The organism is Chryseobacterium balustinum, assembly GCF_900168205.1.
Lineage (GTDB): Bacteria > Bacteroidota > Bacteroidia > Flavobacteriales > Weeksellaceae > Chryseobacterium > Chryseobacterium balustinum.
Genome location: NZ_FUZE01000004.1, coordinates 57,672 through 115,342 on the forward strand (window position 1 = coordinate 57,672; position 57,671 = coordinate 115,342).

General features: G+C 32.4%; 47 protein-coding genes (2 of these 47 cut by a window edge). 16 read left to right on the plus strand and 31 right to left on the minus strand.

Annotated features, from left to right (window positions below):
* The 5 genes from B5X64_RS07405 to B5X64_RS07425 all read right to left on the minus strand — a co-directional run.
* Nucleotides 1–1,440 carry the 5' portion of an alpha/beta hydrolase family protein gene (locus B5X64_RS07405; RefSeq protein ID WP_079464622.1) on the minus strand. The gene continues 963 nt to the left of window position 1, outside the view, so 1,440 of the gene's 2,403 nt are visible here — the first part of the coding sequence; it begins with the start codon at nucleotides 1,438–1,440; its stop codon lies beyond the left edge, outside the window.
* A gap of 90 nt (nucleotides 1,441–1,530) precedes the next feature.
* Entirely contained in the window at nucleotides 1,531–2,709 is a 1,179-nt protein-coding gene (locus B5X64_RS07410) for an aminotransferase class V-fold PLP-dependent enzyme (RefSeq protein ID WP_079464623.1), read from the minus strand.
* A gap of 200 nt (nucleotides 2,710–2,909) precedes the next feature.
* Nucleotides 2,910–4,055, minus strand: coding sequence for a hypothetical protein (locus tag B5X64_RS07415; protein WP_079464624.1), 1,146 nt, complete (start codon nucleotides 4,053–4,055; stop codon nucleotides 2,910–2,912).
* Nucleotides 4,056–4,091: 36 nt separating this feature from the next.
* Nucleotides 4,092–4,985, minus strand: a complete 894-nt coding sequence (locus B5X64_RS07420) for a TssN family type VI secretion system protein (RefSeq protein WP_079464625.1) — start codon at nucleotides 4,983–4,985, stop codon at nucleotides 4,092–4,094.
* A gap of 55 nt (nucleotides 4,986–5,040) precedes the next feature.
* Nucleotides 5,041–5,982, minus strand: coding sequence for a type VI secretion system baseplate subunit TssG (locus B5X64_RS07425; protein WP_079464626.1), 942 nt, complete (start codon nucleotides 5,980–5,982; stop codon nucleotides 5,041–5,043).
* A 294-nt stretch (nucleotides 5,983–6,276) separates the two neighbouring features.
* On the opposite strand from B5X64_RS07425, the gene B5X64_RS07430 reads away from it, so the two are divergent.
* The 5 genes from B5X64_RS07430 to B5X64_RS07450 all read left to right on the plus strand — a co-directional run bounded on the left by B5X64_RS07430 (nucleotide 6,277) and on the right by B5X64_RS07450 (nucleotide 10,516).
* A complete protein-coding gene (locus B5X64_RS07430) occupies nucleotides 6,277–7,068 on the plus strand; it encodes a S1/P1 nuclease (RefSeq protein WP_079464627.1) in 792 nt (263 codons plus the stop codon).
* 202 nt (nucleotides 7,069–7,270) lie between these two features.
* Complete coding sequence (locus tag B5X64_RS23180; protein ID WP_262707280.1) at nucleotides 7,271–7,402, plus strand: hypothetical protein; 132 nt, start codon at nucleotides 7,271–7,273, stop codon at nucleotides 7,400–7,402.
* A 204-nt stretch (nucleotides 7,403–7,606) separates the two neighbouring features.
* A complete protein-coding gene (locus B5X64_RS07440; RefSeq protein ID WP_034757900.1) occupies nucleotides 7,607–8,473 on the plus strand; it encodes a sigma-70 family RNA polymerase sigma factor in 867 nt (288 codons plus the stop codon).
* A gap of 234 nt (nucleotides 8,474–8,707) precedes the next feature.
* Nucleotides 8,708–9,301: a hypothetical protein gene (locus tag B5X64_RS07445; RefSeq protein WP_079464629.1), complete on the plus strand. Its 594-nt coding sequence runs from the start codon at nucleotides 8,708–8,710 to the stop codon at nucleotides 9,299–9,301.
* Nucleotides 9,302–9,397: 96 nt separating this feature from the next.
* Nucleotides 9,398–10,516, plus strand: a complete 1,119-nt coding sequence (locus B5X64_RS07450) for an FAD-dependent monooxygenase (RefSeq protein WP_079464630.1) — start codon at nucleotides 9,398–9,400, stop codon at nucleotides 10,514–10,516.
* Between the two features lie 32 nt (nucleotides 10,517–10,548).
* Here the strand turns inward: B5X64_RS07450 and B5X64_RS07455 are convergent, their stop codons facing one another.
* From B5X64_RS07455 to B5X64_RS07480, 6 genes are all read right to left on the minus strand, one after another.
* Nucleotides 10,549–11,022 carry a DUF3347 domain-containing protein gene (locus B5X64_RS07455; RefSeq protein ID WP_079464631.1) on the minus strand — a complete coding sequence of 158 codons (474 nt, stop codon included), beginning with the start codon at nucleotides 11,020–11,022 and terminating at the stop codon, nucleotides 10,549–10,551.
* Between the two features lie 111 nt (nucleotides 11,023–11,133).
* Nucleotides 11,134–13,362: a TonB-dependent receptor plug domain-containing protein gene (locus tag B5X64_RS07460; protein ID WP_079464632.1), complete on the minus strand. Its 2,229-nt coding sequence runs from the start codon at nucleotides 13,360–13,362 to the stop codon at nucleotides 11,134–11,136.
* A gap of 43 nt (nucleotides 13,363–13,405) precedes the next feature.
* Nucleotides 13,406–14,215 (minus strand): 3-deoxy-8-phosphooctulonate synthase, encoded by an 810-nt coding sequence (gene kdsA / locus B5X64_RS07465; protein ID WP_079464633.1) that lies wholly within the window; start codon nucleotides 14,213–14,215, stop codon nucleotides 13,406–13,408.
* A 160-nt stretch (nucleotides 14,216–14,375) separates the two neighbouring features.
* Entirely contained in the window at nucleotides 14,376–14,900 is a 525-nt protein-coding gene (locus B5X64_RS07470) for a DUF1697 domain-containing protein (protein ID WP_079464634.1), read from the minus strand.
* A gap of 79 nt (nucleotides 14,901–14,979) precedes the next feature.
* Nucleotides 14,980–16,467: an LTA synthase family protein gene (locus B5X64_RS07475; RefSeq protein WP_079464635.1), complete on the minus strand. Its 1,488-nt coding sequence runs from the start codon at nucleotides 16,465–16,467 to the stop codon at nucleotides 14,980–14,982.
* A 91-nt stretch (nucleotides 16,468–16,558) separates the two neighbouring features.
* Nucleotides 16,559–20,044, minus strand: coding sequence for a glycosyltransferase family 117 protein (locus tag B5X64_RS07480; RefSeq protein WP_079464636.1), 3,486 nt, complete (start codon nucleotides 20,042–20,044; stop codon nucleotides 16,559–16,561).
* Nucleotides 20,045–20,267: 223 nt separating this feature from the next.
* Between B5X64_RS07480 and B5X64_RS07485 the strand changes: the two genes are divergently transcribed.
* The 3 genes from B5X64_RS07485 (at nucleotide 20,268) to B5X64_RS07495 (ending at nucleotide 24,953) form a co-directional block, all read left to right on the plus strand.
* On the plus strand, nucleotides 20,268–21,305 hold the full coding sequence (locus B5X64_RS07485) for a PLP-dependent cysteine synthase family protein (protein ID WP_066676628.1): 1,038 nt from the start codon (nucleotides 20,268–20,270) through the stop codon (nucleotides 21,303–21,305).
* A gap of 74 nt (nucleotides 21,306–21,379) precedes the next feature.
* Entirely contained in the window at nucleotides 21,380–22,642 is a 1,263-nt protein-coding gene (locus tag B5X64_RS07490) for an aminotransferase class I/II-fold pyridoxal phosphate-dependent enzyme (RefSeq protein WP_079464637.1), read from the plus strand.
* A gap of 115 nt (nucleotides 22,643–22,757) precedes the next feature.
* Nucleotides 22,758–24,953 (plus strand): B12-binding domain-containing radical SAM protein, encoded by a 2,196-nt coding sequence (locus tag B5X64_RS07495; RefSeq protein ID WP_079464638.1) that lies wholly within the window; start codon nucleotides 22,758–22,760, stop codon nucleotides 24,951–24,953.
* 334 nt (nucleotides 24,954–25,287) lie between these two features.
* On the opposite strand, the gene B5X64_RS07500 is transcribed toward B5X64_RS07495, so the two are convergent.
* The 3 genes from B5X64_RS07500 to atpD form a co-directional block, all read right to left on the minus strand.
* Nucleotides 25,288–26,118, minus strand: coding sequence for a hypothetical protein (locus B5X64_RS07500; protein ID WP_079464639.1), 831 nt, complete (start codon nucleotides 26,116–26,118; stop codon nucleotides 25,288–25,290).
* 79 nt (nucleotides 26,119–26,197) lie between these two features.
* Nucleotides 26,198–26,482 carry a FoF1 ATP synthase subunit delta/epsilon gene (locus tag B5X64_RS07505; protein WP_066676671.1) on the minus strand — a complete coding sequence of 95 codons (285 nt, stop codon included), beginning with the start codon at nucleotides 26,480–26,482 and terminating at the stop codon, nucleotides 26,198–26,200.
* 96 nt (nucleotides 26,483–26,578) lie between these two features.
* On the minus strand, nucleotides 26,579–28,087 hold the full coding sequence (atpD, locus tag B5X64_RS07510) for a F0F1 ATP synthase subunit beta (RefSeq protein WP_079464640.1): 1,509 nt from the start codon (nucleotides 28,085–28,087) through the stop codon (nucleotides 26,579–26,581).
* A 228-nt stretch (nucleotides 28,088–28,315) separates the two neighbouring features.
* Here atpD and B5X64_RS07515 point away from each other — a divergent pair, with 228 nt between their 5' ends.
* Entirely contained in the window at nucleotides 28,316–29,236 is a 921-nt protein-coding gene (locus B5X64_RS07515; protein ID WP_079464641.1) for a bifunctional riboflavin kinase/FAD synthetase, read from the plus strand.
* A gap of 176 nt (nucleotides 29,237–29,412) precedes the next feature.
* Here the strand turns inward: B5X64_RS07515 and B5X64_RS07520 are convergent, their stop codons facing one another.
* Nucleotides 29,413–29,766: an MmcQ/YjbR family DNA-binding protein gene (locus B5X64_RS07520; RefSeq protein ID WP_079464642.1), complete on the minus strand. Its 354-nt coding sequence runs from the start codon at nucleotides 29,764–29,766 to the stop codon at nucleotides 29,413–29,415.
* 192 nt (nucleotides 29,767–29,958) lie between these two features.
* Here B5X64_RS07520 and B5X64_RS07525 point away from each other — a divergent pair, with 192 nt between their 5' ends.
* A complete protein-coding gene (locus B5X64_RS07525) occupies nucleotides 29,959–30,615 on the plus strand; it encodes an NAD(P)H-binding protein (RefSeq protein WP_079464643.1) in 657 nt (218 codons plus the stop codon).
* A 228-nt stretch (nucleotides 30,616–30,843) separates the two neighbouring features.
* Here the strand turns inward: B5X64_RS07525 and B5X64_RS07530 are convergent, their stop codons facing one another.
* Together B5X64_RS07530 and gyrA are read right to left on the minus strand one after the other, a co-directional pair.
* The gene (locus B5X64_RS07530; protein ID WP_079464644.1) at nucleotides 30,844–31,896 is read right to left on the minus strand and encodes a tetratricopeptide repeat protein; all 1,053 of its coding nucleotides are present in this window, start codon (nucleotides 31,894–31,896) and stop codon (nucleotides 30,844–30,846) included.
* 29 nt (nucleotides 31,897–31,925) lie between these two features.
* Entirely contained in the window at nucleotides 31,926–34,517 is a 2,592-nt protein-coding gene (gyrA, locus tag B5X64_RS07535) for a DNA gyrase subunit A (RefSeq protein ID WP_079464645.1), read from the minus strand.
* Between the two features lie 148 nt (nucleotides 34,518–34,665).
* Between gyrA and B5X64_RS07540 the strand changes: the two genes are divergently transcribed.
* Nucleotides 34,666–34,980 carry a DUF4286 family protein gene (locus B5X64_RS07540; protein ID WP_079464646.1) on the plus strand — a complete coding sequence of 105 codons (315 nt, stop codon included), beginning with the start codon at nucleotides 34,666–34,668 and terminating at the stop codon, nucleotides 34,978–34,980.
* Nucleotides 34,981–35,040: 60 nt separating this feature from the next.
* Here B5X64_RS07540 and B5X64_RS07545 read toward each other — a convergent pair whose 3' ends face one another.
* The 6 genes from B5X64_RS07545 to uvrA form a co-directional block, all read right to left on the minus strand.
* Nucleotides 35,041–35,322, minus strand: coding sequence for a hypothetical protein (locus B5X64_RS07545; RefSeq protein WP_079464647.1), 282 nt, complete (start codon nucleotides 35,320–35,322; stop codon nucleotides 35,041–35,043).
* Nucleotides 35,323–35,448: 126 nt separating this feature from the next.
* Complete coding sequence (locus B5X64_RS22775) at nucleotides 35,449–35,601, minus strand: hypothetical protein (protein WP_159437584.1); 153 nt, start codon at nucleotides 35,599–35,601, stop codon at nucleotides 35,449–35,451.
* A gap of 67 nt (nucleotides 35,602–35,668) precedes the next feature.
* The gene (locus B5X64_RS07550; RefSeq protein WP_079464648.1) at nucleotides 35,669–36,163 is read right to left on the minus strand and encodes a GNAT family N-acetyltransferase; all 495 of its coding nucleotides are present in this window, start codon (nucleotides 36,161–36,163) and stop codon (nucleotides 35,669–35,671) included.
* A 3-nt stretch (nucleotides 36,164–36,166) separates the two neighbouring features.
* On the minus strand, nucleotides 36,167–36,679 hold the full coding sequence (locus B5X64_RS07555; protein WP_079464649.1) for a DUF421 domain-containing protein: 513 nt from the start codon (nucleotides 36,677–36,679) through the stop codon (nucleotides 36,167–36,169).
* Between the two features lie 101 nt (nucleotides 36,680–36,780).
* Nucleotides 36,781–37,185, minus strand: coding sequence for a hypothetical protein (locus tag B5X64_RS07560; RefSeq protein WP_079464650.1), 405 nt, complete (start codon nucleotides 37,183–37,185; stop codon nucleotides 36,781–36,783).
* Nucleotides 37,186–37,659: 474 nt separating this feature from the next.
* Nucleotides 37,660–40,488: an excinuclease ABC subunit UvrA gene (uvrA, locus tag B5X64_RS07565; protein WP_079464651.1), complete on the minus strand. Its 2,829-nt coding sequence runs from the start codon at nucleotides 40,486–40,488 to the stop codon at nucleotides 37,660–37,662.
* A 197-nt stretch (nucleotides 40,489–40,685) separates the two neighbouring features.
* Here uvrA and B5X64_RS07570 point away from each other — a divergent pair, with 197 nt between their 5' ends.
* The 3 genes from B5X64_RS07570 to B5X64_RS07580 all read left to right on the plus strand — a co-directional run bounded on the left by B5X64_RS07570 (nucleotide 40,686) and on the right by B5X64_RS07580 (nucleotide 42,396).
* On the plus strand, nucleotides 40,686–41,255 hold the full coding sequence (locus B5X64_RS07570; RefSeq protein WP_079464652.1) for a Crp/Fnr family transcriptional regulator: 570 nt from the start codon (nucleotides 40,686–40,688) through the stop codon (nucleotides 41,253–41,255).
* A gap of 145 nt (nucleotides 41,256–41,400) precedes the next feature.
* Nucleotides 41,401–42,081, plus strand: coding sequence for a type 1 glutamine amidotransferase domain-containing protein (locus tag B5X64_RS07575; RefSeq protein WP_079464653.1), 681 nt, complete (start codon nucleotides 41,401–41,403; stop codon nucleotides 42,079–42,081).
* Between the two features lie 15 nt (nucleotides 42,082–42,096).
* Entirely contained in the window at nucleotides 42,097–42,396 is a 300-nt protein-coding gene (locus B5X64_RS07580) for a putative quinol monooxygenase (protein ID WP_079464654.1), read from the plus strand.
* An 80-nt stretch (nucleotides 42,397–42,476) separates the two neighbouring features.
* On the opposite strand, the gene B5X64_RS07585 is transcribed toward B5X64_RS07580, so the two are convergent.
* From B5X64_RS07585 to B5X64_RS07600, 4 genes are all read right to left on the minus strand, one after another.
* Complete coding sequence (locus tag B5X64_RS07585) at nucleotides 42,477–43,403, minus strand: DUF3829 domain-containing protein (protein WP_079464655.1); 927 nt, start codon at nucleotides 43,401–43,403, stop codon at nucleotides 42,477–42,479.
* 23 nt (nucleotides 43,404–43,426) lie between these two features.
* Nucleotides 43,427–45,304: a type VI secretion system baseplate subunit TssF gene (locus B5X64_RS07590; RefSeq protein WP_079464656.1), complete on the minus strand. Its 1,878-nt coding sequence runs from the start codon at nucleotides 45,302–45,304 to the stop codon at nucleotides 43,427–43,429.
* Nucleotides 45,305–45,327: 23 nt separating this feature from the next.
* Entirely contained in the window at nucleotides 45,328–45,768 is a 441-nt protein-coding gene (locus tag B5X64_RS07595) for a GPW/gp25 family protein (protein WP_079464657.1), read from the minus strand.
* Between the two features lie 639 nt (nucleotides 45,769–46,407).
* A complete protein-coding gene (locus B5X64_RS07600; protein WP_079464658.1) occupies nucleotides 46,408–47,823 on the minus strand; it encodes an APC family permease in 1,416 nt (471 codons plus the stop codon).
* A gap of 142 nt (nucleotides 47,824–47,965) precedes the next feature.
* Here B5X64_RS07600 and B5X64_RS07605 point away from each other — a divergent pair, with 142 nt between their 5' ends.
* Nucleotides 47,966–48,475, plus strand: coding sequence for a DUF4920 domain-containing protein (locus B5X64_RS07605; protein ID WP_066676601.1), 510 nt, complete (start codon nucleotides 47,966–47,968; stop codon nucleotides 48,473–48,475).
* 92 nt (nucleotides 48,476–48,567) lie between these two features.
* Here B5X64_RS07605 and B5X64_RS07610 read toward each other — a convergent pair whose 3' ends face one another.
* Nucleotides 48,568–49,677 carry a M14 family zinc carboxypeptidase gene (locus tag B5X64_RS07610; RefSeq protein WP_079464659.1) on the minus strand — a complete coding sequence of 370 codons (1,110 nt, stop codon included), beginning with the start codon at nucleotides 49,675–49,677 and terminating at the stop codon, nucleotides 48,568–48,570.
* Between the two features lie 841 nt (nucleotides 49,678–50,518).
* On the opposite strand from B5X64_RS07610, the gene B5X64_RS07615 reads away from it, so the two are divergent.
* Complete coding sequence (locus B5X64_RS07615) at nucleotides 50,519–51,046, plus strand: helix-turn-helix domain-containing protein (protein ID WP_079464660.1); 528 nt, start codon at nucleotides 50,519–50,521, stop codon at nucleotides 51,044–51,046.
* Between the two features lie 3,646 nt (nucleotides 51,047–54,692).
* Here the strand turns inward: B5X64_RS07615 and B5X64_RS07625 are convergent.
* The 3 genes from B5X64_RS07625 to B5X64_RS07635 all read right to left on the minus strand — a co-directional run.
* Nucleotides 54,693–55,859 (minus strand): proline dehydrogenase family protein, encoded by a 1,167-nt coding sequence (locus tag B5X64_RS07625; protein WP_079464662.1) that lies wholly within the window; start codon nucleotides 55,857–55,859, stop codon nucleotides 54,693–54,695.
* Between the two features lie 63 nt (nucleotides 55,860–55,922).
* Entirely contained in the window at nucleotides 55,923–56,852 is a 930-nt protein-coding gene (locus B5X64_RS07630; RefSeq protein ID WP_079464663.1) for a UbiA family prenyltransferase, read from the minus strand.
* A 10-nt stretch (nucleotides 56,853–56,862) separates the two neighbouring features.
* On the minus strand, nucleotides 56,863–57,671 hold the 3' portion of the coding sequence (locus B5X64_RS07635; protein ID WP_079464664.1) for a mevalonate kinase family protein. Its footprint extends 118 nt past the window's final position; only the last 809 of its 927 coding nucleotides appear in the window; its start codon lies beyond the right edge, outside the window — the gene reads right to left on this strand; the stop codon is at nucleotides 56,863–56,865.

Here is a 57,671-nt window from a genome sequence, read left to right on the forward strand (position 1 = left end):
AAGATTTGAGGTATAGAGTCTTTTCTTTTTTAAAGATTTCATATCCATTTCATCGATGAAGGGATGTTGACCGTCTTTTGTAAAGCCATCGCCGATCAAGTAAGATTTTTCACCTTTCATATCGATAACATATCTTCCGAAATCATTTTTTGTCGTGTTAAAACTTCCTGGATCACTGTAGACATCCTGATAATTTCTATCTTCTATTACTTCAGATTTCCCTGTGTTTAAGTCAACTAAATAAGATTTTGTGTTTCTTGTATCGTACCAGCTTTCACCAACGATAGCATAGTGATTGTTTGTCCAGCTTACGCCACCATATCTTTGTTTTGTTTTAAAGAAAGATTTTGGTTGAGCTGTAAATGGAGCTTCCCAAGTGAAAACTTCATCTCTGAAATCAACAGTTTTAGACTGATCTCCACCATCCAAAGCTTCGGTATAGACCAAAGTAGCAGGTTGATCTGCTCTCCAACCCATATATCTTTTTCCGGTTCTTACAGATGAAAATCCTTTCGGCATAATTTCATTTAAAGGAACTTCATTCACCACTTTTACCGTATTTCCTTTTGCGTCGTAAATCGTTGTGGTCATTGGAAATCTATTGAGCGGAACAATGTATGAATATGGTTTTTTAATGGTTGTTACCATTAAATAATTTCCATCAGGAGAATACGTTAAATCCGAAAAAATATCTTTGTCTTTAAACTTTTTAAGATCGCCATTCAAATCAACATGATACAATTCTGAAGCGGTAAGAATGTCAAAATTTTGTTCGTCTTGCGGATTTTTAAGCAAATCCTGATATGTTCTGTTTTGAGAAACTTTTCCGTCTGCTGTTGAAACAATTGGTCCTGTTGGAAGATCTTTAGAGGGATCAATTAATTGAGGTCTATTTTCTGGCAAAATTTTAATTAGAAAACTCTGGGAATCTTTCATCCAAACGAATGGATAATGCAAGTTTGCATTAAGATTATCTTTAGTGATCTTTTTTGCTATTGCGGTTTCAAGATCAACGATCCAAAGCTCAACTCCTTTATCCGTAGTATTAGTAAACGCTAATTTCTTTTCGTCTGGAGAAAAAGAAGTATTCGTAATTTTGGGATTTTGCGGAAGACCTTTTACCTGAACTTCCGTTTTATCGTTCATTTTACGTACTTTCAGATTATTAGAATACGTTACACTGCTTGAAATATTGGTAACAGGATTAATTCTTAATCCTCCCAATTTCATTTCCTGTTGATTGAGGTCGTCTAATGTTTTATACGTTGGTCGGTACACAAAAACAACCCAATCTTTTTTAGAATTGGTCAAAACACTTGGCGGTCGGTCGTAATCTGCAAGCTTTAAAATTTCTGCAGACGGTTTCTGATACGAGATATTTTCCTGAGCTTCATAGAAATTAAGAAACGCAAGAAGACAGATGGTCAATTTGATCTTCATTATCTTTTTGATTTTTCACGAATTTAATGAAAAGTAATTAATTTTTGGTTATTAGTACTTTACAATACTTCCAAAAAGTGGGAAATTTGATTATAATAAACTTTTTCTAAGGACTTCAGAAACTTTTTCGACTTCCTCTAATGTATTAAAATAATGGGGTGAAAGTCTTACAGCCCCGTCAACTTTTTTATCCGTAAAATCAATCAATGCAGAATGTTTGTAGCTTACCGAAAAGAAAACATTATGTTCTCTCAAAACTTTCTGGATATTTTCCAGATCATTATCAGGACCACAAAATGTGACGATACTGCTCAAGTTTTCTCCGATATCTAAAACTTTAAAACCACAGTTTTCAAGATTCGTTCTAAGCATTTTGGCTAATTTTATGTTATAATTTCCAATAGTATTTAAACCAATAGTATTGGCATATTTTACAGCCTCCATCATCCCTAAAACTGCGGCGTAAGAAACTTCCCAATGTTCAAATCTTTTAGCTGTTTCAAACAATTTGTAATCATCGTATTCCGACCAATGTGCACCTCTCATATCCAATAAAATCGGAGCATAATCTTGCTCTAAAACCCTGTCTGAAACATATAAAAAACCACTTCCTCTTGGCCCTCTCATAAATTTTCTTCCGGTTGCCGTTAAAAAATCACAACCAATTTTTTCGACATCAACAACCATTTGCCCAACCGATTGACAACAATCTGCTAAATATAAAACATCATATTGTCGACAGACTTTTCCTACCGCTTCAATGTTCTGAATCAATCCTGAATTGGTCGGAATATGAGTTACCGCAACCAGTTTTGGGTGATGTTGTTTAATTAAATTTTCAAGATCTTCTAAATCAAGTTCATTATCCTTTAGTTTCTTAATTCGGATAATCTTTACATTTAATTTTTTCTGAAGTGAAATAAATGTAATCTGATTGGAAATATAATCATCAACTGTAGTAATAACTGTATCTCCTTCTTTAAAAATAATACTCGAAAGAGCTTTAGAAAATGCTTCTGTAGCACTTGTCATAAAAGCAATATTTGAAGGTTTACAATTGATGAGTTTTGCAGTTTCAATATAGAAATTCTCAAGCAGTTCTGCATTTCTATTGGCCACTTCATAACCTCCCAACTGTTCTTCCTGTTGCAGATAATCGATCATTGAATCTACGACAATATTTGGCATTAACGAAGAACCAGCATTATTGAAGAATAATTTTCCGTCTGATAAACCTCTTATTTCCTGTCTTATTTTATCTGTATTCATTTTTTACATTTAATTTTGAATGATTTTGCTGTAATTTATTTAGGCTTCTTATTCACAGAGTTTGTTATTCCGTAGCAATCTAGATCTATTTTTAATGACAACATCATGTTTACTTTTTCTTCTAATTAGACACGATAATTTTATACAAAAAATCCCGAATTTGAAGTATCGGGATTTATTTATTTTAAAAATGATTTCTTTTAATCTAAAACACTCCAGCCTCTTTTCGGATTGGTGTTTGAAGAAACCTCCTGCTCATTAACAATGATATTTTCTTTTCTCTGTCCGATATAATCTAGTTCGCTCAGTTTTGCAAAAATAGTTTCCAGACTTCTCAACATCTGACTAATGTATAAAAGCGGTTCACCGGAATTGTGATGATCATAATTCGTTTCCGCAACAGTAGAAAGCTGATTTAATAAAGTATGTGGCGCGATTTCGCTCCATTCTAAGCTATAATTCAGCATTTCTTCCAATTCTCCCGGAACTAAGATCTGCGTTGAATTGTACATTCTTAAAGCTAATTTGGCAAAAGTTTCAATTAAAAAAACCGGCGCTTGGTAAGGAATTATATTTCTGAACTGAAAATACATATCACCAAATGTATCTACCAAAACAGTACACAAAGCTTTAACATTCAATGCTAAAGATGTATTCTGGTTTTTATGCGAAGCCTTCTGAATAATTTTGAAAGCATATTGCTGCAAATTTCCAATAGATTTTGCATATCCGTTGTAATAATCAATTAAAACCGGATGACTCTGAATCGAGGTACACGGTGGAATAAAATTGGTGTTGACCTGTGCAATATTGCCTTTAAAATCTACTTTTCCTACTACCAAGTAATTTCCTCCCGAATGATTACTGTTCAGTGAACTTACCGGAAGCAATTCAATATGATAATTGGCGTGTGCATTTGGATGTCTTGGCGGAATTTCCTCCGGATCAATATCCCCAAAAGGAACTTTATCAAAAGGATTTACGGATATTAAAATATAATATTCTCCATCCATTTGGTTTTCATCAAGATTTAAAGATTTAGCCAAAGATTTTACACTCACTCTCCTGTCTTTCAGCTCTAACCTGTAACCCGCTAAAGTTACAGCACTACAATTTTTGATAAATAGTTGTACATCGTTGGTTGCTGTATTATGAACATCAAAAATAGTTTTATCGGTAAACTCATTCGACAAAGGCAGCAAACCATAGTTATAATTGGTAATCCCAAGAGAATTAGCATCTCTTATCGTATCTATTAAAAAATTATCCTGATCGTTGAGATGTCTCTGCGAAACTTTCATTCCATCAACCCAGTTGATAGCAAAATGTTTTATGGGCTGTATCATATTGTAATACTTTTATTTGTGTGATTTTGATTTGATTTATTTTTTTCCTTCTTCTTCGTGCTGAATAACTCTTTTACAGATTACCACTTCATTTTCTGAAATAGTATTCGTGGTAATATCCTGATCGAAATCGATGTATTTTCTGAAACTGAAAAACGATTTTTTAGTATAAAATATCCAGTAATAAGATTCTCTTTGATCATCTGTAAGATGAATAATTGATTTTGGGTTTTTATGGTTGTAATCGTCAACTACACGGAAAAACCAGTCTCCAAAAGTTACTCCGGTCGGTAAAGTTTTAGCTTTAATTCTAAAACGATTTGCATCTTCCAGATTTTTGCTCAATTCAACATTTAAAACCATTAAACGGTCGAAATCTGCTCCGTCAAAATCGGGTGGTTTCTGATCCGGAGAATACCTCCATGTTTTATAAATATCAACAGGAATACTGATAAACTGAATGTAACAATAATAGAAAACCATGGGTACAAAAAATATAAGTACGCTGGTTGCTGACATTACAGGATATCCTGCTCCTTTGCTGATCCAGCCGAAAATCAGAACGAAAAGATAAGCTCCTACAAGAGCACAGGTTAATGATAATATAGATTCAAAAATAATGCTTGAAGTCTGTGACTGAAAGTGCTTTCTGAAAAACGTATGCATTAAATTAACATGAATAATCCCGAAAATAAGATAAATTATTTGCGAAATAAGATACCAATACGGATTAAACGAATTTCCTGAAAAACCAAAAAGACCAGGCAATGCAAGACACAAGCTGCACAAGAGTACATAAACAATAATAACTCTGATTTTTATTGCAGGTTTGTTTTTCCTGATTACCCCTAAAATCACCATCATGATGATAGCAATAAGCGGGACGAAAATATACCTTAAAAATATACCTTTTACTGAAGAAACTTCCATTTATTTCTTTTAATATTTAGTTTGATTGATGAATTGTAAATATAATTAAAATATTTTACAGGAAAGTAGAATAACCAAGCCTGTTTGTATTTCTGTGATCATCTTCCAGCACAAAAGAATAGTCTCTTTTTTCTGTGATAAAATTTTCTTCAATATCTACAGAAACAGGAAGGCAATAATCGTACAAAGCCTGTAAAACTTTTCTGAAAGGATGACCGGGAATATAATTTTTCATCTCGTCATACGGGATCGGACCTATATTTACAATCCAGTTTCTTTCACCATCCATATGTTTTCCGCTTGCAATGTAAGTGACACCCAATCTTGAATTTCCCAGAAGTATAGAAGAATCATCTTCTTTCATTCTGTCGATTTCGTTGGGAGTAAAAGTAATCTCAACGGGAACTTTCAAAAAAGCAGTCATACAACGTTCAAACCATTTTTTATCGCCTCTGATATTGTGAAAAAATGGTAAAACATGAAGAAAAATATAGGCATTCTGCTTGTCCAGCATTTTAATGATCGGCCAAAGTTCACTGAAGATATTGAGAAGAGAATCGGTATCACTCGCCAAATCAAAATCATATTCTTTCAGCAAAGCGCTGATTTCTGTAAAAAAAATCTCTAACTCAAAAGGCCTGAAAAACTTTCTAGCATCCTCTTCTACCCTTTTTTGTTTACGGATTTCTTTTACAACACTTTCTACATTTTTTCTGGAAGTATTGAGTGACGGCGGATGAAAAACACCTTCCGGAAGATAATCGTAAATACCTTCGCGATACGTTTTAATATTGAGAACTTCCTCGTCAAAACCTAAATAATGACTTGAAATACTTTTAATATCTTTAAGATAAGCTCTGTCGTTTATTCCTATTCTGTCAATAAAAATATTGCTTACAGATCTGTGATATTTTAAGAGATTTACAGCAACTGCTTCAGCTTTAAAATCTGTCTGCAGCTTATTGTAATGCATATCTATCGTGCTGTTGTCGTACATATTTTTTTTCCTGTGATCATGTTTGGTATCGTAAAGATAAAATATCTCTTTATATTGAAAAAGTATTTATCTCAAATTTTTATGTTTAATGATGTAATTTAATATAAATTATTGATTTTCTTATGTATTAATCTTTATTAAAATAGAAATATTTTAAATTTAAAAGAAATTACCTCAAGGTCTTGTCATAGACTTTACGTAAAATTAACAGTTCCAAAACCAACAAAAAAGAATTTTAAAGTCAAATTTCCATAAGGCTGACTTATCTTTGCAATTCGAAAATTATTTAAAGAAATGAAAAGTATTTATTCTAAAATGTTGCTTTTGGCATTTGTGGCAAGTTCAGTTTATTCTTATGCATGGGGATTAACGGGTCATAGAGTGATTGCTGAGATTGCAGAAAATCATCTTTCCGGAAAAGCAAAGAGAGAAATCAGAAAAATGTTGGGGCAAGAAAGAATGGCTTATTGGGCAAACTGGCCAGATTTTATTAAATCTGACACTACAGGTGCCTGGAAACAGGCTTCAGCTTGGCATTATGTAAACATTGATCCACAGACAGATTTTACAGCATTTGAAAAAGATTTGAAAGCGCAGGCCGGAGCTAATCTTTACTCGCAAATCAAAGTATTGTCTAGCCAGATCAAGGATGAAAAAACTTCTGAAAAAGACAGAAAAATTGCTTTAATTTTCCTTATTCACATGATGGGAGATTTGGCACAACCAATGCACACTGGAAGATCAGGAGATTTAGGCGGAAACAAAATTAACGTTACTTATTTTGGAGATAAAACAAATCTTCACTCAGTTTGGGACGGAAAATTGGTAGATTCACAAAAATACAGCTACACAGAATATGCAAAGCTTTTGGATATTAAATCTAAGGATGAAGTAAAGCAAATTCAATCGGGGACTTTAGAAAACTGGTTGTATGATTCTCATCAGATTGCCAATAAAATCTATGCTCAGACTCCAGATGGTTCTAAATTATCTTACGATTATCAGTACAAATTTAATGATACAATGGAAAGACAGCTTCTTTACGGAGGTTTGAGATTAGCGAAATTGTTGAATGATTTGTTTTAAGAGTTAATAGTTGATGGTTTTTAGTTGATTGTCAAACTATTTTATATTATAGAGCGGAACTTCGGTTTCGCTTTTTTTGCTTTTAAATTTAATAATTTTTCACATACTTTGTCATGCTGAAACCTTTAGGTTCGACGGAGTCAAAGCATCTCAATATAGTATTAGAAAAGAATGGAAGCATTCAAGCGTAGATCCTTTCAGGATGGCAAACTATATGGATGTTTTTTCGAATATTGAATTTATGACTACAACCATAGCCCCGATAGAAACGACATCCTTTTTGGTGGCGGACGGAACGAAGTGGAGACCGTTACCAAAAAGATACAGTGGATAGCGGGGAAAAGCTCTTTATAAAAAATTTCAGATTCATTTTTTTGAAAATCCTATAATTTTTTATTTCTAAATACAAAGGGTAATAATTTACAACTAAATTCTCAACATCGTTTTAATTAAATAAAAAATAATTGTAACCTGTGTAACCTTTTTAATATTTCGAACGTATAATATAATAGCAACTCTATTTTTGAGAATACAATAAATGAGACAATTAAAAATAACCAAGCAGGTTACCAACAGGGAAACCGCTTCACTAGACAAGTATTTGCAGGAAATTGGTAAAGTAGAACTAATTACAGCAGACGAAGAGGTAGATCTGGCACAAAAAATCCGCGCAGGCGACAGAGTCGCATTGGAAAAATTGATCAAAGCCAACCTTCGTTTCGTAGTTTCTGTATCGAAGCAGTACCAAAACCAAGGTCTTTCTTTGCCCGATTTAATTAATGAAGGTAATTTAGGATTGATGAAAGCTGCAAAAAGATATGACGAAACCAGAGGTTTCAAATTTATCTCTTATGCGGTTTGGTGGATTCGTCAGTCGATTTTACAGGCTTTGGCAGAGCAGTCGAGAATTGTAAGATTGCCTTTGAACAAAATCGGATCGATTAACAAAATCAACAAAGCTTACGCTCACCTTGAGCAGGAAAATGAAAGACCACCTTCTCCGGAAGAATTGGCTGAAGTTCTTGACATGAGCGAGGAAGATATCAAAGAATCTATGAAAAACTCCGGAAGACATTTGTCTATGGATGCGCCTTTGGTAGAAGGTGAAGATTCTAACCTTTATGACGTTTTACGTTCTGGAGAATCTCCAAGCCCGGATAAAGATTTGATGCTTGAATCTCTTCAAATTGAAATTGAAAGAGCATTAAACACTTTAACTCCGAGAGAGGCTGATTTGGTAAGATTGTATTTCGGATTAAACGGAAAACATCCAATGACTTTGGAGGAAATCGGAGAAACTTTTGATCTTACCAGAGAAAGAGTTCGTCAGATTAAAGAAAAAGCAATTAAAAGACTGAAACACAATACAAGAAGTAAGATTTTGAAATCTTATTTAGGTAAATAATTTTTAGTTTACATAATTATTAAGCGGAGTTTGATTTTTCAAGCTCCGTTTTTTTGTACCTATTTTTTGAGTATCTTCAACTCATTAAAATAATAAATCAACCATCAAGTTTGTCATTCAGAACGAAGCGTAGTGGAGTGAAGAATCTCAATATTTTAAACCGTTAAGATTTAATTTAATTTTAAAAGATTTCTCCTATCGTCGAAATGACAAATCCAATAAAAACAAACAAATATGAAAAAAATACTTATTGCCTCTACTCTATTTTTATTAATAGTTTCCTGTTCAAAAAAATCAGAAACAAATCCTTTAGAAAATAATGCGGTTGATAATGTAGAATCATCGGTTTCAAATTCATTAAAAAGTGGACGTGGGAAAGGAAATATGGTGCTTGAAATTTATTCTGAACTTCTCAAAAACGACAAAAATTTACAGGATTTGGAACAAAGAATTGAAAAAGTAAGAACTGAAACTCAATCTACAATTTCTGAATATGAAAAAATAATTTATAAGTCTGATAGTTATTATGATGATGCAAAACAATTAACAAGATCTATCAATGATTCTTTGATGAAAAAAGAAATTGAAAGAGAAATTAAATTTAGTTCTGAAAAATATGATTTAAAAACACAGAAAATCAAAGATTTAATTATAAAAATTAATCAAAATAAAAGCATAATTGAGAATCAACACACGATTTTTAAAATTAAAAAAACACTTCCCGAAATTGAAAAATACCAAAATGCTCATCCTTTGAAAACGGACAGCTTAAATAATTTCATCAACAAGCAAAATCAATTGTTGAATGAATTGAAAAATTTGAAGTAAATATTTGCCACAAATCAACAAATTTTTCTAATTGTATTTAAAATTATTCGTGTATTCGTGGCTTATCAATTTTAAAAACAAAACTAAAATCATTAAATGAATCAATTTTCAATCATCGGGGCCGGAATCGGAGGTTTAACGTTAGGAAATATTCTAAAACAGCAACATTTAGATTTTATCATTTATGAATCTGCTCCGGAAATAAAACCTGTCGGAGCAGGAATTATGATGGCTGTGAATGCGATGCAAATTTTTGGCAAATTGGGTTTAAAAGAGAAAATTGAAAATGCAGGAAATAGAATTCACGGAATATCTATTACGGATGAAAAGCTGAAAACTATTTCTACAACGAATGTTTTAGCTTTAGAAAAGAAATTCAATTCTTGCAATGTTGCCATTCACAGGGCTGAACTTCAGAATATTTTAGCTGAAAATTTAGGTCTTGAAAATATAAAACTCAATCATTCTTTATTTGAAATTAATAAGAAAGAAAATTATCTTTTAGAATTTGAAAATGGTTTTACAACAGAAAGTAAAATTGTTTTTGGAGCCGATGGAATTCATTCTAAGATCAGGAACCAGATCTTTAAAACTGGAAACATTCGAAATGCCGGACAAAAATGTTGGCGTGGTTTAACCGACCTTGAACTTCCCGAAAAATACAATCATCATGCTTTGGAAATCTGGGGAAAAGGAAAACGTTTTGGTTTTGTAAAAATTTCAGAGCAAAAAGTCTATTGGTACGCTTTGGTGAATGAAAATAAATTCAGAGAAAACCTTGATTTAATTGAAACCTTCAAAGATTTTGACTCATTGGTTTTGCAAATTTTAGAAGCAACAAAACCGGAAAATATTATTCTAAATAATATCATAGATCTCACTCCTATTCCGAAATGGTATGCTGAAAATCTTTGTTTGATTGGTGATGCAGCTCACGCAACCACTCCAAATATGGGACAAGGCGCTTGTCAATCAATTGAAGATGCTTATGTGATTGGAAAATTGTTAGAAAGAAATAGAGATTTTAATTCAGTCTTTGAAGAGTTTCAGAAAATCAGAAGAAAAAAAGTTGATACGATCGTTAAAAATAGCTGGACAATCGGTAAAATTTCTCAGTGGGAAAAAGGAAATCAAATCCGGAATTTTTTGATGCGCTCTATTCCTGAAAGTATTAATCAGAAAATGGTAGAAAAGATTTTAAAACTGGAGATATAAAAAAAGAAACTCGCTTTGAGTTTCTTTTTTTATTATTTTATTTCAGACTTTACTGAGCCGCATTTAAGCATTGAGCTTCCGTAGTAAGGATTGATAATTTGTTTTTCGTTACTCAGCCAACTCCCTTCAGCCATAGGGCAATATTGTACAAAAATGGTTTTATCAGAGATCTTGTTTTCTTTAGCCACAGCAATCATCACATCAGATAATCTGTAAAACGGTTTTCTTTGTGCATCGATATTTTTTGCAAAAGAAATTATTTTTGCATCAGATTTTAAAGAATTCAATTTTTTCTCATCTAAAGATTTTGAATTTATTGAAGATACAGTTTTAAGAAATTCTCCTGCTGCAACTGAAGTTTTCTTAAAATCATCCGAAGCCAAAGCAGATTTTACAGAAATGTAATTCTGATATAGTTTTGATAATTGAGGATTCGTTTTCGACTGTGCAGTTACAGATAAAACGGTAAATACTGAAAACAGAAAAGTGATGATGTATTTTTTCATTTTAATTTCACAAATTATGTTTTTTTAAATGCCACGAATGCACGAATAATTTTTAACAAATTAATTTAAATATAAAATTCGTGTATTCGTGGCAAAAAACTTTTATATATTTTATTTAAGCTTAAATTCAAGCTTTACATTAAAAAATCTTCCAGTCAGACGTACCGGAACCGGATACATGATACTACTATTCGCATCGGTAATCCATTGGTTGGCAATTGTATTATTGATATTAAATGCGTTGAAAACCTGAACACCTAAAGTTAATTCATCAAAATTACTCAAGAAACCATAGGTTTGTTTTTTTGCTTCAGCATCTACAAACGCATATGAAAGCCCCAAATCTACCCTTTTATAAGAAGGTAAAGTTTTTTGATACTGATAAGGATCTGTGAAAACCGGCGCTCCGTTTGGTAATCCCATCGCATATGTTAAGGTAAGGTTTACACGCATTTGTGGGAATTTTGGCATATAATCCTGATAAAACATTGCAAATCTGAATCTCTGATCTGTCGGTCTCGGAATATTTCCTCTTCCGTCAATATTTTCAAAAACTCTTGCATAACTTGCAGAAAGCCAAGAATCTACACCGGGAACAAATTCACCAAATAATCTTGTATCAATTCCGTAAGCGTAACCTGAAGCATTATTTTGTCCCGAATAACGAATTCTCACATTATCCATATAATACGGAATTACATTATCCATTTTTTTATAATATAATTCTGTGGTTAATTTAAATGGTCTGTTTTCAAACTCAAACTCAGTTTCATTAGCTAAAATTGCCTGAATAGATCGTTGAGATTTTATATTAGGATTAAAATTACCATTCAGATCTTTAATTTCTTTATAAAAAGGAGCTTGATAATACACACCTCCTGAAAGTCTGAACCACATTTCTGTATTCCAGTCTGGTTTTATTGCAAACTGAGCTCTTGGCGAGAAAATAGTCTCGTCATTGAAACTCCAGTGTGCAACTCTGGCTCCACCATTTACCAAAACTTTACTTGCACCCCAGTAAAACTTCTGAGAATACTGTGCATAAGCCGATAATCTTGTTGGCTGAATATGATTAGCTCCAGAAATACTGTAAAATAAATCTAAATCTGAAGCATCTGGAAACCTAGGATCATCAACTGGATGCGGAATGCTGTAACCCGAAGAGTCTACTAACTTCCATTCGTTGGTTAAATCTCGAAGATTTTCTTTTTCATATTTAAAACCTAACTCGATATCGGTATTCACATTCGGTGAAAAACGGGTTCTGAATTGTGTTCCATACGTTCTTACAAAAAGATCATTTCTTGCATGCTCAATTTGTCCTCCAACATCATAAGACGTGATCGGAGTTCCCGTAATAGGATCAAAAGTCTGCAGAATATAGCTTGATGCAATAGAATAATATTCTCTTTCACGATTTTGATAAGAGAAGCTATCGAGTGTAAATCTCCATTTATCAGACGGTTTATAGTTGGCTGAAACTGTACCCATCATATTTTTATACTGGTCATTTTCTTTACCGTTATAAAAAACAGATAGATTAATCGGCTGATTTATCGTTCCAAAATCTACGCTTCGTTCTTTAGGAACCATTTCATAATCATTCTTAGAATAATATCCGATGAATGAAAGTGAAAGTTTGCTGGTTACATGATAATTCAGATACGACTGAAAATCATAATATGTTGGATTAAAATCGGTGTCTTCATTTAAAGTATTCAGAACCAGATTGGTATTTCTATATCTTCCGGAAAATAAAGCCGTAAATTTTCTGTTTCCGTTTTCATCTTCTTTTCCTGATGCAAAACCTGTAGTCAATCTTCCACCAATTAAACTCGCTTCACCGGAAAGTTCAAACTTTTTAGGTTCACGATAATAAATATTTAAAGCAGAAGACATTTTATCACCATATCTAGGTTCAAAACCTCCTGCAGAAAAGTTAACTGCAGAAACCATATCCGGATTGATGATACTTAAACCTTCCTGCTGAGAATTTCTGATTAGGAAAGGTCTGTAAATTTCAATATCATTAATGTAGATAAGATTTTCGTCATAGTTTCCACCACGCACCATGTATTGTGAAGAAAGCTCGGTGTTTGAGTTTACCGACGGAAGTGTTTTTAGCATTCCTTCTACACCGCCAGAAATACTTGCGACATTTTTGGCATCTTTAGCTGAAATTCTTACTGCGGTAACATCGTTGGTTCTCCCGGTAACTTTTTTCTGGAAAACAACTTCCTCAATATTGGTAACCCTTATGGTCGTAGTATCTCTTTTTCTTGCTTGTGAGAATACCAAGACAGGTACCATAAGGCTTAGTGGTAAAACTAGTTTTTTCAAAAGGAATTATTTATAATTTCTAAAATTAAGTATTTTTTAACAATTATAGTATAGATTCTCTAACTCTTGTGAGTTTTTGTAATAAATCTTCCAATAAATCTAATCTTAGCATGTTTGCCCCATCAGAAAGCGCCGTTTCTGGAGTAGGATGAGTTTCTATAAAGAGTCCGTCTGCACCCACAACAATTCCTGCTTTAGCAATCGTTTCGATAAGATCAGGTCTTCCACCTGTAACTCCTGAACTTTGATTAGGCTGCTGTAAAGAATGCGTAACATCCAGAATTACCGGAGCATATTCTCTCATCGTAGGAATTCCTCTGTAATCAACGATTAAATCGGTATATCCAAAAGAATTTCCTCTTTCTATAATTGCTACTTTTTGATTATTTGAATCAGTAATTTTCTGAACGGCAAACTTCATTGATTCCGGAGAAAGAAATTGCCCTTTTTTCAAAGTAACACACTTTCCTGTTTCAGCTGCAGCTACCAAAAGATCTGTTTGACGAACTAAAAACGCAGGAATCTGAAGCACATCAACATATTGTGCCGCCAAAGCAGCGTGCTCGTTTTCGTGAATATCTGTTGTTGTAGGAATATTGAACGTCTCTCCTACTTTTTTAAGAATTTCCAAAGATCTTTCTTCGCCAATTGTTGTGAAAGAATCTACTCTACTACGGTTGGCTTTTTTAAAACTTCCTTTAAAAATATAAGGAATATTATATTTATTGGTCAGCTCAATTACTTTTTCAGCAATTCTTAATGCCATGTCTTCGCCTTCGATAATGCATGGTCCTGCAATTAAGAAAAAGTTTTTTGAATCTTTGTGCTGTATGTTATCTAAATGTTGAATCATTATTTTTATTTAAATTAAAAGTTCAGTAAAAATACTGAGAAAGTTTTATAATTGGAAATTATTTATAGACTTAACCTGTAAACGATTTTTAGGATTAAAAATTATTTTTAAAAATAAAAATTAAAGATTGCTTCGTTTCTCGCAATGACAAGAAAAAGTATTAAATTTTCTTAAGAATCTTCTCAAAAGTATTAATATTTCTGCTGGTAAATTGATCTTTCAGACTTTTTTTACCTAAAACTTTTCCAAAGCTGGAATCTAATGTATTTCCTTTTGAAACCTGCCAATAAAAGATATTATTGACAATTTCTGATTTTTCGTTTTCAGATTTTGAAGCATTTTCAAACTCATTCATTAATACATTCTCTACATTTTCGCTTCCTACAAAAGCGTATGTATGGAAATTTTCATTCTTTTCAAAAGGATTTTTAGTCCAATACAACTCTGTTTCTTCTGCTGTTTTTACAAACAGAAATGCTTCATAATTAAAATATTCAGACATTGCTTTTTCGAGAATTGTTTTAAGATCACTTATATTTTTATCTGAACTGAAAATAATATTTCCCGAAGCTAAAACCGAGCTTACATTTTCCATTCCTGCATCATTGAAAACTTTGCAGACTTCTGCCATTTTCATGTTGGTTCCTTTTACGTTAACGCCACGGAGAAAAGCACAGTATTGCATAAGTTTTAAAGTTTTAGAGTTTTAGAGTTTTAGAGTTTTAGAGTTCAAAATTACTTTTTACTTTTTACTTTAATATAAGTTATTTTACCTTTTCATATAAGTTATAATCTGTTCCTGAAGGTTTCAGCTTATAAATTTTTTCTAAAATAGAATATTCACTTTTCAGATGATTTTTTATTCTGAATTCATTCAAAAGACGGTAATGTGTTTTATAATATTCTGCATCTTTGCCTTCAAAAAGATTATTGTAAGAAAGTAAATATTTCGGTTTTCTGTGTTTAACGGTGTTTAACCAATAATTGGGTTTATCTTTTTTTATTTCTTCCTGAATTTGTTTATCAACCAATCCGACTTCATCAATCGTTTTTAAGCCTGAAAAATAAGGAACATAACCAGCTGGTTCTAATAAAATCCACTGTTTTTTATCTTTTTCATAAACATTTAAAAACAATCCGATTGATCTTCTATAGTTCCATTCGCCATTTCCTGTTGCAATAGAATGTACAGTTTGAAAAGCTACCATCGGTAAGATATAAATGAGAATCAATAAAGTCAGCCAGAGGTTTCTTTTCACTTTCTGCTCTAAAATAAAGATCAAGACAGGAACAAAAAGTAAGATCTGCGGAACCCAATAATACCAGTCGAATAAACTTTTTTGCGAAAGAAAAACAATTTGTTTTGTCCACGCAAACAGAAAAATAATCCAAAGAAAATAGTTTCTTTTTTCGCGCTGTCTTATTAAATAAATAAAACAAAGAAGCTCAAAAAGAGCAATCACAATAGTAATCGGATTAAAATCTCCAGGTAATTTCAGCATTCCCCAAAAGTTCCCATAATTTAATCTGAAATATTCTATATTTTGCTGTAGAGTAAATACTTGATCATACGCTAGTTTTTTTGCTACAATCGTATTATTCACCCACTCACCAAAATAAAACCAGTTGAAAGAAACACATATAGCAATTCCTAAAATTCCACCTAAAATATAATTCCATCGGAGTTTTTTGTTCCAAAAAATATCAACTAAAAAAACAATTCCGAGAAAAATGACAGTATCGATTCTTGTGAATAATATTAAAATAGGAAGTAAAATAAAAGCCCATTTTTTCTCTTTTTTAAAGCCATAATAAAGCAAAGCCATTTCAAGGAAAAACAGAATTCCATATTCCATTCCGAGGATTGAAATCTTTATTGAAGGAGGTAAAATCCCAAATAAAAAGATGAAAATTGCTTTATGCCAATTGTTTTTAAATAAAAGATGTGACAGAAATAAGCTTCCAATCGTAAAAAGTATGGTATTGAAAATAAGCAAAGGCTCTATAAAATTCTCTTTTCCGAAAATAATATTGAAAATATAGGATACAAAAACGTACAAATGCGTTGTAGAAGCCGAAATTTTAGTGGCACCATTAAAGCCGATCACTCCATAATCCATGAGATTTTGAGCAACCCGCCAAGTGATAAATGCATCCTCCTGAATGTGGTGCGTGAGTAAAAAATAAAGTTTTGCAATAATTGCAAAAAATACGGCGTAGATTGGGAGATTCTTGTTTTGAGATTCAGCCATTGCGTTTTTTTAGTTACACAAAGATAATTCTAAATTTCAGGAATATCAACATAAAAAAAACGGAACCGAAGTTCCGTTTTAAGTATTTATTTTATTGTGTTGCTTTAATAATTGCGCTGGTAATCTGATCTTCTTTTTCTTTAGCATAAGTAGAATCAAACGGCTCCATTATATCAAATAAATATTGATAAAATGGCGTTATTTTCTGTACTTTTTCAGATTCTTTCATTGCTTTTTCTTTGCCCATTTGCTGAAGGTCTTTAATGAATACATTAAATTTCTTATCAACAGGCTCAATAGATTTCACAAGATAATTGTAAGCTTTCTCAGGTTGTCCTAATTTTTTATAAGCATCGGTTACTGAGGTTACAACTAATGAATATTCCATAGGTTTTGATCTCATTGGTCTTCCTGCGAATCTCTGCTCAGAAGGACTTAAAGATAAATAATAATCATATTCTTCAAAAATTCCTTTTTTAAGAATTTCAGCCAGTTTCAAGCCTTTCTCTTCTTGTCCTGCAACGATATATCCGTAAACCATTGAACTTAAAGAACGAGGATCATTATATTTTTCTGCAGGAATTTCTTTTGATGCAAGATCTAATAATTCTAAAGCTTTTGCTTTCTGACCAGATAATGCTAAAGCTGCAGCTGCTCTGCTTGCAGAACTTCTGTAGCTCATAATATTTGAAGTTGCCGTTTCATCAAAATGAACCTTCAAGTCTTTGAAATTACCCCATCTGTAGTTTTTCACAACATTATATAATGAGTTTGCATCTACTCTTCCCATTTCTCCGTCACTACTTCTTGGCGTATGAATCGGAACCAATCTGTAGCTGAAACCGTCAAATTGAAGATATTCGTCTAAGAAGAAAATATTTTCGCTTTCATAAACACCTCCTGAAGAGAAATTAATCGGACGTTTCCAATCGAAGTTTGCCAAAATATCAAACATCATCAGGTTATTTTTGTATAAAGTTCCTGATTTATAATCAACCACAATCTGATCTACCGTATTAGGAAGGTCTGAAGCATTGATGATTCCTGCTTTCACCGCGTTTGCTTTGTTTACAGGAATTACAAATTTATTTACCGGAAGGAAATTATATTTTTCGTAACGCTCCTCACCAAAAATCATTTTTAAAACTTCATCTTTTTCAGGAGATTTCATTTTAATAAAATTCATTGCCTCTTTCAAAGTCATAGAATCCTGAACCAAATATTTCTGGAACGGCGCTATTGCACTTTCTGGAGCCCCAGCTTCTTGTAGATTAGCGATGATATTTTTCCAATCATTCTTTTTCATTAGATAAATCTGGTCATTCACACCATCTCTGTAATCTTCATGATTAAGCTGACTAGGAATAGGATTAGAATTATAGGTTTTTCTTTTTACTTGATCAATATTCCAAGGAGTTGATAGTAAAGTAAAATTAACCACTTTCACATCATCACGGAATCTCTCTGTCTCCTGCATTGCCCAAACCGGATAAGTATCATTATCACCGTAAACAAATAAAATATCTTCTTTTGGTAATGATTTTAATACTGAATAAGAATAATCGTATGCTGTATATCTGTTGCTTCTGTCGTGTACATTATAGTTTTGGAAACCCATCATAAATGGAACTCCTAACAAAATAACTCCGAAGCCTATATTTGCTGCGTTCGACTTTACTTTAGACTGTAAATACCATAAAATTCCTCCGGCTCCCAGACCAATCCAAATAGCGAAAGCATAGAACGAACCAACCATTGCATAATCTCTTTCTCTCGGTTCGAAAGGTTTTACTCCGGTATAGAAAATAATTCCGACACTTGTTAAAATAAATAAAGATAATATTGCATAAAATCTTCCAAAATCTCTGTTAAACTGGAAATAACATCCTAAAATACCTAATAATAATGGTAAGAAGAAAAATGCTACTGTACTTTCATTTTTGAATTTTGCAGGCATCGCATCCTGATTTCCCCAAAGAGCATTATCGATTGGTGCAATTCCTGAAATCCAGTTTCCTTTTGTGTTTTCGCTGTTTCCTTCAAGGTCATTCTGTCTTCCAACATAGTTCCACATCAAATATCTCAAGAAATAATATCCATTTTGGAATGAAATAAAATAATCCATATTCTGAGCCAAAGAAGGCTTTTGAACCGTGATTAAATTATAAGGTCTTACTTTTAAATAATCTGATGCGGTAATCGTTCCGTCTTCATATTTCGCTCTCAGTTCGTCGAAAATTTGTTTTGCTTCCGGGCTGTCTGCCACATCTTCATTTGCATAATTAAATTTAAAATCCGGTGCGCCGTACATAGAAATGTAATTTGACATTACATCTTTATCATCGTTGAACATTCTTGGCATTAAGCTCACATGAGACTTATCAAAAATATAATTAAAACGCTCACTCGTTTTTCTGTAAGTACCTGTTTTTTCGTCTTTTTCGTAAACTTCTCCGGTCTTTTTAGTTTTAAAACTACCGTCTTCGTTTTTCTGAATTCCGTTTGCATCCAGGAAAGCAGTATAGTTTTGACCATAAATTGTAGGCCAGTCTCCATATTGTTCTCTGTTGTAATAATCAAGCATACCAATTGCAGTATCCGGATCATTCAGGTTCATTGGCGGATTAGCATTGGCTCTGATTGGAATTACCATCCAACAAGAGAAACCAATAATCATATAAACTATAGATAAGGCTACCGTTTGAAAAATATTTTTCTTAGACTGTCTTGCATATTTTATAAGGAAATAGCAAAGCGCTACCATTATGATAAAGCCAGCAATTGTTCCAGAGTGGAAAGGTAATCCTAAACCATTTACAAAGAAGATTTCAAGTTTTCCAAATAAAGACATGATTACAGGGAAGATAATTTTAAATACAAGAATTAAAATTCCTAAAGTAATCAAGTTTGCAAAAATGAAGTTTTTCCAGGTAAATGTATAGTTTCTTGCGTAGTAAACTAAACATACAGCAGGAATAGCAAGCATTCCCATCATGTGAACTCCTACAGAAAGCCCCAAAATAAAGAAGATTAAAATAATCCATCTTTCATTGTCTTTCTCAAGATATTCGTTTTCCCATTTCGTAATCAACCAAACCAGAAGAGCAATAAACATCGATGTCATCGAGTATACTTCTCCTTCCACTGCTGAAAACCAAAACGTATCAGAAAAGGTAAAACACAAAGCACCGATAAGTCCTGCAAAAAGAATAGAAATCTCCTGATGTTTTGTAATTTCTTCAAAATCTTTGTTGAGAAGTCTTCTTACAAAATGAGTAATCGTCCAGAACAAAAACAAAATTGTAAATGCACTGAATAATGCCGACATTCCGTTGATAACAATAGAGTAATTTTCACCTTTACCAAAAGCAAAAATGGCAGCTACTGCTCCCACAATCTGAAATAAAGCAGCTCCGGGAGCATGCGTTACTTCTAATTTTACTGCTGAAGAAATGTACTCACCACAATCCCAAAAACTAAAATTGGGTTCCATAGTTGATAAGTACGTGAAAAATGCAATAACGAAAGTCACCCATCCGAGAAGGGTATTCCATTGCCTAAAAGTCCAGTTTTTCATAGTATAAAATCAATTATGCGAAAATAAGGTTTTTAGATTAGTTTAAATTAATTTTAACAAAATTTAAAAATTATGGCGTGGTTTTTGTGTAGTTCGGTAGGCTGCAAGCAAAAATAAATCACCTATTTATACAAATAGCGAACTTATAATTGAGTAAAAGTTTAAGAATTATTTATTTTTTTGTATTTTTGCGGTCAGATTTTTATTTGAAAAATAACAAATAATGAGTAATGTTTACGATAATATTCTTGGCTTGATTGGGAACACTCCTTTAGTGAAACTTAATACAGTGACTAAAGAAATTCCTGCAAAAATTTATGCCAAGTTAGAATCATATAATCCTGGACATTCCACAAAAGATAGAATCGCACTTCATATTATTGAAAACGCTGAGAAAAAAGGTTTATTAAAGGAAGATTCAGTAGTTGTAGAAACTACTTCCGGAAATACAGGTTTTTCACTTGCAATGGTTTGCATCATCAAAGGATACAAATGTATTCTTGCCGTAAGTGATAAAACAAAAGCTGAAAAAATAGCTTATCTGAAAGCTCTTGGTGCTACAGTATATATATGTCCTGCGAATGTACCTGCGAATGACCCGAGATCGTATTATGAAGTAGCAAAAAGAATTGCTGCAGAAACCCCCAATTCCGTTTATATCAATCAGTATTTTAATGAACTGAATATTGATGCCCACTATCAGACCACAGGTCCTGAAATTTGGGAACAGACTGAAGGTAAAATCACTCACCTTTTTGCATGTACAGGAACTGGTGGAACTTTATCTGGTTCTGCAAAATTCTTAAAAGAGAAAAATCCAGATATTAAAATTATCGGTGTTGATGCAGACGGATCTATTTTGAAGAGTTTCCATGAAACCGGTAAAATTCACAAAGAAGATGTACATCCTTACCAAATTGAAGGAATGGGAAAAAATTTAATTCCTTCTGCTCTTTTATTTGATAAAGTAGATGAATTTGTGAGAGTAAATGACGAAATGTCGGCTTACAGAACCCGTGAACTTGCTTTGAAAGAAGCCATCATGGGCGGTTATACAACAGGAGCTGTTACTCAGGGATTAATGCAATATGCACAGTCTCATGAGCTAACTGAAAATGACTTTGTGGTGATGATTTATCCGGATCACGGCTCACGTTATATTACAAAAGTATACAGTGATAAATGGATGGAGGAACAAGGTTTTATTAATAACTGTTTCCATAACTATGATGAAGTTTTCAAAACAGAATTCATCAAATAACAAGAATAAATTAATACAAATTAAGCCTTTTAGTAAATTACAAAGGGCTTTTTTACATAAAACATACTCATACAATGGTAGATATTTTTGAAAGAATAAAACAAAATCCAGGCCCACTAGGTCAGTTTGCAGATTACGCAGAAGGATATTTTGTATTCCCAAAACTTGAAGGTCCAATTGGCCCGAGAATGAAATTTCAAGGTAAAGATGTAATTTTTTGGAGCGCTAACGATTATTTAGGATTGTGTAATCATCCTGAAGTTTTAGAAGCGGATGCAAAAGCGGCTGCAGAATTCGGAATGTTTTATCCGATGGGTGCAAGAGCGATGTCTGGAGAAACTCAGCAACATCAACAATTAGAAAAAGAATTGGCCGAATTTACTCAAAAAGATGCAGCTTATCTTCTAAATTTCGGTTATCAAGGGATGGTTTCATGTATTGATGCTTTGGTAACAAGACATGATGTTATCGTTTATGATGCAGATTCTCACGCTTGTATCGTAGATGGAGTTCGTCTTCACATGGGAAAAAGTTTTACTTTCAAACATAATGACATCGAGAGTTTAGAGAAAAACTTAGCGAGAGCAACCAAAGTGGCTGAAGAAAACGGCGGAGGGATCTTAGTGATTACTGAAGGAGTTTTCGGAATGAGAGGAATGCAGGGGAAACTAAAAGAAATTTGTGATTTAAAATCTAAATTCAATTTCAGACTTTTGGTTGATGATGCACACGGTTTCGGAACTTTAGGTAAAACCGGAGCTGGAGCTGGTGAAGAGCAAGGATGTCAAGATCAGATCGATGTTTACTTCTCAACGTTTACTAAATCTATGGCTGGTTTCGGAGCATTTCTTTCTGCGGATGAAAATATTATTAGATTTTTAAAATACAATCTTCGTTCTCAGATTTTCGCAAAATCTTTAACAATGCCAATGGTAATTGGAGGTTTAAAAAGATTAGAATTATTAAGAACGCGCCCAGAAATTAAAGATAAATTATGGGAAAACGTAACTAAACTTCAAAACGGATTAAAAGAAAGAGGTTTCAATCTTGGAAACACTAATACTTGTGTAACGCCAGTTTTCATAAAAGGAACGACAATTGAAGCTACACTTTTAGCAAAAGATTTAAGAGAAAATTACGGTGTATTTACTTCAGTTGTAGTATATCCTGTAATTCCAAAAGGAATGATTTTATTGAGATTAATTCCTACTGCTTCACACACAGATTCAGAAATTAATGAAACTTTAGCTGCTTTTGAAGGCATCAAAGAAAAATTAGAATCTGGAGAATATGCCGAAATGGAAAAACAAATGAACATCGAGTACAAACAAATGTAATTTGATTTCGTTTAAATATATATATAGAACCGTTAGAATTTTCTAGCGGTTTTTTTCAAAACAAATTCATCTGAAAAATCTTAAAGATTTAAAATAACTTTGTAAAAAATTCCTTTTGAAAGATCTTCTTCTCATCACTCCTCCTTTTACGCAACTCAACACTCCTTATCCGGCGACAGCTTATATTAAAGGTTTTCTTAATACTAAAAATATTTCAAGCTATCAAATCGATTTGGGGATAGAAGTGATCTTGGAGTTATTTTCAAGAGATGGAATTCAAAAAATATTTGATACTGAAATTGATCTACAGAATATTTCAGAAAACTCACAGCGGATTTTTGCTTTAAGAGATGAATATTTAAAAACAATAGATCAGGTTATTTTATTTCTTCAGAATAAAAATCCTACTTTGGCAAGGCAGATTTGTTCGATGAATTTTCTTCCCGAAGCTTCCCGATTCAATCAGCTTGATGATATGGAATTTGCTTTCGGAAATATGGGTCTTCAGGATAAAGCTAAACATTTGGCTACATTATATTTAGAAGATTTATCTGATTATATTGTTGAAAATGTAGATTCTGATTTTGGTTTCAGCAGATATGCCGAAAGATTAGGAAAATCTGCCAATTCTTTTGATGAATTATATTCGAAATTAAATGACAGTCAGACATTTATTGATGATTTTACTTTAAAAATTCTCCATGAAAAATTAGAATCAGTTCAGCCAAAATTGGTGTGCTTTTCAATTCCTTTTCCTGGAAATTTGTATTCTGCTTTTCGATCTGCAAAATTTATAAAAGAAAATTATCCTCACATTAAAACTGCGATGGGTGGTGGTTTTCCGAATACTGAATTAAGAGAAATTAAAGATGAAAGAGTTTTTGAATTTTTCGATTTCATCACTTTAGATGATGGTGAAGTTCCTCTTGAGTTGGTGTATGAAAACGTTTGTCATTCTGAGCGAAGCGAAGAATCTCGATTCAAAAGAACTTTTTTAATTGAAAACCAAGAAGTTACTTACAAAAATAATTCTACCAAGCACGATTACAAACAATCGGAAATAGGAACTCCGGATTATACTGATTTACAATTAGATAAATATATTTCTGTCATTGAAATTGCCAATCCGATGCACAGTTTATGGAGCGACGGAAGATGGAATAAATTGACAATGGCACATGGTTGCTATTGGGGAAAATGTACTTTCTGTGATATTTCTTTAGATTACATAAAAATTTATGAACCCATTTCTGCCAAAATTTTGGTTGACAGAATGGAAGAATTAATTAAAACAACCGGTGAAACCGGATTTCATTTTGTAGACGAAGCTGCTCCTCCCGCTCTGATGCGAGAAGTTGCTTTGGAAATTTTACGAAGAAATTTGGTTGTAACCTGGTGGACAAATATTCGTTTTGAAAAAAGTTTCACTCAGGATCTATGTTTTCTTTTAAAACTTTCGGGTTGCGTTGCGGTTTCGGGCGGTCTTGAAGTTGCAAGTGACCGATTGCTAAAGTTAATCGACAAAGGAGTTTCTGTAGATCAGGTGGCAAAAGTTACCAAAAATTTTACTGAGGCAGGAATTATGGTTCATGCCTATTTGATGTACGGCTACCCTACTCAAACCATTCAGGAAACTGTAGATTCTTTGGAAATGGTTCGTCAGCTTTTTGAAATGGGAATTTTACAGAGTGGTTTTTGGCATCAGTTTGCAATGACGGCACATTCTCCGGTCGGACAAAATCCTGAAGAATTCGGAGTTACTCCAATTAAGCAGGAAATTAAGTTTGCCAATAACGATATTGATTTTACAGATAAAACCGGAATCGATCACAGCAAATTTAGTTTTGGGTTGAAAAAATCACTGTTCAATTTCATGCACGGAATTAATTTTGAAATTCCTCTGCAGGATTGGTTTGATTTTAAAATTCCAAAAACAACCGTTCATCCTGACTATGTTCATGATTGTTTATTAGATGAAGATCAATTTAGTTTTAAAGGAAATTCTAAAATTGTATTTTTAGCGAAAAACGTAATCGCTGAGAATTACATAAAAACAAAAAAACACAACTCATGGACGTACACCAGCATTACGTTCCATTTACGAACCAACATTGTTAAGATAGAATTAGAGCAGGAAAAAGCAGATTGGCTGATAAAAATCATTTTTGAAAATACTTTTGAAAATCCGAAACGCATTACGCTTCAGCAACTGAAGGTTAATTTTGAAGAAAACTTTGAAGATTTTGAATTGTTCTGGTTTTCAAAACCAATACAACAGCTAAAAGAAAACGGAATTATTTTGAGTTTGTAAATTTTGAATAATTTTTGTCCAAAAATTTTTATTGTATAGAAAATAAACATCAATTTGTCATCCCGAAAGAATCTTCGTATTAATATTAAAAAATAGATAATCATTTTTACTCGTAACACATAATTTAACGCAAAGGCAAACAAAGGATATTAAAATCTAACCGTTTTCAAGCTTACACTTAGCAAAAAATACAAAAATTATAAAATATTAGAGATTGCAGATAAGTATTTAAAAAATTATTGTTTAGATTAATATGGAAATACAAGCTTTAAAATAAAAAATCCTGAAAATAATTTTCAGGATTTTTTTGTTTTGGCTAGAAGCTAATTAAACTTTATTTTTTGTCTTTTTCAACCCCATCTTTTATTACTTCACCAACAATTATCTTGTCCTGAACTTTAATAAAATTAGGATCTAAAATTGCCATTCTCTCGGCAAGAGCTTTATAAGTGGGAAATTTCAAGATAGAAGCCCTGCCAGACATTTCTCTGTACAAAGTAAAAACTTTACCACCTGCTGTGGTAATTCTTTTTGTGGTGGTACTGTATCTGCCTATTAATTTACTTTTAGCATCATAAATTTCAATATCTATAAATGTTTTATCCGAAATAGTATCTTCAGAACCAAAACTTACGGGTAAATTGGTGAAATACCCAACAGGAACACCATTACTTAAAATTTCACCTACATTGTTGACTGTAATATTTAATCTGTCAATTTTAGATCGTATACTATAAGCTTCTTTTGTTTTTGTATCCAGCTTACGTTTGGGCATATTTTTGAAAAGCTCATCTAGATTTTTCACATTAATTCCTCTATCATCAATAATTTTCAAAGCTTTAATTGAAGTATAAACTGCAGATTTTTCATCTCCCGAAAATGCCGACGGAGAAATATAGTCCATATCTAAAGTTTTATCGCGATTATAGACACGATTAAGCTTTATATAGCTGTCTCTTACAGAATCTACTACGCTTTTATCAATAAACTCCATCGTGAAAATAGGAGTTTCCTTTAGATCCATAAAAGTATATTCCCCAGATTTACTGGCGATTTTTGCAACATGAATTCCGTCTAAACTAACAATGCCTCTTTTCGTTTTAATAATTTGAGCATTTAGAATGAAGCCCAAAACTGTAAAGAACATGATTAAACTTTGTTTCATAAAATCAGATTTTACAAAGCATAAAAAAAGTGTAACCAAAGTTACACTTTTTTGAAAATATATTTAGCTTCGATTTTAATTATTCGCAAAGGATAATTCCTTTTTCATTATTAAATTCTACAACACCGCTTTTGATAGGGTAAGAGAAAAACTCGCTTTGATTTTCATTTTCTTTGGTAAAATTATTAGCATAAGCCTCCCCTACAGATTTTGTAAAAAGCTTTACTTTACCGCCAGATAATGAAGAAACAATTCCTGCGTGGTTTTTCATAAGGTGAAATTCACCATTTTTCCCAGGCAGCAATACTGAGTCTACTTCTCCTTCAAAAACTACGTATTCTGGTGTTAAAATTTTTATATTCATTTTAATTTAGATTAAAAGATTAAAAGATTGAAGATTAAAAGATTTTTGACAAAAACTGTCTCTCATCTCAGGTCTAAAAATCTTATGTCTAATTTATTAAGCGTTGTCCGCTAACATTTTTTGTCCAGCTTCTATTGCTTCTTCGATAGTTCCTTTCAAGTTGAAAGCAGCTTCTGGTAAGTGATCTAATTCACCGTCCATAATCATCGTAAATCCTTTGATAGTATCTTTGATATCTACTAATGAACCTTTAAGACCTGTAAACTGTTCAGCAACGTGGAAAGGCTGAGATAAGAATCTCTGAACTTTTCTAGCTCTGTAAACGACTGATTTATCTTCTTCAGAAAGTTCTTCCATACCAAGGATTGCGATAATATCTTGCAATGCTTTGTATCTCTGAAGAATTTCTTTTACTCTCTGAGCACAGTTATAATGTTCTTCACCGATAATTTCCGGAGCCAATATTCTTGACGTAGAAGCCAATGGATCTACTGCAGGATAAATACCTAATGAAGCAATTTTTCTATCTAATACAGTTGTTGCATCTAAGTGAGCAAACGTTGTAGCAGGAGCCGGGTCAGTTAAATCATCCGCAGGTACGTAAACCGCCTGTACTGAAGTAATTGAACCATTTTTAGTTGAAGTAATTCTTTCCTGCATCGCACCCATTTCAGATGCCAATGTTGGTTGGTAACCTACCGCAGAAGGCATACGACCCAAAAGTGCAGATACCTCAGAACCAGCTTGTGTAAAACGGAAGATATTATCTACGAAGAAAAGTACATCTCTTCCTTGTCCTGTTTCACCACCATCTCTGTAGTATTCAGCTAAAGTAAGACCAGAAAGTGCTACTCTTGCTCTTGCTCCAGGTGGCTCGTTCATTTGTCCGAAAACGAATGCAGCTTTAGAATCTTTCATTACTTCTAAATCTACTTTAGAAAGATCCCAACCTCCGTTTTCCATAGAGTGCATAAATTCATCACCGTATTTGATAATACCTGATTCTAACATCTCTCTCAAAAGGTCATTTCCTTCTCTCGTTCTTTCACCTACTCCGGCAAAAACAGAAAGACCACCGTGTCCTTTTGCAATATTGTTAATCAACTCCTGAATCAATACAGTTTTACCTACACCTGCACCACCGAACAAACCAATTTTACCTCCTTTTGAGTAAGGCTCTACTAAGTCGATTACTTTAATACCTGTGAATAAAACTTCTGCAGAAGTTGAAAGTTGATCAAATTTTGGAGCTGGTCTGTGAATAGGAAGACCACCTTCCTTAGAAATATTTTGAAGCCCGTCGATAGCATCCCCAACAACGTTGAATAGTCTTCCGTTAACGGCATCACCGATTGGCATAATAATAGGATTTCCGTATCCGATTACCTCCTGACCTCTTTTAAGACCATCAGTTGCATCCATTGCGATACATCTTACAGTATCTTGACCGATATGCTGCTCTACTTCTAATACTACTTTTTCACCGTTTTCTTTTGTAATCTCCAAAGCATCATAAATACTTGGTATAGCTTCTACATTATTAAAAACTACGTCGATTACAGGACCAATAATTTGAGAAATTTTTCCTTTAATTTGGTTTGCCATTGCTAAATTTTTTCTTGGTGCAAATATAATGATTCTTCACAAACCTGCAATTGCTAAAAAAAAGATTTTTATCATACTTTTTTTAACAATTTAGCAATATAACAATCTAGCAATTTACCAATAAATGACTCCATAAAGTGCTTATTTTTATTGTTACATTATTACATTGGTAAATTGTTACATTAATAAGTACATTATACCTATATTTGCAGTCAAATTTTTTTCATCTTGAAAGTTTTCAGAAATTTTAGTGATTATCCCTCTCAAAAGCCTCTGGCGTTATCTTTGGGAATGTTTGACGGAGTTCATCTCGGTCATAAATGTATCATCGACGAACTAAAAAAAGTGGGCTCTTCCCATCATCTGGAAACTGCAGTTCTTACTTTTTGGCCACATCCTAGATTTGTGTTCAATCCTAATGAAGACCTTAAACTTCTAAATACATTAGATGAAAAGACTTTATTAATGGAAAAATATGGCATTAATAATTTATTTTTAAAAGAATTTGATGATGAGTTCAGAAATCTTACGGGTGAAGAATTTGTGCGTCAGATCTTAATTGATAAATTAAACGTAAAATATTTAATCATTGGTTATGATCATTCTTTCGGTAAAAATAAAAGCGGAAATTTTGAATTGCTTCAAAAACTTTCTAAAGAATTAGATTTTGAGGTAGAGCAAATGGAAGCTATTAACATCCACGAAAATAATATCAGCTCAACAAAAATCAGAAATGCTTTATTGGCAGGTAATATTTTAGAGGCTAATGAAATGTTGGGTTACTCCTACTCTGTTTCCGGAACGGTTGTACATGGGAAAAAATTAGGAAGAACGATCGGTTATCCAACCGCCAATATCGAAATAGAATCTATTAAACTTTTACCTAAAAAAGGAGCTTATATTGTTGAAGTTCTAGTAAATAATCAGCAATATAAAGGAATGTTGAGTGTAGGAACCAACCCGACCGTTAATGGTGACAAGTTAACCGTTGAAGTTTATATTCTTGATTTTGAAGGAGATATTTACGATGAAAAAATCACTGTGAAATTCAGAGATTTTCTTCATGAGGAAATTAAATTTGAAGGTTTAGAAAAATTGATTGAAAGGCTGGATGAGGATAAAAGACTAACTGAGGCTTTTAGTTTTTAGAAAAAAATATTCTTAAATATTCTTAGGAATCAAAAGCTTAAAACAGCAGATCGTAAAGAAATAATTAAGCTTTCATTCAATTCAAATTTTGCAATATATCTGAAAATGATACATCCGAGAATAAAAGCAAAGATTGTTATACCAATTTATTTCGTCATTTTGTTTATTGATTTTATTTAAGAATTTTCAATTTCTTCTTTCGCTTTTTTCGTCAACGATTTAAACACCAAATCATATGATTGGTCAATCATTTTTAAAATTAAATCTCTTTTTAAACCATCCATAGAAACAGAATTCCAGTGGGTTTTATTCATGTGAAAAGCACCTGTAATCTGTGGATGCTGCTCACGAAGTTCTTCGCTCCATTCGGGATCAGTTTTTACATTGATACTTAAAGGCTGTCTTTCTAAAGACATCAACAGAAAAATTTTGATTCCTACTTTTAAAACTAAAGTTTCGTTATCGAACGGAAAACTTTCTGTCACTCCTTTTTTTGCAAGACAATAATCTAAAATTTCGTTGGCATTCATTTCGTATGAGTAATAAGTAATTGGTAATGAATAATAATCAATAAACGATAATTGATGAATAAAAATTATAATTAATATTTTAATTTAACTGAAAGATCTTTTATCTTTTATCTTTTATCTTTTATCTTAAATAATTATCTCAAATTTAGTAAATTTAAGAAAGAAAAATACCATCATACAAACTACATTATTATGAAAGCTTTAGTAATCGGTGCTACAGGTGCTACAGGAAAAGATTTGGTACATCAACTTTTACAGGATAACGATTTTGAAGAGGTTACTGTTTTTGTAAGAAAACCAATATCTATTCAAAATGAAAAGTTAAAGACTCATGTCGTTGATTTTGAAAAATATGAAGACTGGAAAAATCTTGTGAAAGGTGATGTCGCTTTTTCTTGCCTCGGAACGACTCTAAAAGCTGCCGGAAGCAAAGATGCACAACGAAAAGTTGATTTTGATTATCAGTACCAGTTTGCAAAAGCAGCAAAAGAAAATAATGTAGATGATTATATTCTGGTTTCGGCTTATGGAGCTAATCCTAAATCCAAAATATTTTACTCTAAAATGAAAGGCGAATTGGAAGAAGCCGTAAAAAAACTTCATTTTAATAAAATCACAATTTTTAAACCTGGAATGCTCGAAAGAAAAGATTCTGAAAGAACCGGGGAAGTCTTAGGAAGCAGAATTATTAAATTTGCCAATAAGCTAGGTCTTTTTGAAAGCCAAAAACCTTTACCTACCGATATCTTAGCTAAAGCAATGATTAATTCTTCCAAAATAAAAAGCAATGGCTATTCGAGTATCAAGCTTGGAAATATTTTTTGTTTTGCTGAGAAAAGCAATACTTAAAGCCTCCTAAAAACTTCAATTAAAATAAACTCATTGTCTCACAGATCTTAAAAATTGTTAAACTGCCACGAATGCACGAAATACATTTGTTAAAAAATATTCGTGAATTCGTGGCAGTTTTACTTTTATATTTTAAAATCATAAAATTTAGGCAAACTGTTAATTATTTAAAAACAAAAAAATCGCCTCAAAATGAGACGATTTTCTTTATAATAAATCTTTAAAAGATTATTTTGCTTTAGCTTGAAGTTCAGCTTCTTTAGCTTTTAATTCAGCAACTTTGGCCTGGTTTTTTAACATACCGTAAATATCTTTCAAAGTTCCAACGGCATCAATGTTGTTAGGACTTGCCTGATACCATTTTTCAGCATAAGGAAGCGCTTTAGCAAATCTCTCCTTTCTTGCTTCAATTAAAGTTGTCGCTTTATCTGGATCTGATTTTCTTATTGCATTGATTTCTTTTACAGCCTTATCATCATCACCAATAGTAGTATATACTAGGTTTTGATAAGCATTGTCCTTTAATTTTGTATCAGTAGCAGCAAGCTCTATCGCCTTATTGAATGAAGCAACTGCATCAGCTTCTGTAGCAGGATTTTTGGATTGTAAAACTCCTAAGTTGTACCAATTGGTAGCATCATTAGGGTTCTTTGCCAACTGCTCTTTAAGATTTGTCATAAACTGATCAGTCTTACCTGCAGCGTATAAAGCAGAACCGTGATACTCTTTTAATTTAGCATTATTAGGGTATTTTGCTAACCCTTTTTCAATCAACGCTAAAGCTTCATCATTTTTCTTTGCATTTAAAAGTAAAGTTGATAAAGTTTCATATAAATCTGGCTCTACGCTTTTAGATTGTTCAGTTTTGAAATCAGAATAATCCTTTGATGAACTTTTTTTCAATAGATCCCAAGTTGCTTTATCATAAGCAGAAACTTGTCCGGTTTTATTTTCTTTTGCTGTATAAGTTGTCTGAACCCCAGTATACCCAGAATTAATTAAATCTGTATATATTTTTATAGATTCATCTAAATTATTTGCCAAAGCATAACTTAAACCAGCATAATACTTGTAAATTTTATCCTCTTGGCCATTTGCTTTTAACAAATCATAAAGTTCTATGAACTTTGGCCCTGCAACCGTATAATTTTTTGCATTATATGCATCCATTGCCACTTTATTAGTAGCTTGCACTTGAGCATTTATTTCTTTCTTATCATCTTTCTGCCCAAAAGCAAAAACTGAAGAAACGATTGCTATGCCTAAAATTAGCTTTTTCATAAATATGAATTTTTAATTATATTGTTATATTATTCTTCAGATTCTGAATTTTCAGTTTCGTCAACCGGATTTTCATTTTCTGCATTATTTTCCGTTTGTGGCGAAACGTTTTCTTCAGTTGAACTATCTTCTGCAGATTCTTCACCTTCAAGACCTTCTTCTTCTACATCTTTGTCCATTTCAACTTTTGCAATGGCAGCAATTTCGTCATTCTTCTTAAGATTGATCATTCTTACCCCCTGAGTATTTCTACCCATCACACGCATTTCATCCATATTCATTCTGATTGCAACACCCGATTTATTAATAATCATCAATCCATCTTCATCTGTAACATTCTGAATTGCAATAAGATTACCTGTTTTTTCAGTGATATTAAGGGTAATAACTCCTTTACCACCTCTGTTGGTAATTCTGTAGTCTTCTACTGCAGTTCTCTTACCGTACCCTTTCTCAGACACCACAAGAACCGTTTCGCGCTCTACATCGTTAACAACAATCATACCAATAACCTCATCATTTTCCTCCATCATAATACCACGTACACCGATAGATCCTCTACCCACTTCTCTTACTTTCTCTTCAGGGAAACGAATACATTTACCGTTTTTCGTAGCAATCATGATTTGAGACTCACCATTGGTAAGATAAGCACTTAGCAATTGATCGTTTTCTCTGATCTCAATAGCGTTGATACCATTTACTCTTGGTCTTGAGTAAGCCTCTAAAGATGTCTTTTTGATAGTACCATTTTTAGTAATCATTACCACACTCATCTGGTTGATGTAATCTACATCTTTCAGGTCATTGGTTCTGATATATGCTTTAATCTTATCATCCGGTTCAATGTTGATTAAGTTTTGTACCGCTCTTCCTTTTGCAGTTTTAGAACCTTCAGGAATTTCGAATACTCTTAACCAATAACACTTCCCTTTTTCTGTAAAGAACAACATATACTGGTGGTTAGTTGCAGACACGATATATTCCAAGAAATCTGAATCTCTTGTTGTCGCTGCTTTATTACCAACACCACCTCTACTTTGAATTTTGTATTCTGATAGCAACGTTCTCTTCACATATCCTGCATGAGAAATGGTAAGAACAACCGCTTCGTTCGGAATAATATCTTCAATAGACATTTCACCTCCCGAATAATCAATTTCCGTTCTTCTTTCGTCGCCGTATTTTTCTTTTATTTCTGCTAATTCTTCCTTAATAATTTGGAATCTTCTCGGTTCATTTGCCAAAATATCTTCTAAATTATTAATCTCTTTCATAATAGCATCGTACTCATCGCGAATCTTATCAAGCTCCATTCCTGTAAGACGAGCCAAACGAAGATCAAGAATTGCCTGTGCCTGAGTTTCTGATAAATCAAACGCTTCAATCAATCCTTCTTTTGCACCTTGTGGATTGGCGCTGTGACGAATAATTGCAATAGCTCTGTCTAAAGAATCCTGAGAACCAATCACTTTCATGAAACCTTCAAGAATGTGGGCTCTTTCTTTAGCTTTTTTAAGCTCGTATTCAGTTCTTCTTACAATTACCACATGTCTGTGCTCAACAAAATGGTGAATAATGTCTTTTAAATTCAACTGCTCTGGTCTTCCGTGTACCAAAGCGATATTGTTTACACTGAAAGACGTTTGTAGTGAAGTATATTTATACAACATATTCAGAACAACATTAGGAATTGCGTCGTTTTTCAATTCATAAACGATACGCATTCCGTTTCTGTCTGACTCATCTCTGATTTCGTAGATACCCACGATTTTATCATCTTTTACCAGCTCAGCAGTTCTGGCAATCATTTCAGCTTTGTTAACCTGATACGGAATCTCGGTTACAATAATTGCGTTTCTGTTATGAACCTCTTCAAAACCTACTTTTGCTCTTAAAACCACTCTTCCTCTTCCTGTATGGAAAGCATCTCTTACACCATCGTATCCGTAGATAATTCCACCGGTAGGAAAATCTGGAGCAATAATGTGCTGCATCAGTTCATCGATGCTAATTTCTTTGTTATCAATATATGCATTGATTGCATCTACAGCTTCAGAAAGATTATGAGGGGCCATATTAGTTGCCATACCTACTGCGATACCTGAAGTACCGTTAACCAAAAGATTTGGAATTTTTGTAGGCATTACAGTGGGCTCCGTTAAGCTGTCATCAAAGTTATTTTGAAAATCTACCGTTTCTTTATCAAGGTCTGATAAGATATCATCTGAAATTTTCTTTAACCTTGCTTCGGTATAACGCATTGCTGCAGGTGGATCACCATCCATAGAACCGAAGTTACCCTGACCGTCAACCTGTGGATAACGTAAACTCCAAGGCTGAGCCATTCTTACCATTGCGTCATAAACTGAAGAATCTCCATGTGGGTGATATTTACCTAAAACATCCCCAACAATTCTCGCTGACTTTAAGTATTTTCTGTTTGAGAAAACCCCTAAACCATACATACCATAAAGCACTCTTCGGTGTACTGGCTTAAGACCATCTCTTACATCCGGTAATGCTCTCGAAACAATAACCGACATCGAATAATCAATGTAAGATGATTTCATTTCATCAACAATGTTGATAGGAATTAATCTTTCTCCTTCTTTTTGCATATATAAGTTTTATTGTAATGATAATCAGACTTTTAAAAATCGGTCTGAAAACTATTTATTTTGAATAATTAATAACGTGCTAAGTTACAAAATTTTTACCGATTTTTGCCTGAGAAATCAAGCAAAATATCTTAAAAAATATTAAAATATGAGTGTATTAAGTATAACTTTTCATTGCATAAAAAGCAGCATCGATGAGTGGGAAAATTATGTAGACGAAACTTTAGTTTTAATGGCTGAAAACCTTCTGGATGTTGATAAATACATCTTGTCTGAAGTTCACAGCGATTTTATTGAAGAAGGGAAAAACTACAATCTTCTTTTGATTTTTGATAACGAAGAAAAGAGAACAGATTTTATGGAAAGTGAATTATTAAACATCTCCGAAAGAATCGAAACTAAATTCGGGCAAGATGTTATGATTTTCAATACTTCTTTAAATCCTAAGAAGAAAAATCTTTAGTAAAACCCCAACTTAAAGGATAAATAAAAAGGCTGTCTCAAAAATTGAAACAGCCTTTTTTTATAAATTAACGACAATTACCGGTCTGCTATGATAAACTCGCGGATGTCTGTTTTTTTTATGAGAATAATGATACGGTCTTGCTGGTTTGTAATAATGCTTCTTATAATGTTTTGGGGCTTTATAATACACAACTTTTTTATACTTTGGCTTGTGATGACCATGATAATGATGTTTTTTATGCGAGCCATGACCGTGCCCTCTTTGAAACGGTGCAGCCTGATAAAACACAATCGAAAACACAATTAAAAACAGTCCAATTACTTTAGTTACCAATTTCATAATAATCAATTTCAAATTAAAAATCAAAATTACAATACTGATGCCAATAATTGTTTACCACTATATATTTCACAATTTTTAAGAAATTTTATTATTATTTCAGAATAATTATAACAATAACATCAATTACCTATTTCTATTTCGCGGATGATGCTCTTTTAATTTTTCAACTTTTTTATCATGGCCAGGTGGCATTGGTCTTCGGCTCGGATGCGGAATGCAAGAAGAAATAAATCCTGCTGTAATGATTATAGCGATTGTATTTTTCAAGAGTTTCATAATTTTAAAATTTAAATTGATGAAATGAATTGTACAATCAAAATGCCAAAAGACTGATATTTAATATTTAAAAAATATTCGGGCTTCTTTTCTCCAACATAACAAGATCTTTCCATTCACCGTGAAGCTGGCCAACTTTATCTCTTTTACCGACAATTCTGAAACCGTTTTTCTGATGAAATTTTATAGATGCTTCATTTTCTGGAAAAATATTTGACTGTAAAGTCCAGAATCCGTGGTTTTCACTATCGAGAATCAGTTTTTTTAAAAGAACCGAACCCAAACCTTTCCCAAGGTAATTATTATCAAAATAAATACTTACTTCGGCAACTCCTTTAAAACAATCTCTTTTACTTACAGGTTTTAAAGCACACCAACCGATCACTTCGCTATTTTCATTTTCCAAAACCCATCTGCAGTCATTTAAAAAGCTGGAATTCCAGGCTCCTGAACTTGGCAATTCGGTGTCGAATGTGGCAATTCCGCTATCAATTCCCTGCTGAAAAATTTCTAAAACTTTAGTTTCGTCATGCGGAAGCATTTCTCTTATCTCGTAGTTCATTTTTTAATGATATTTTCTTTTATTTTTCCTTTTAATTCTGGAATAATGAGTCTGTTGATCATCTTTATCTTCAGAAATCACACTGATATTTCCATCAACTTCCAAAATAGCAAGCTTTACATTTTCCATTGTTTCTACTCCATGTTCTCTGATTGCTTCGTTCAGTTCATCAAAAGTAATTTTTACTTTTCTTAAAGCAACCTGATCTACCCTTCCGTCTTTTACTAAAATCACAGGATCAGCTTCCATAAAACTTGCAAAACCACGATTGGCGAACATTAATCTTTTCAATGTAAAATTAGAAGCAAATAAAACGAGCGCCGCAACAATTCCACCTTCTAAGGAAGTATTTTCACCAACCATTGCATTCTGTACAGCATTTGAAATCAGCAACAGCAAAACAACATCTCCTGCGTTGAGTTGTGAAAGCTGATTTTTCCCAAACAAACGGATTGCGATTACCATAAAAAGATAAACGCAAAGCGAACGGACAACTACATCAAGAATAGGATTCAAAGTATAGAAAATTTTAAATCAAATGTATACAATTACCCGAAATAAAAAAACTGCTTTTTCAAGCAGTTTAAAGAAAATTATATAGTTTGTTTCTTTCTAAATTATCTGTTGCTGATGTCTACTCTTACAGGCATTACAAAAGATGAAGCCAGCATATTTTCATTCAGTTTGTTGGCATCCACTTTATATTGAAGATGAGACAATACATTTTCTATTTCTTTGCTTACATTTTTGCAGTCTCCTTTTGAACGTACATTTACAATTTTACCGTTTTCCGCAATATCAAACTTCACTTCAGAATTTACAACTCCCTGCTTATAATCAGAGTTTGTAAAATCAAAATTAGCCATCAAAAGATTTCTGATTTCGCTGAACGCATCGTTTTTATTTAACTGAACTTCCTGAATGGTATTGTTTGAAGTTGCCTGAGCTTTTACGTTCCCTGCAATTGCTGTTAATCCTAATGCGAAAAGAGAAGCAACAAATATTTGAATTTTATTTTTCATATGTATTTGATTTTAAATTAGATATTAAACTTGTTTTGAATTCTAAATCAAAGATATAAAAAAATATTCATACAAATTTCACATTGAGTTAACATTGAGTTAACATTGAAATATAAAATATTGATATTCAATTAATTGTACTTTAAAAATAATTAAATTGTTAACATTGGAGATTAAATTAGCTTTAAGTTAAAATCACTTTTAAAAAGAAAAAGCTACAAACATCAGTTGTAGCTTTATATAATTCTGTAATTAATTACTTACTTATTTTGCCCTGGAGCAAACGGTTTTGCAGATTTTGTTCCAAAAACCTTTTTAGCTTGTCCAGGAGGCATAGGTTTTGATTGAAGCTTTAACGTGCGTTGATGATCTTACTTCACAAGACACAATGGTCAAGGAAAAAGCCATTAGAGCTAAATAAATTTTAATTGATTTCATAAGATTTTTTTTAGATAAGGCAAGTATGAGACCAAGTTACATTTCCTTCTTCAAATACTTCCCTGTCAAACTTTTCTTCGACTTAATAATTTCCTCAGGAGTTCCTTTAGCAATAATCTCACCGCCGTATTTTCCGCCTTCCGGTCCAACGTCAATAATGTGATCTGCCAATTTGATAACATCCATATTATGTTCAATAATAATAAATGAATTTCCTAGTTCTACCAACTTATTAATGGCATCCATTAGAATCTTCACATCTTCAAAATGAAGTCCGGTTGTTGGTTCATCAAGAATATATAAAGTATTTCCGGTTTGTCTTTTTGCTAATTCTGTTGCCAGTTTTATACGCTGTGCTTCACCTCCGGAAAGTGTGGTCGACTGTTGTCCCATTGTAATGTAACCCAAACCAACATCCTGCAAAGTTTTCACTCTTGCAAAAATCTTAGGAATCGGCTGGAAGAAATCTACCGCTTCATCAATCGTCATATCCAACACATCGGAAATCGATTTTCCTTTGTAACGAACTTCCAAAGTTTCTCTGTTGAAACGTTTTCCGTTGCAGGTTTCACAATGAACATAAACATCCGGTAAAAAGTTCATTTCAATCACTTTCAAACCACCACCCTGACAAGTTTCGCATCTTCCGCCTTTTACGTTGAAAGAAAATCTTCCAGGTTTGTATCCACGAATTTTAGATTCAGGCAATTCTGAAAATAAGTTTCTGATATCGGTAAACATTCCTGTATAAGTCGCAGGATTTGAACGAGGCGTTCTACCAATCGGAGTCTGGTCTACATCTACAATTTTATCAATATTGTCAAGACCTTCAATTTTTTTGTATGGTAAAGGTTCCTGAACGGCTCTATAAAAATGTTTGTTTAGAATCGGATATAAAGTTCCGTTGATCAAAGAAGACTTTCCACTTCCTGAAATTCCCGTAACTACAACCAATTTTCCCAAAGGAATATCAAGCGTTACATTTTTAAGATTGTTTCCTGTTGCTCCTTTTAATATTATATTTTTACCGTTTCCTTCTCTTCTCACTTCCGGAATGGCAATTTTTCTTTTTCCTGTAATATAATCTGCAGTAATTGTATCAGCGTTTAGCAAATCTTTCGGTTTTCCCTGCCAAAGAATTTCGCCACCAAATTTTCCGGCTCTCGGACCAATGTCTAAAACCTCATCGGCTTCCATGATCATATCTTTGTCGTGCTCTACAACCAAAACAGAGTTTCCGATATCACGAAGATTTTTTAATGAATTAATCAGTCTTTCGTTATCTCTTTGGTGCAATCCGATACTTGGCTCATCCAAAATATAAAGTACATTCACCAATTGAGAACCAATTTGTGTTGCCAAACGGATTCTTTGAGATTCTCCACCGGAAAGGGTTTTTGAACTTCTGCTCAAACTTAAATAATCTAAACCTACATCCAATAAAAACTGAAGTCTGGTTTCGATTTCCTTTAAAATTTCATGAGCAATGATCGATTTTTTTTCTGAGAATTTATCTTTTACATCAGCCAACCATTCTTTTAAGTCTGATAAACTTAAACCGTTGATTTCAGCGATATTTTTACCATCGATTTTAAAACTCAAACTTGAAGACTGAAGACGAGCTCCTTTACATTCGGGACAGGTTTCTTCTGTTGTGAAATGTCTTTCCAGCAAAATTGCTTCGTAAGATTCTCTTTCCTCAATCATTTCCTCCATAAAAGGAATCAAACCATCAAAATTGATTTTTATCTTTTTGGAAATTCCTGCGTATTTTAAATCTTTATTAAATTCTTTGTTACAACCGTTATAAATATAATCCAACGCTTCTTCCGGAATATCTTTAAAAGGTGTTGCCAATCCTAAACCAAAAATTTCAAGAATATTTTTAATTTGAGTAAGTACAAATTTATTAGATTTGATATCTTCCAATGGCAATAAAGCTCCCTGATTGATTGATAATTTAGGATTTTCAACAAAATAATCGGTGTTGATTTTTTTAATTGTTCCTAACCCTTTACAACTTGGGCAACTTCCTTTCGGCGAATTAAAAGAAAAAGTATTAGGTTCCGGTAAAGCTAATGAATGACCGGTTTCGGCATCCATCAAATTTTTTGAGAAATATTCAATCTCTGTACTTCCCAGTTTTTGAATTCCAATTAAACCTTCACCCATTTCCATTGCGGTACGCAACGATTTTTCCATTCTGGCTTCGGATGCGCTCTCCCCGATAATCCAACGGTCGATGACGATATCAATATCGTGGGTTTTGTAACGGTCAAGTTTTAAATCATATTCAATATCCTGTAATTCACCATCAATTCTTGCCTGTCCGTATCCTTTTTTGGCCATCTGAACAAAAAGCTCATGATAATGCCCTTTTCTGGAACGCACCACCGGAGCCATCAACATTATTTTTTCGTTCTTATAATTTTCTTTAATAGCATCCAGAATCTGGTCTTCAGTGTAGCTTACCAACTTCTTGCCTGTTGTTTGAGAATAAGCATCAGAAACTCTTGCAAACAAAAGACGAAGGTAATCGTATAGTTCCGTAACAGTTCCTACAGTAGAACGAGGGTTTTTATTGGTTGTCTTTTGTTCAATAGCAATTACGGGCGAAAGACCTTCGATTTTATCAACATCAGGACGTTCTAATCCACCCAAAAACTGCCTTGCATAGGCAGAAAAAGTTTCGATATAACGACGCTGACCTTCCGCAAAAATAGTATCAAAAGCTAATGACGATTTCCCGCTTCCCGAAAGCCCGGTAATTACCACCAATTCGTTGCGCGGTATTTTTACGTTAATATTTTTAAGGTTGTGTTCACGAGCTCCGTAAACTTCTATATATTCAGTTGATTTACTCATAATTTGGAGTGACTTTACCTGAAAATCACGATGTGCAAAATTACGGAATTTTATGGACTTTATTGTGTTAAAAAATGTTATGAATTGTTGATTTAATTAAGTGAAAAAAATTGAGTTTTAATTCTTTGTAAGATTATAAATGATTTAAAAAAAATATTCTTGTTTTTCCCTAAATTTACACTGATTTAAACATGAACATGAACAGACTACGAGAGCATATTGAGGAGATTATTTCTTTGACAGATGAAGAATTCGATTATATAAAAACATTCTTTACCTTTAAAAATGTTCGCAAAAATCAGTTTTTGGTGCATGAAGGTGATGAAGTAAAATTTGAATTTCTTACGTTAGACGGAATTTATAAAGTTTTTTACATCGACGAAAACGGAAAAGAACATATTCTTCAGTTTGCCAAAAAGGATTGGTGGATGACCGATTACATTGGGTTTTTCAAAGAGAAAAATGCAACTATGTTTGTAGAATGTTTGCAGGATGGTGCAGTAGCTTGCCTCACTTTAGAAGGGAGAGAAAAATTAGCATCAGAATTTCATAAAATGGAATATTTCTTCAGAACAAAACTCACCAATGGTTATATCGCCTTACAACAAAGGATTATTCTTTTACTATCAAGTACCCCTCAACAACGTTATGAAGAGTTTTCAAAATTATATCCGGATTTGATTTCACAGATACCTAAAAAATATGTTGCAGAATATTTGGGAGTAAGCCGAGAAACTTTAAGCCGACTGTATTCAAACAATAAATAAAACTTAAGTGTGATTTTGATCACACTTTTTTTGTGACTTTATTCCTTCTATTAAAGCATGGAACAGACATAGATTTGCTATAGAAATTAAAACGATTTCAAAAAGACAAAACAAAAATATTTATTTAACTAAAAAATTTCAAATTATGAAACCAAAAGTTTTAATTATTGTTTCTAATGCAAACTCAATAGGACCCAATAACAGAAGAACCGGAATCTTTTTACCTGAAGTAGCCCATCCTTATGCAGAATTTGAAAAAGCAGATTATCAAATAGATTTTGCAAGTTTAACTGGTGAATCGCCATTTTTGGATGCTTTAAATTTAGCCAATGATCCGGAAAATTTAAAATTTTTAACCGGAAAAGGTTGGGAAGACATGCAGAAAGCGGCTAAAATATCGGAAGTTAACGTACACATTTACGATGCAGTTTTTATTCCCGGCGGTTTGGCTCCAATGGTTGATATGCCTGAAAATAGTGAACTGAAAAAAGTGATCGCCGAAGTTTACGAGAGAAATGGTCTTGTAGGTGCGGTTTGTCACGGTCCTGTTTCTTTACTCAACGTACAATTAAGCGACGGAACTTATCTTGTAAATGGCAAAAACATTGCTTCTTTTACTACCGAAGAAGAAAATAACTATGCAAAAGCTGATGTTCCTTTTGATCTGCAGACTGCATTAACTGAGCAAGGTGCAATTTTTCATGCTGCGGAAGCCTGGTCTGCTAACATCATCGCTGACGGAAATCTGGTAACCGGGCAAAACCCAGCTTCAGCAAAAGGTGTAGGAGAAAAAATGGTAGCGATTTTAGAATCTAAAAATGCATAATTTAATTTAGAAAAGATGAACGAACAAGCAATTTACGTGTATGCCAAATGGCAGGTACAAGCAGGAAAATTGGATGCAGTATTGCAGATTATGAAAGAGGCTGCTGAAAAGAGTTCTGAAGAAAAAGGAAATTTATTTTACAAAATCCATCAAAGTAAAACCGATAAGAACACATTAATTCTTTTTGAAGGGTATGAAAATGAATCGGCGGTAGAATTTCACCGTAATTCTGAGCATTATCAAAATTTAGTTGTAAATCAAATTATTCCTCTACTAGAAAACAGAGAAGTGATTCTAATGAATCAGATTATTTAATGTAAAATTCCTAAAAACTTAGATAAAGTAAAGTTTTTAGGAATTTTTTTGCTATAAGAGTTTTAATTTCTCTTTAATCGTTACTTCACAAACGAATTATATGAATTCAAAACAGATTCATAAGCAGAATCCATTTCCTGAATATTGCTGTCCGGAATTTTTCCTGTAGATTTTGAATCTCTGATTAGCTTTCTGAATTTATCTAAAAAGTCAGAGGCTTTTTGGTTTACACTTTCAAACTGAGTTTTTTTGTAAGCGTACTGCTGTTCTTTTACATTAAAAACTTTTTTGCTATTATCTGTTACTATTTTTTCAAACTCATCATATTTTTTCTGTGCTTCGGTCTCATTAAAACTTCCTGTGTATTGTTTATCTAAAAGATCCATTACGGAATCCATTGAGCTCATCAAACCTTTAGAAGAAACTATAAATTCTTTCATGGGATGATCTTTAAGAATAACTTCTTCTGCCGCATCGGTTGCAGGTTTTATTTTCGTTAAAATATTTTCTCCTGCCGTAAAAAATGCCTGTGCTTCTGTATCGATATCTTTTTTCAAAGCTTCTGCTTTTGCGCCCTTATCATCTTTATAATCTTCGGAAGTAATATATGATTTCAGTTCCTCAAACTTTTTATTAATACTTTCTCTTTTCGCTTTGTAGCTATTAAAATCGGTTTCAATTACCTTTTTATCATTTTCGAAACCAGAAGGAACTTCTTTTATTTTGCTAAGCGAATAATCCATAGAGCCAATTACAACCGGCATGCTGTACACTGTTTCACCTTTAGATTTTTTAACTGCTGCTTCAGCATATTTTACAATATTTTCAATATGTCTTGAAGAGGTTTTGTAAGAATCTAAAAAGTCATTATTAAAATCTATAATAGCCTGAGATTCGTTTTCTCCGGCTTTCAGAACGGCATTCCCTATTTTATCCATTCCTTTTTTACAGCTTACACTTGCTACACTCAGCGACAAAGCCAGTGCAACCATCATTACTTTTTTCATATTTTATAGTTGGATGTTAAAATTTAATTTTCAAAAAAATCGGTGTCTTCGTTGCTTATTTTTACGAGATATTCTATCCCGTCAATTGCTTTTGCTACAATTTGGTTTCGCAGAATGTTTGCCATGTTTTCCCAATACATTCTTCCGTAGAAAGAATAATTGTTGGGTACAATTTCCACCTCAACGGTTCTTACAAAACCTTCTTTTGGTTTGTTGCTGATCATGGTTCCGCGTTTTACACGAACATCTTTCAGCTCATCTTTCAAAACCATTCGGCAATAGTTTTTTACATCTTCCAGAGAAATTATTTTATCTCTCGTCGTTAAAGCATATTTGTAAGCCTGAATACTGTCTGAACCTTTCTGCTCTTCTGCTCCGCCGATTGTTTCTGTCAGCAAAATCATAGACTGAGATTTCAATTGGTTTGAAAGTTCGGTTCCGGGACGCATATGATTGGCAAAAGTGCAATGCGTGATCCAAAATGCAGCGTAAGTATGATCTGTTTTTTCTACAGGTTCCATGATCACATAGTTGAGTTCCTGTCTTATATTTCTTTTGGCGTTGTTTACTTTCTGCACCATCGATTTCATCTTATCAGACATTTCGCCAAGCATTCCTTTTACATTATCTCTGTTTAGCAAAGAAAATGCCGCAATCTCATCTCTTGTCAATTCAAGAACATTAGAAATCATATCAACCGCATTCCTGTTATTGAAACGTTCCATGCCGCCTTTTCTTACCGTGTATAAACCTTTTTTAAGATTGTCTGAAGGAGTGAAGGGGATTTCAGTATATTTTCTTCCTTCTCCGTCCTGAACTTCATCTACATATAAAAAATGTTCGGCTTCTTCGGTAATCAACGGAATGTTATTTCCCATGATATCTAAGCTATACTCTGTTTTTTTCCAGCCACGATTGTACACAGGAAAAGCATTTAAAACAAACGTAAAGTTGTCTAAGATTTCTGCAGAAAATTGCGGAGGAAATTCAAAAGTGAGCCACAAATATTCTTTTCCGTTCAGATATTTCTCAATTTCTTCTCTTCCTTTTAAGAAATCTAAATTCTCCGGAAGTTCTTTAGTGAAAAGATCCCTCGAAAGACCTGTAACCTCAACAAATCTATGACGGTAAATATTTTTAATATCATCAATAATTTTTGTTTTTATCGACTGCTCATGAAATAACTGTTCGTATCCTTCTGCTTCTTTATTTTTCACATAAGATATTCCTTCTTTGATGAACATAGGATTTCCGTTGCTGGAAACCGTACTGTAAGGTAAAAGCTTGTAAACAAAATCAAGATGCTCAAACGCGGGATTTGAACAGTAAAGGCTCAATGTTTTCGGAAACTTTTCGTTTGTAAATTTTGAAACATCAATTCCAATGGTTACTTTTCTGTAATCTTCCGGCCTTCCCTGAAATCTGGAAATTGGAATTTTATTTAATCTTTCATCTAAACTGTAGCATGTATTTCCTACAAACATAATTGCAGTCTGTGCTTTGTTTGTTCTTACACTGCCAACTGGTGTGAAAGGAATATTCAGCTGTTTATCTGATTCCGATTTTACAGTGGAGTTCATGTGTTTTTTGAAAAAAAACTCGGTATGTTCCAGCAAAATTTCTGATGACTCATATGGCGCGGTGTAAGCTAAAGCATGAGCCGGAATCGGGTGTGTATAAATGGAGGGTGTTAATAGCTTGGCAAGCTTTTCTAAGATTCTTGCATTAACGGTTTGAATTTCATTATTCGCTTTAAAAACTTCGGTGCTGAATGCATCAATCAATAATTTTACAAAAGGATCTAGCGACTGAGGGCTTTTCAGTCCCCAAACTTTTGTAGCATTCTGAAGCATTCTTGCTTTTACGGATTCTTTGGAATAAATATTCTGATCTAAATTCATAAAATTTTTTTACAAATAAATATTTAGTCGATGGACATCGGGCTTAGAAAAAGTTCGGTAGAAAAACTGAAACGCTCGCCTGTAGCTTCCATTTTTGCATTGATCCCTATTTTCACTTTTTTCTTGATTTCCGTATGTTCTTTGGTATCATAGTTATGCTCTACAAGTTTTACATGGGCATCAACTTGTGGCTGTACAATTCGTGGCTCGTATTGTAAGATTTGTCTTTTAAGACTTTTTACAAATACACTTTCCCAAACTGCTGATGTTACGCCATTATCGAATTCAAGACTCCAAACATCGTTTCCGTAGTTGTCATCATATCTGTTCTCGCCTTTTTTTGTCGTGATTAAAAGCATAATGTTGTGAGCAATGCTTTCTCCCATATCGCAGGTATCGATACTTCCCCCTTCAGACATGAGTATAGAAGGTACAAAAGGCATTCTGTAATTTGGTGTGTCCATAAGTGATATTTCGCTTTTTTCTTTGGTGTTACTTAAAATGAAATACCAATTTAATCATTTTTGATAAATAATGAGTTATTGAATATTAAAATTATTATTAAAAGAAGGTTTTTTGTCCGTTTTGAAAACCTACGAACTTTCACATGAAAATTTATTGATGTATTAGGCAAAATTTGAAATAAGAATACTACTGAATTTTTCACATCATTTTACAAATTTTTTTTAACGCAAAGATTTAGAATTAAATTTTATATTTAAGAAATAAAGGCCAATAAATTTGCTTCGCTAAGCTTGACAAAAAACTGTAAAATCAACTTGGTGATTTTGTTTAATTAATTAAAGAATATGAATTAAATTTTGTGTAAAAAATACAACGATAATTAAAATGAATACTTTTCAGTTACTTCTTTATTTGAACTTTCTAAAAAAACGATGTCAAGGTTTGAAACCTTGACATCGTTAATCTTAAATTTAATCAGTTGATGAATGGGATATTTTTTGAATAGTGCCAAATTTTATAGCCCCGATTGAACGACATGTTTGAGCTCTTTTTATTGATTTTTTGGAGATGGTAAAGCTACTGCCGAAAAAGCAATAAAAAAGCGAGTAGTGAAAGCGGGAATTAGCTTCTAAAAAAAATTATTGATCTGTTTTTTTATTTCTATTGATAAGATAGTAAACGGGCAAACCGAGAAGAACAATTAAAAATCCTGGCCAAGTGTATTGTTGTTTATAAATTAAAAGCAATACGCAAAAAGCGGTTCCGATTAAAAGATAAATTATCGGAGTGATTGGATATAGCCAGGTTTTGTAAGGTCTTTCAAGATTGGGTTGTTTAATTCTTAAATAAATAACTCCGAAAACCGTAATCATGTAAAACAATACGATGACAAACGAGATCATATCTAAAAGGTTTCCGTATTGTCCGCTCAAGCAAAGTAATGAAGCCCAAATCCCCTGCATCCAAAGTGCATTTCCGGGAACCTGATTTTTATTATTCTCAACAGCTGATTTAAAAAACAGGCCGTCTTTTGCCATCGTCTGAAAAACTCTTGCTCCTGCTAAAATCAATCCGTTGTTACAACCGAATGTGGAGACCATTACTAAAACAGCAATAATTACGGTTCCTGCACTTCCAAAAATATTCTGTGAAGCCGCAACCGCCACTCTGTCATTAGCCGCAAACGCAATTGAATCTCTGTCTAAAGCATTGATATAAACAAAATTTACGGCGATGTACAACAACATCACTGCTGAAGTTCCTAAGATCATTGCTTTCACAACATTTTTCTTAGGATTCTCAATTTCGCCAGAAACAAAAGTTACGCTCTCCCAAGCAACGGAACTAAACACCGAACCAACCATTGCGGCAGCGATTCCACCCATCAAAGTCATTCCGGAGATAGATTCCCACCCCGACTGTAAAAAGACGCCTTTATCGTCCTGTTTTAAGTTATTGAAAGAATCTGTTCCAAAACTGAAATTTTCAGCCAAGTGAGAGAAATCGACTAATATAAATCCTAAAGCGATTAAACCAAGCAATGCCAGAATTTTTGATCCTGTAAAGACATTTTGAAGTATTTTTCCACTTTCTACCCCTCTTGTATTAATGTAGGTCAATAAAATAATAACTGCAATTGCCAAAATCTGAATCCAGGTAATCTGAAATGTTCCGCTTTGAAAAATAGGTGCGGCATTATTTAATTCTGGAACAAGATATGCGGTAAACTTTCCGAATGCCATTGCAACAGCAGCAATTGTTCCGGTCTGAATCACGGTAAACAATCCCCATCCATAAAGAAAACCCATTTTTTTACCGAAAATTTCTGTGAGGTAAGTATATTGTCCACCAGCTTTCGGGAAAAGCGAAGACAGTTCACCATAACTAATTGCTGCAGCAACGGTCATAATTCCTGTGATTACCCAAACGACAATCATCCAGTATCCAGAACCCAGATTCCGCATCATATCTGCGCTTACGATAAAAATTCCGCTTCCGATCATCGAACCCATTACCAACATAATGGCGTCCCATAGTTTTAGTTTTTTCTGCATATTCAAATATTGCGTTCAAATATAGATAAATCTGCAATTGTTTTTCATTTTTGTTTTCGATTTCTAAATGACCTGTTATTTATCAAGTTTATAATCATTCTAAATTCAAATATTATTGTTAATTTTGGAAAAAATATTAATAATGAAATTTAAGGCAATATTAGTTTTAGCAGCAGTAAGCGTATCTACTTTAGCGTTCGCTCAGGAAAAGAAAAAAATGGGTCCGCCGGAAGGTAATGCAATCGTGGGAGACACTTACGGTTCGGCTGTAGCTTCTTCTGTAGAATCTAAAGCTATCTCTGTTGAAAAATTAGGCAAAAAGCTTAAAAAAGAAAATAAAAAAGTTGAGAACGTAGCCGTAAAAGGTAAAGTAACAGACGTTTGTGAGAAAAAAGGATGTTGGTTAACCATTCAAACTGAAGACAATTCTCAGTTTTTTGTAAAAATGAAAGATTATGCATTCTTCGTTCCAACAGCTTTGAAAGGAAAAACAGTTGTATTAGACGGAACTGCTGAAAGAAAAGTAACTTCTATTGACGAACAGAAACACTACGCAGAAGATGCTAAAAAACCTCAGGCAGAAATTGATGCAATTACTCAGCCTAAAGAAGAGATCAGATTCGTAGCCAACGGAATTAAAGTGGTCAACTAATCAGATTTAAAAATATTGTTTTGGTATGCTTTGATCTTGATCGGCATGAAAGAATATAAAAATAAAACGCGGAACAAATTGTTCCGCGTTTTTTAGTCTTCTATTTTGAAATTTACTTCCGCTTCCAGTTTAGGATATTTGGTATCGGAAATATATTTTTTTCCGGTACAGTCAATTTCCAGCCAGCCTTTTCTTTTCTTCACATCTCCCGCCTCTATCACAAAAGGGATAAATGAGATTTCATCTTTACCTTCTTCGAAAACTTCTCTGTACTGAACTGCGATATCCAAAATACATTCATGATCCGTATTTAATTTTACGTTTCTGTACACAACATCATAATGCGTTTCCTGGTTTTCAGGAATCTCCTGATAAGCTTCCCAACCTGAAACGTCAGAGTCAAGTTCACTTATTGCTTTTAACGCATAATACAAAGCAATCGTATAATATTTTCTTGTTTCTTTCCTTGAATAATCATCTGCGAAATGTCCACCTTCAAAAAGGATGGTCGGCATTCCTGCTTTTATAAAATTATCTCCCGTAGAAGTGGGATAGAACTCATCAGAATATCTTCCAATTTGATTAGGTATTAATTCTTTCAAGTGGTTGTAAACATCCGCAATTACCGCCATGCATTTTTTACGGTTATCAGTAACAGTTCGCTCTACATTTTCTGAAGGCGCCAAAAAGGAAAGTGTTGCAGGATGAATTCCATCAGTAGTGAAAATTGTACGCTGCTCATGAAGATTCAGCGCATAGTCGTATTTTTTTGATGCAGCCAGATTTTTCAGAAATTTAATCTCTTTACTCGCTTCATTATGAAAGTCTCTATTCAGATCTATTTCCGAAGCATTCAGCCTAGTCCATTTTTCAGAACCATCAGGATTTAACATAAAAATAAAATCTAAACTGATCTTGCTGAACAACTCTTCTTTTAATTCGGGTGTTTTATCTAAACTCTTCAATAGGTCCAGCATTGCATGGGTCGCATTAGATTCGTTCCCGTGCATTTGTGACCAAGCAAGAATATTGATCTCACCAGTTCCTAAACCTAACTTATAAATTGGTTTATCTAAATAAGACCTTCCAATCTCTTGAATGTAATCTTTGAGATTCGTCTGTAAGTAAGAAAATAATTTTTCAGGAGAAATATATCGATTAGGGAAATCAGGGTTTGCAGTGTAGAAATGTTTAAAGTTCATTAATAATAATTTACATTTTTCAAAATTAACTATTTTCACTATAAAAATAAAATTTACATCTGTAATAATATTAAACAATACATATTGCCATTTTGTCTGTTAGTTAAATTGTGGATTAACAATAATTCAAAACAATATACTTAAAACACTTAAAGTCAATTAATTACAATATTTAAATAAAGTAATAAATGAAATGTTCTTTAAGTTGAAATATTACCATTTCTACCAAAATGAGCATAACTAACTCAAACAAATAATTTGTGGAGAAAATCAACAATTAACCCAATATACAAATGTTAATTGCGGATAACTTTAATTTTAATTCATTCTAATAAGTGTAAAACGAATCTTTAAATATGGCTTTTAAGACAATATTTTAAAAATGAACATTCGTATATAGAATATTATCCTTAAAAATGAGTAAAAGTAACCATCAATAGTAAAAGGCACCCATTTTATTCTATTTTATCAATAGGAACAACTTACAAAACTTACCTTTCAGTGATACCTAGGCCCTTATCCTACTCTATAAAGTTTTAACTCTTATTAATCACTAAAAACCGAATTTAACAGCCTATTTTATTCGCAATTATTTTTCAAATTTACATTATCCATCTTATATCTTCATTTACTTTAAATGGAATTTTATCCGCAATAGATTGTGGAAACATTGTTTAGTAATTTACTTGACCAAATTTTACATTTGTAATAAAATACTGATTGATAAGCACTTAAAAGTATTTACTTTTGTATATTTAACAATTTAGGATTATTTACATTTGTATTTGTGTTTTGTAAATTTATTATTTACATTTGTAAATACAATTTTACATCTTCTTGTATGAGTTTAAATGAGAGAATTTCAAAAGTTATAGAATATTCAGGGTTTACTCCCTCTGAATTTGCGGATGAAGTAGATGTACAACGGTCGTCTATTTCTCACGTAACGTCAGGAAGAAATAAACCTTCTCTAGAGTTTATCATCAAAATAAAATCTCGTTTTCCAGAAATTTTATGGGATTGGTTGGTTACTGGAGAGGGTGAAATGTTAAAGTCTGAACTTCCCGATACAGAAGAACCAGTAACGGAAGAAAAGGTAAAACCTACTTCCCTGCCCGATTTATTTACCATGATAAATAGCGATAAAGATTTTGGCAGCAAAGAGTTTGAAGAACCAGCCATTATTGAGAGTCCCTCAGAATCGGTTAAAACATATCAAAGTAAAGCAAACGAAAAAATATTCGATTCTCAGCGATTAGAAAAATCAAATGAAGAAATCATTAATCAAGTCACTGAAAATCAACCTAATAAAATAAAACGCATTATCTTATTTTATGAAAATGGAAAATTTGAAAGTTTTGAACCATAAGAAAGCCTAATTTAAAAAATTAGGCTTTCTTTAAAGATTGTCCCCGTCCTAAAATAAGCTTAGCAAACTTTGAAGTCTTACTTTTACCCTTTAAAATATATTTTTCATTTCGGTGAATTTGGCAACATATATTCTTCTAAAACGTTCAAAATTTCAGTAATTCTTCCGGCCAAATTCATAATTTCAATAGAGATAATTTGAACTTTCTTAAGGTTATTTATCTTAAAATTTTGAGAAAAAAAACAATAATTTAAACTCAAATTTTAGTTCTAAAACAAAAAAACAACTGTTATTTTTAGCAATTCTCAACCTTGAAAATGCATTTTTGTCCCGCCTATTTGATGTAATTTACTCATATAAAACTTTGAAAACTTCCGTAATTCTTCCTGCCAAATTCATAATTTGAATAGAGATAAATACATTTTTGTCCCATCGATTTGATGCAATTTGTTCATCTAAAACTTTCTAAATTTTCGTAATTCTTCCTGCCAAATTCATAATTTGAATAAAGGTAATTTGAATTTTTTTAGGATTATTTATCTAAAAACTTTAGGGAATTTGACAATAATTCATGTTCTTTTTTTAGTTTTCAAACACAAAAAACAACTGTTATTTTAGCAATTCTCAACCTTGAAAATGCATTTTTGTTCCATCGATTTGATGCAATTTGTTCATCTGAAGCTTTCAAAATTCCCATAATTATTTCTTCCAAATTCATAATCTCAATAGAAATAATTTGAACTTTCTTAGGGCTATTTACCTTAAAATTTCGAGAAAAAAAACAATAATTTAAAATCAAATTTTAGTTCTAAAACAAAAAACCAACTGTTATTTTTAGCAATTCTCAACCTTGAAAATGCATTTTTGCCCCGCCTATTTGATGTAATTTACTCATCTAAAACTTTCTAAATTTTCATAAATTCTTCCTGCCAAATCCATAATTTGAATAGAGGTAATTTGAATTTTTTTAGGATTATTTATCTAAAAAAATTGAAAGAATTTTACAATAATTTTAGCTCAACTTATAGTTTTCCAGCCAAAAAAATACTGTTATTTTAGTAATTTTCAACCCTGAAATTATACTTTTGTTCCTTCAATTTAATGCAATTTCTTTGTCTAAATGTTCAAAATCTCCGTGATCATTCATGCCAAATCCGTAATTTGATTAAAAATAATTTGAACTTTTTTAGGATTATGTATCTAAAAACTTTTAAGATAAATCACATAATTTATGCTCGTTTTTTAGTTTTAAGCACAAAAAATCAATCGTTATTTTAGCTTTCACAACCCTGAAAATGCATTTTTGTTCCATTGATTTGATACAATTTACTCATCTAAAACTTTGAAAATTCCCGTAATTATTCCGGTTAAATTCATAATTTGAATAGATATAATTTGACATTTTTTAGGATTATTTACTTTAAAATTTCGAGAAAAAAACAATAATTTAAGCTCAATTTTTAGTTTTCAAAGACAAAAAAACAACTGTTATTTTAGCAATTCTGAGCCTTAAAATACATTTTTGTCCCGTCGGTTTGATGTAATTTACTCATCTAAACCTTTAAAAATTCTCATGATTTTTAAAGGTTTTTCTAGTTTTCAAGCCAAAAAAGTAACTATTGTTTCAGAAATTTTCAACCCTTACAATACATTTTTGTCCCATCGATTTTATGCAATTTAATCATTTGAATCTTTAAAAATCTCCATAATTTTTCACGCCAAAATCATATTTTTAATAGAGTTTGTTTAAACTTTTCAAGGGTTATTTATCTTGACGAAAAATAACAATAACTTAAGCTCGATTTTTAGTTTTCAAACTAAAAAAATAACTTTTATTTCGACAATTTCCAACGCATAAAATATATTTTTGTATCGTGTATTTGATCTGATTTACTCATCTGAATCTTTGAAAATTTTCATAATTTTTCACTCAGAAATCATATTTCTAATAGAGTTTATTTGAACTTTTTTAGGATTATATATCTAAAAACTTTAAGCTAAATCACATAATTCATGCTCATTTTTTAATTTTTAAGCACAAAAAAGTAACTGTTATTTTAGCAATTCTCAATCATGAAAACAAACTTTTATTCTTTCAATTTGGTGTAATTTACTCATCTAAAAACTTTCAAAATCTCTGTAATTTTTTTTACTAAATTTATAATTTGAATATAGATTATTTGAGCTTTTTTATGATTATTTATCTTAAAAATTTGAAAGAATTTTAGCTCAACTTTTAGTTTTCAAGCCAAAAAAAACTACTGCTATTTTAGCAATTCTCAACCCTGAAATTATACTTTTGTTCCTTCAATTTAATGCAATTTCTTCGTCTAAATTTTCAAAATCTTCGTGATCATTCCTGCCAAATCCGTAATTTGATTAAAGGTAATTTGAACTTTTCAGGATTATTTACCTTGAAATTTCGAGAAAAAATCATAGTAATTTAAGCTTAATTTTTAATTTTCAAACACAGAAAAGCAACTGTTATTTTGGAAATTCTCAGCCTTGAAAACATACTTTTATTACTTCAGTTTGATGCAATTTACTCATCTAAAACTTTCAAAATCTCCGTAATTTGTCCTGTTAAATTCATAATTTCAAAATAGATTATTTAAATTTTTCAGGATTATTTACCTTGAAATTTCGAGAAAAAATCATAGTAATTTAAGCTTAATTTTTAATTTTCAAACACAGAAAAGCAACTGCTATTTTGGAAATTCTCAGCCTTGAAAACACACTTTATTCTTTCAATTTGGTGTAATTTACTCATCTAAAACTTTCAAAATCTCTGTAATTTTCCTACAAATTCATAATTTGAATAGAGATAATTTGAACTTTTTTAGGATTATTTATCTTTAAAACTTCAAGAAAAACTATAATAATTTGAGCTCGCTTTTTAGTTTTCAAGCAAAAAAACAACTGCTATTTTAGCAATTTTCAATCATGAAAACACACTTTTATTCTTTCAATTTGATGCAAATTATTCATCTAAAACTTTGAAAACTTCCGTTATTTTTCCTGCCAAATCCGTAATTTGATTAAAGGTAATTAGAACTTTTTAGGATTATTTAACTTGAAATTTCGAGAAAAAATCATAGCAATTTAAGCTTAATTTTTAATTTTCAAACACAGAAAAGCAACTGTTATTTTGGAAATTCTCAGCCTTGAAAACATACTTTTATTACTTCAGTTTGATGCAATTTACTCATCTAAAACTTTCAAAATCTCCGTAATTTGTCCTGTTAAATTCATAATTTCAAAATAGATTATTTAAATTTTTCAGGATTATTTACCTTGAAATTTCGAGAAAAAATCATAGTAATTTTAGCTTAATTTTTAATTTTCAAACACAGAAAAGCAACTGCTATTTTAGGAATTTTCAACTTTGAAAATGCATTTTTGTTCCCTCTACTTGATGCGATTTATCCACCCAAATACTTTGAAAATCTTTATAATTTTCACCACTGAATTCATACTTTTAATAGAATTTATTTGAAATTTTTCGGGCTATCTTTCTTTAAAATTTAATAAGAATATCACAATAATCTAAACTCAATTTTTAAGAATATTATACACTGCTTGAAATTTCTAAAATGAAAAAGCTCGATCATTTTGACCGAGCTTTTATACTATTCTAAAAAGAAAATTATTTTCTTCTTCTATCTAATTCTTTCTTAATTAAACCTAATTCTCTCCCGGTCTGTCCGGCCACCGAAGTGTTTTCTCTAGCTCTTCTGGTAAGATAGGGAACAACGTCTTTTACAGGTCCGTAAGGCAAATATTTAGCTACATTATAGCCTTTATCAGACAAATAAAAACTAATGTTATCACTCATCCCATAAAGCTGTCCAAAATAGATGTGAGGATTGTTGTTTTCCAATCCTTTAGCCTTCATTTTATCCATGACCAATTCAGATGAAATCTCGTTATGAGTTCCGAAGAACGCAGAAACTTTATCTAAATGATTCATCACAAAATCAATTCCGGCATTGTAATTTTTATCGGAAGCATCTTTGGTTGGCTGAATAGGATCTGCATATCCTTTTTCTGCAGCTCTCGCTCTTTCTTTTTCCATGTAAGCGCCACGAACAATCTTATAACCAATAAAATAATTCTTTTCTCGGGCTCTCTGAAGATTTTCCTCCATATATTCAAGACGACCAATTCTGTACATTTGAATCGTGTTCCAGACAATCGGTTTTTCCTGATTATATTTTTCCATCATCTCTTCGCAAAGCTGATCTGCTGAACCCTGCATCCAGGTTTCTTCTGCATCAATCATTACTTTTTTATCATGCTCATGACAAAGCTTGCATACCTCATCAAATCTTTTTACCACTCTCGCCCATTCTTCTTTTTGGCTTGAAGTCAGCTCAGAGCCGTTTCCAACAGCTTCATACAAATCAATTCTTCCGAAAGCAGTAGGTTTGAAAACGATAAAAGGAATCGCAGGATTTCCTACAGAAAATTTAATGATATCTTTAATTTCCTGACATACCGCGTCAAAAGTTTCCTCATCTTCTTTCCCTTCAATTGAATAATCGAAAATACTTCCAACTTCTCTTTTGAAAAGCTGTTTTACCACTTTCATACTCTCTTCACGCGTTTCTCCACCTACAAATTGCTCAAACAAAGTGTTTTTTACAATTCCGGTAACGAATGGAAAATTATTATGAACGGTAAAATTCAGGACAGAAGTTCCAAGACTTGTTAAAGCAGGCTGTTCAATCATTTTAAACATCCAATAGGCTTTTCTTAATTGTGCATCAGTTTTATCGGCAAATGCAACTTTAGTATCGTTGAAAATGGGCATTCCTTTTTGTTAATTTAATTTTGCAAATGTAAGAATAACCTAAGCTTTTTTAAAGCTTTTTTTCTACAATTTACCTTCAATTCCGTTCAGCAGCATTGCAAGAATTCCAATGAAAACCCAGAAGCGTAAAATATTGAGCGTAAGAAACTTAGTTCGTCTTGAAGAATTTAAAAGCAGATAAACACAGATAACCATGACAAACAGGCCTCCGGTAAAATAATAAGACATAAAACCTGAAATTCCGGTTTTAAGGATAAGCTTCATCGAAACTGCCATTGTTACAATCAACAATGAGATAAGAATGATCTTGGTATTTTTACTTTTAAAATAGTTAGGAATTGTAGTATAACCAAAAGCTTTATCCACACTTTTCGTTAGTGTATCTTTCACAATATCAATACATAAAAGAATCAAAAACAGAAAAATAGCCATTAAAAATACTTTCTTTGAAAAAGTCTGATAATAAACCATCATTCCAAAAAAAGGATATAATGTTAAACTGACAAAAGTGAAATTATTGAGAATTAAAATTCGGCTTAGTTTATGGCTGTAAAACCACATAAAAAACTGATAAACAACAAAGAAAATTAAAACCCGATACGAAATAAAACTTGCTACTCCGAGCGAAATTACCGTTAAAGCCAAATAAACATACAGAAAATATTTCTGCTGAATGAAACTCTGAATTCTTGTACGGAACGGTTTTACAATATGATCTTTTTCAAAATCGTAAAACTGATTAATGATTCCACCTGCAAGAATGCTTAAAACGGTACAGAAAATAATGCCGTGAACTTTGAAGTCAAAGACAAATTTCCTGAAACTTTCCTCCTGATTAAACAGAAAAAAAGTAGAAACGTATAATGCAAAAGTAAGTAAAGCGGCAACGAAAAACCTAGCTCCCAAAAGAAAGCCCACAAGCTGAGAAAACCTATAAAACAAAGATTTCGAAACAAAATTTTTCTGTTGAAAACTTTCTTTTTCAGAATTCATTCCCAACTTTTTAGAATCTATAAATCACTTCTTTCTGGAAACCATCAAGCATTTTTTCTGCTTTTTCGTAGTCTTTGGTGAAACCTAAAATATAGCCACCACCACCACTTCCACAAAGTTTAAGGTAATACGCATTAGAATCTAAACCTTTTTTCCAGATGTTGAAAATACTTTCAGGAATCATCGGACGGAAATGTTCGTAAGCCCAGTGAGAAAGCTTTTTAAGGTTTCTAAAAAACGGATTCATATCTTTTTTAAGGAAAGATTCGATACAAGCGTTATTGTAACGAATAAACTCTTCTTTCAATGTTTTACGGAAACCTTCGGTCTTCATTTTTTCAAAGAAAATCTGAATCATCGGTCCTGTTTCGCCTGTAATTCCTGAATCGATTAAGAAAATTGCTCCTTTTCCTTGTTCTTCTTTTGGAATCGCTACTTTATCTAAATTTTCTTTATTTTCGATAAGAATCGGAAGATTCATGTAGCAGATCAAAGGATCCATTCCAGAACTTTTACCGTGGAAATAGCTTTCCATTTCGCCAAAAACGGCTTTTATATTTTTAAGGTTTTCTTTTGAAATACTTTCAGGATCATGTTTTGTGAAGCTGTATTTTTCGAAAATTGCAGCAACCAAAGCTCCTGAACTTCCCACCCCATATCCTTGAGGAATATTAGAATCGAAGAAAAGTCCGTTTGAAATATCTTCTTTTAAACGGTTTACATCTAATCTGAATTGTTCGGGAAGACTTAAATTCTCCAGAAAATCAGCATATTTTTGTAAATGCTCATTTGATTTTTTCTCAAATTCTGAATCTGAGT

Coding starts and splice junctions, on each gene's coding strand:
- B5X64_RS07410 (WP_079464623.1), bottom strand. CDS start 2,709: ATGAATACAGATAAAATAAGACAGGAAATAAGAGGTTTATCAGACGGA.
- B5X64_RS07415 (WP_079464624.1), bottom strand. CDS start 4,055: ATGATACAGCCCATAAAACATTTTGCTATCAACTGGGTTGATGGAATG.
- B5X64_RS07420 (WP_079464625.1), bottom strand. CDS start 4,985: ATGGAAGTTTCTTCAGTAAAAGGTATATTTTTAAGGTATATTTTCGTC.
- B5X64_RS07425 (WP_079464626.1), bottom strand. CDS start 5,982: ATGTACGACAACAGCACGATAGATATGCATTACAATAAGCTGCAGACA.
- B5X64_RS07430 (WP_079464627.1), top strand. CDS start 6,277: ATGAAAAGTATTTATTCTAAAATGTTGCTTTTGGCATTTGTGGCAAGT.
- B5X64_RS23180 (WP_262707280.1), top strand. CDS start 7,271: ATGGCAAACTATATGGATGTTTTTTCGAATATTGAATTTATGACTACA.
- B5X64_RS07440 (WP_034757900.1), top strand. CDS start 7,607: ATGAGACAATTAAAAATAACCAAGCAGGTTACCAACAGGGAAACCGCT.
- B5X64_RS07445 (WP_079464629.1), top strand. CDS start 8,708: ATGAAAAAAATACTTATTGCCTCTACTCTATTTTTATTAATAGTTTCC.
- B5X64_RS07450 (WP_079464630.1), top strand. CDS start 9,398: ATGAATCAATTTTCAATCATCGGGGCCGGAATCGGAGGTTTAACGTTA.
- B5X64_RS07455 (WP_079464631.1), bottom strand. CDS start 11,022: ATGAAAAAATACATCATCACTTTTCTGTTTTCAGTATTTACCGTTTTA.
- kdsA (WP_079464633.1), bottom strand. CDS start 14,215: ATGATTCAACATTTAGATAACATACAGCACAAAGATTCAAAAAACTTT.
- B5X64_RS07470 (WP_079464634.1), bottom strand. CDS start 14,900: ATGCAATACTGTGCTTTTCTCCGTGGCGTTAACGTAAAAGGAACCAAC.
- B5X64_RS07475 (WP_079464635.1), bottom strand. CDS start 16,467: ATGGCTGAATCTCAAAACAAGAATCTCCCAATCTACGCCGTATTTTTT.
- B5X64_RS07480 (WP_079464636.1), bottom strand. CDS start 20,044: ATGAAAAACTGGACTTTTAGGCAATGGAATACCCTTCTCGGATGGGTG.
- B5X64_RS07485 (WP_066676628.1), top strand. CDS start 20,268: ATGAGTAATGTTTACGATAATATTCTTGGCTTGATTGGGAACACTCCT.
- B5X64_RS07490 (WP_079464637.1), top strand. CDS start 21,380: ATGGTAGATATTTTTGAAAGAATAAAACAAAATCCAGGCCCACTAGGT.
- B5X64_RS07500 (WP_079464639.1), bottom strand. CDS start 26,118: ATGAAACAAAGTTTAATCATGTTCTTTACAGTTTTGGGCTTCATTCTA.
- B5X64_RS07505 (WP_066676671.1), bottom strand. CDS start 26,482: ATGAATATAAAAATTTTAACACCAGAATACGTAGTTTTTGAAGGAGAA.
- atpD (WP_079464640.1), bottom strand. CDS start 28,087: ATGGCAAACCAAATTAAAGGAAAAATTTCTCAAATTATTGGTCCTGTA.
- B5X64_RS07520 (WP_079464642.1), bottom strand. CDS start 29,766: ATGAATGCCAACGAAATTTTAGATTATTGTCTTGCAAAAAAAGGAGTG.
- B5X64_RS07525 (WP_079464643.1), top strand. CDS start 29,959: ATGAAAGCTTTAGTAATCGGTGCTACAGGTGCTACAGGAAAAGATTTG.
- B5X64_RS07530 (WP_079464644.1), bottom strand. CDS start 31,896: ATGAAAAAGCTAATTTTAGGCATAGCAATCGTTTCTTCAGTTTTTGCT.
- gyrA (WP_079464645.1), bottom strand. CDS start 34,517: ATGCAAAAAGAAGGAGAAAGATTAATTCCTATCAACATTGTTGATGAA.
- B5X64_RS07540 (WP_079464646.1), top strand. CDS start 34,666: ATGAGTGTATTAAGTATAACTTTTCATTGCATAAAAAGCAGCATCGAT.
- B5X64_RS07545 (WP_079464647.1), bottom strand. CDS start 35,322: ATGAAATTGGTAACTAAAGTAATTGGACTGTTTTTAATTGTGTTTTCG.
- B5X64_RS22775 (WP_159437584.1), bottom strand. CDS start 35,601: ATGAAACTCTTGAAAAATACAATCGCTATAATCATTACAGCAGGATTT.
- B5X64_RS07550 (WP_079464648.1), bottom strand. CDS start 36,163: ATGAACTACGAGATAAGAGAAATGCTTCCGCATGACGAAACTAAAGTT.
- B5X64_RS07560 (WP_079464650.1), bottom strand. CDS start 37,185: ATGAAAAATAAAATTCAAATATTTGTTGCTTCTCTTTTCGCATTAGGA.
- uvrA (WP_079464651.1), bottom strand. CDS start 40,488: ATGAGTAAATCAACTGAATATATAGAAGTTTACGGAGCTCGTGAACAC.
- B5X64_RS07570 (WP_079464652.1), top strand. CDS start 40,686: ATGAACAGACTACGAGAGCATATTGAGGAGATTATTTCTTTGACAGAT.
- B5X64_RS07575 (WP_079464653.1), top strand. CDS start 41,401: ATGAAACCAAAAGTTTTAATTATTGTTTCTAATGCAAACTCAATAGGA.
- B5X64_RS07580 (WP_079464654.1), top strand. CDS start 42,097: ATGAACGAACAAGCAATTTACGTGTATGCCAAATGGCAGGTACAAGCA.
- B5X64_RS07585 (WP_079464655.1), bottom strand. CDS start 43,403: ATGAAAAAAGTAATGATGGTTGCACTGGCTTTGTCGCTGAGTGTAGCA.
- B5X64_RS07590 (WP_079464656.1), bottom strand. CDS start 45,304: ATGAATTTAGATCAGAATATTTATTCCAAAGAATCCGTAAAAGCAAGA.
- B5X64_RS07595 (WP_079464657.1), bottom strand. CDS start 45,768: ATGGACACACCAAATTACAGAATGCCTTTTGTACCTTCTATACTCATG.
- B5X64_RS07600 (WP_079464658.1), bottom strand. CDS start 47,823: ATGCAGAAAAAACTAAAACTATGGGACGCCATTATGTTGGTAATGGGT.
- B5X64_RS07605 (WP_066676601.1), top strand. CDS start 47,966: ATGAAATTTAAGGCAATATTAGTTTTAGCAGCAGTAAGCGTATCTACT.
- B5X64_RS07610 (WP_079464659.1), bottom strand. CDS start 49,677: ATGAACTTTAAACATTTCTACACTGCAAACCCTGATTTCCCTAATCGA.
- B5X64_RS07615 (WP_079464660.1), top strand. CDS start 50,519: ATGAGTTTAAATGAGAGAATTTCAAAAGTTATAGAATATTCAGGGTTT.
- B5X64_RS07625 (WP_079464662.1), bottom strand. CDS start 55,859: ATGCCCATTTTCAACGATACTAAAGTTGCATTTGCCGATAAAACTGAT.
- B5X64_RS07630 (WP_079464663.1), bottom strand. CDS start 56,852: ATGAATTCTGAAAAAGAAAGTTTTCAACAGAAAAATTTTGTTTCGAAA.